The following is a 56,786-nucleotide window of genomic DNA, read 5'->3' on the forward strand; positions in this document are numbered from 1 at the left end:
GACGGGGGTAGTGGTCTGCGCCTGAGTTTGATCTGCTGTTATCGGCATGATTGGCCTCCAGAGAGTTTTCTAGCGACCTCACTCTGCCACGGTGCAGGCCGCTACTCACCCCTGATGGGATCTCAAGCCTTGCATCGCCTAGCCCGAGTTCCGCGGCAAGGTTGCAGGCCCGAGGGCTCGTGTGGGTCCGGCAATCCATCTCAAACTGCTGCGTGTCAAAGCGCCCGCCGGCGAGAGCGGAAATAGTCCAACCGCCCAGTGAATGGCCGATAGCGGCTATTCTCTTTACATCGATCCTGCCGGCAAGATGAGGATCGGCGATCAGGGCGTCGATGACGCGGCTCAGATCACGCGGCCGCTCCCAGAGTGTCGCGGCTTGGGCCGCATCCTTATTGAACGTGGTGGTGCCGGGATGATCTGGAGCTGCAACGATATAACCTTGCTCGACAAGCGCACTTGCCAGCCAGTTCAGATTGCGCCAGCTGCCGCCATAACCATGGGAGAGAACGACCAGCGGCCGCGCCTCTGATGACGGAGCCGCGTCCCTTATGGCGTCGATGCCGTAAAACACGGCGTTTTCGCCGACGGTCACGGCAGGGCCTGACTGGTCATGGACCGGATACCAGACGGCAACATGAAGCGGTCGAGAACCCTCTTTGTCCAAGTCGGTTTCTCGGAAGCCGATAGCGTCGGCAGAAAAGGCGAGCGTGGCAGCCGACAGCCACAGGCCACCGGTGAGAAAAGCAGATTTCAGCATGGGAGCCTCTCTGTTGGAAGAACACGGCTCACATATAAAGAAATCAGATCATCGGAGACCTGAAACACGATCAAGGACCGAACAGCATTCGCTGTTCATGCGCTTTGTGCTGAATGCGGGAACCCTGTCGTGCCGATGGCCCGGTCTATTGCCACATGCCGCGCATGCGGGCGCCGACGTCGATGCGGATCTGGCGGGCGTCGCGTTGGCCGGGCTCATTGGCTTTGACCAGCGGCCAGGCACAGCATTCGAAAAATTGCAGCAGGGTGGCCGGGATGAAGCGGGACCGCGCGGCATAGACATGGCGGTCGCCTTGGGCAGTCTGGCCATGGGTGAAAAAGCGCTGCGGGATGACCAGGTGCAGGCTGTCCTTGGCGCGGGTCATGGCGACATAGAGCAGCCGGCGCTCCTCTTCGATTTCCGCCGTGGTGCCGACGCCGAGATCGGAGGGAATGCAGCCGTCGACGCAATTGAGCAGGAAAACCGATTTCCATTCCTGGCCCTTGGCCGAATGGATGGTCGAGAGGATCAGGTAATCCTCGTCGAGCAGCGGCACGCCGGACTGGTCGCTGGTCGCATCCGGCGGGTCGAGTGTCAGTTCGGTCAGGAACCGTTCGCGCGACGCATAACCGCCGGCGATCTGCTCCAGTTGCAGCAGGTCGGCCTTGCGGGTATCGGCATCCTCGTGGATGCGGTCAAGATGGGGCTCATACCATTCCCGGGCCCGGCCGATTTCCGAGGGCCATCCTGTCGTGTTGCTGCGCACCTCGCGCAACATGTCGACAAAGGCGCCCCAATCGGCGCCCGAGCGCGGCGGCGGGGGAATCTCGGCCAGCGCCAGCAGCGGTTCGGGATCGGCGGCCATGGTTTCCAGCACCTTGCCGGCCGTCTGCGGCCCAACACCCGGCAGCATCTGCAGCAGCCGGAAACCGGCGACGCGGTCGCGCGGGTTCTGGGCAAAACGCAGGATGGCCAGCAGATCCTTGACATGGGCGCTGTCGAGGAACTTCAGCCCGCCGAATTTGACGAAGGGAATATTGCGGCGGGTCAGTTCGACTTCCAGCGGTCCGCTATGGCTCGAGGTGCGAAACAACACGGCCTGCTGCTTCAGCGTCGTTCCGGTCTCGCGGTTCTCGAGGATCCGCTCGACGATGTAATTGGCCTGTTCGGCTTCGTCGCGCACCGTCACAAGCCGCGGTCGCTCGTCCGATTGCCGCTCGGTCCAGAGGTTTTTGGTAAAGCGCTCGCGGGCCAGATCGATCACGCCATTGGCGGCCGACAGGATGGTGGTGGTCGAGCGGTAGTTGCGGTCCAGCGTGATGATATCGGCCGGTGGCGTGAAAGTGCCGGGAAAATCGAGGATGTTGCGGATAGTGGCGGCCCGGAACGAGTAGATCGACTGGGCATCGTCGCCGACTACGGTCAGGCCGCGGCCGCCGGGCTTCAGGGCCATCAGGATCGAGGATTGCAACCTGTTGGTGTCCTGGTATTCGTCGACCAGAACATGATCGAAACGGTTGCCCAGATCCTCCGCCATGCCGGGATCGCTGACCATCTGCGCCCAATAGAGCAGAAGATCGTCGTAATCCAGCACGTTCTGCGCCTGTTTCGCCGCGACATAGGCGGCAAACAGGTCGCGCAGCTGGGTCTCCCAGCTTGCAACCCAGGGATAGTTCAGGCGCAGGACGTCACCGAGCGGCGTTTCGGAATTGACGGCGCGGGAATAGATCGAAAGGCAGGTGCCCTTGGTCGGAAACCGGGTTTCCATCTTGGAAAAGCCGAGTTCGTGGCGGGCGAGATTCATCAGATCGGCGGAATCCTCGCGATCGTGGATGGTGAAATCCGGATCGAGGCCGATCTCATAGGCATAGTCGCGCAACAGCCGTGCGCCGATGCCATGGAACGTGCCGGCCCAGGTCAGGGCATCCGTGAGCACGCCGGCATTGGCACCGAGGATCTTGCCGCAGATGCGCTCGACGCGCTTGGCCATTTCGGAGGCGGCGCGGCGGGAAAAGGTCATCAGCAGGATGCGGCGCGGATCGGCGCCGTTGACGATCAGATGGGCGACGCGATGGGCCAGTGTATTGGTCTTGCCCGAGCCGGCGCCTGCAATTACCAGCAGCGGGCCGCCGATACTGCCTTTTTCCGGTCCGATGCCATGTTCCACAGCCCGGCGCTGGGCCTCGTTCAATGTCTCCAGATAGGCTGTCGCCGCCATTCCCACTCCTGCCGCGATCCCGAGGGAAAAGCTCGGAACGAAGCACGAACGTAACGCATTTGGCAGGCAATGGAAAGCTGTTAGCGTGTGATGAACAGGGCAATCGGATGGTCTTGGAAAAGCGGGCCTACCGGCAGGCTGGGACTGGCCGCGAGGCTTTTGCCGGTGAGCGCGTTCCATAGCGTATGGCCGGTCAACCGATCCGGCAGATGCAGGGTGGTGTTGTCGAAGAGGGCAGGATCGACCCGCAGCGCATCGGCCTGCACCATGCCGAACACGCCGCGCGGCACGACGGTCAGCGCAGTGCCGCTTTTGCTGTCGCGCAGATAGGCGATCACCTGCCCGGCGCCGGGGCCGGAGACCTCCAGCGGCTGGTAGCTGCCTTCAAAGATCGGCGCGGTTTCGCCCTGGCGTAGTTTGAGAACGGTGGCAATCAGCCATCTCTTGTAGTCGCCGAAGCTTGAACGATCAGCGTGCGGCGGCTGGGCCGGCGAGGGGAGCCCAAGCCGTTGCGGGCGACGGTTGTCGGGATCGACCAGCGAAAAATCCATGCGCTCGCTGCCATTGTAGATATCGGGAATGCCGGGCGCCGTCAGTTTGATCATCGTCTGGGATAGGGCGTTGAGCAGGCCAGCCTGCACATAAGGCTGCAGCGTCTCGTCGAAATCGATCAGAAAATCGCGGTTTTCGGCGGAAAACAGCGCTTTGACGAACCCTGCGACAGCGGTCTCATAGTCCTGCTTCGGTGCAGTCCAGCTGGTTCGCAGCTTGGCTTCCCGCAATAGCTTTTCCGTATAGGCCAGAAATCTCCGCGGCAGTTCGTCGTAGAGATCGGGATCGGCAAGGCCGTCCAGGGGCCATAGGCCGGCAAGCGCCTGATAGAGCGTCCATTCGACGGCCGGTTCCGGGACAGGTCGGGTCCGCAGGACCTCGACCAGCGGCGCATTTTGTCGACGCCAGCGTTCAACGCCAGCCAGCCACGGCTCCGGCGCTTCGGTCAGGGCGTAAAGACGCGCTCGCGCATCCTCGCCCCGTTTGGTGTCATGGGTCGACGTGGTGGTGAGGCCTTCCGAAGCATCGGTGGCCCGTGCGACCATGGCGGCATGAAAGGCCGCCGGTCCATTCGAAAGGGTCGGATTTCCCCCCACTTCGTTCAAGCCCAGAACGCCGTTGAAGCGGTAGAACAATGTATCCTCCAGCGATTTCGCCATGATCGGGCCACTCAACTGCTGGAAGCGGGCGCGCAGCCGCGACAGGAGGGCGACATCGATGCCTGGACTATTGTGCTTGAGCAGATCGCGGACGAAGGTGATGGCCTGGCGGGTATCGTCACTTGTCACGATTGCAGCGGCTGTCGCGGCGATGCTCTCGAGCCGCGCCACATCGCCGTCATCGGCGCCACTGGCGGTCGAATAGGTGCGATAGACGGGCAGGGCGGATATCATCGTGCACAGAGCGGTTTCCAACACGCCGGTTGGGAATTCGCGGCCGCTTCGCTCAGTGATCTCGGTCGCAAGAGCAGTCAGCCGATCCACTTCCCCGGCGAAATTCTCGCGGAGCATCTGCGCCTTGGCATCCGTGAACTGGACCTCGTAGGGCCGTTCATCGTCACCGATCTCAGCAAAGGCGGCGTGCAATTGCGCAATGCCTTTCGGATCGCTGAGAGCGTCGGCGAGCGACCAGATGAATTCATAGCCCGTGGTGCCGCTGATCGGCCATGCTTTCGGCAAGGCCTCGTCTCGTTCCAGGATCTTTTCCACGGTGATATAGACGTGATCACCGACGGCAGCCCGCAAACGGGTCAGATAGGCGGCCGGATCGGCCAGGCCGTCGACATGATCGACCCGAAGCCCCTGCACCAGGCCGCGCTTTACCAGATCGAGCACAAGCCGATGGCTGTCTTCGAAGACATCCCGGTCTTCGACGCGCAGGCCGACCAGGCCGGCAACCTCGAAAAACCTGCGGTAACTCAGATGCCGATTGGCACTCTTCCAGCTGGTCAGCCGATAGGGCTGCAGGGCATGCAGATCCTGAAGCGTTACGGCGCCGGGGGAAAGCGCTGCGAGGCGCTGCTGGAAACGCGTGAATGCTTCGGTGTCGCTGCAGATCTCGCCGATGCGGGCATGAAAGGCCGGTGCCTGATCGGGCAGGGCGGGCGGTGCGATCGACAGCAATTGTTCAGCGACCGGATCGTCGCCGATCTCGGCAAGGGCCGTGGCGTAACTCGCCGGGGCCAGCGGATAGAAGCTGTCGTAGTAGCGAAAGGCCAGTGCATGGGTGTGTTGATCGAGTTCGACCGAAATCCGGCCCTTGGCGCATTCCGCCTCGAACGTGTCTCCCAGGAACGGCAGGGTCAGCGGCTGCGACCAGTCGATGTCGAAATGCCCGGAGTAAGGGCTGTCACTGCCCCATTCGACGACGCTGCGCCACCAGCCATTTTCCAGGCTGGCGGCCATATGGTTCGGCACGATGTCGAGGATCAATCCGAGACCGGCCTGCGCCAGCGCGTCGGAGAGTTGTTCAAGACCGGCAAGCCCACCGAGGGCCGGATCGATTTCGTTGCAATCGGTGACGTCGTAACCGTGGGTCGAGCCGCTCGTCGCCGTGAAAACCGGCGAGGCATAGAGATGGCTTATGCCCAGCTTTGTCAGATGCGGAATAAGGGAGATGGCTGATGAGAAATCCGTGCCGTTGCGGAACTGGAGGCGATAGGTCGCCGTGGGTTTGGGCAAGGGCATCAGGTGGCATCTCCATGATCGGTTGATGCGGGAGAACGGTGGGCGCCGGGCTTTGTTCCCGCATTGCACCCGCCAATGGAACAAAATGCCGGCATCCCGGGTTTAGCGACCGGCGCTTGCGGATCGCAGATCCGCGGGACCCGGCACGACAGCGGGTCCAGGGGTAGAGCAAAGGCGGGGTAAGGCTTTGGATAACATGAATCATCACGTTGAGACCAACGGTCTGCAGCCGCTTGAGGCGATCATGCGGCCCGGGCAGAATGTCTGGCGCAAATCGGTGGCCGATCATGTCGGCTTTCTGGTCGACGGTGCGGACTACCACCGGGTGCTGGAAGAGGCATTGGAGCGCGCCAGCGAACAGGTGTTCATTGTCGGCTGGGACTTCAGTGCCGATATCCGCCTGCGCCCGGAAGACCAGGGCTGCGAGCGGCTGGGCGCCTTTCTGCATGGTCTGGTCGAGCGCAAGCCCGAGCTGAAAATCCATCTGCTGATCTGGGCGATGGGACCGATCTATTCCGGCAAATCCTTGAAAATGTTTGGTAAACGTCGCTGGGTTTCGCACAGCCGCATCGACCTTCGCTTCGATACGCACCACCCCGTTCGCGGGTCCCATCACCAGAAAATGGTGGTGATTGATGATGCCGTGGCCTTTGTCGGCGGTATCGACCTGACCGCCAAGCGCTGGGATACACCAGAGCATCGAACCGACAATCCGGCGCGCAAGATGCCGGACGGCACGCCCTATGGCCCGGTTCATGACATGCAGGTCATGCTGGACGGCGATGCGGCGCGCACTGCCGGGGATGTGGCGCGACGTCGCTGGTCGATGGCGACCGGCGAGACGATTGCGCCTGCCCAGAAGCGGACCCGGCCCTGGCCGCGTCATGTGCCGCATGCCTTTTCCGATTGCGAGGTTGGTTTTGCCCGGACCGAGCCCGGCTATCGCGGCAGCCCCATGGTCGGCGAGGCGATGCAGCTCAATCTCGACGCGCTCGCCACCGCCAAGCGGCATATCTATATCGAAAACCAGTATTTCGCCTCGGACCTCGTCTGCGACGTGCTGGCAAGCAAGCTGCAGGAGCCGGATGGCCCTGAGATTGTCGTCGTCACCACCCGCACATCGCACGGGATGATCGAACGGCTGGTTTTGGGCGAGAACCGTGACCGCATGGTGCGCCGCCTGAAACATGCCGATATCCACGGCCGCTTCCGTGCCGCCTATCCCGTTGTGCCGGATGGCAAGGGCGGCGAACAGGAAGTGGTCATTCATTCCAAGGTGATCGTCGTCGACGATACGTTCCTGCGGGTCGGCTCTTCGAACTTCAACCAGCGCTCGGCCGGCCTGGATACGGAACTGGATGTGGCGATCGAGCCGCGCACGAAGGCCGATCGCCAGACCGCGACCCTGCTGCGCAACCGGCTGCTATCGGAACATCTCAGTGTGTCCCCGCATCTTCTGGCCGAAACGCTGGAGGCGACGGGCTCATTGATCGCGGCCTTCGACCGGCTGAATGTCTACGAGCGCGGTCTTCGCCCCTTCAAGGGAACGGCGGCGCGCGGCAAGACGGTTCCGGTGTTCGGCAGCGGCCTTGTCGATCCGAAATGCACCTGGTGGCCGCTGCAGATTCTGGCTCGGCCGTTTGCCGGTCGCGGCCAATCTCAGCCGGCTTCGCTGGAGGCCGGCTCGGCGCTCGGCGAGGCCAGCGTCAGCTCGCTGATAACAAGCAAAATCAGGCCGATCGGCAGTGGGATGAAGAAGTAGACCACCCGGAAGGCAATCAGCGCGCCGATCGAGGCCGCTCCGCCCATCAGATAGGTGATGGTTGCTTCCAGCACCCCCAATCCGCCCGGCACATGGCTGACCAGCGCCGTCAGATTGCCGACCACATAGGCGGTGGTCGTTTCCATGTAGCCGGCACTGGCGTTCAGCAACTGATGCAGACAGGCGGCGACGCAGGCGAAATTGGCCGTGCCGATGACGACCTGGCCAGCGGCGAGGGGCAGGCTCGGCAGGGTGAACGGCCATTTGATGATGGTCACCGAGCCGCGGATGATGGCGGCAGCCATCAAATAGACGGCAATGACGGCAAGGCAGAGGCCGCCGACGAGCCGGGCCGTTACCGGATCCATGCCGCCGACCTTGGCGGCACTTTCCGGCAGGATCAGCAGGCAGAGGCCGGCCAAGGTGATCAAGCCTATGCCAACGGTCAGGCCGCAGAACAGAATGACCTTGGCGATTTCCTCAGCGCTGAGGCCCCAGCGGGTATAGAAGCGGTAGCGCACGGCGCCGCTCGACAGGGCCGCGACGCCGACATTGTGGCCGATCGACAGACCCGTGAAGGAGGCGAGGGCCGCCTTCGGATAGGCAAGCGGCTTGCCGGCATAATGCAGCGCCAGATAGTCGAAGCCGGTCAGGCAGAGATAGGACAGCGCCGCAAAGCCGAGCGACAGCAGAAAGCTGGTTTTTGGAATCTGGGCGATGGAAGACGTGATATCGTCGAGCGAATACTGGCTGAGGGTCCGATAGGCCAGAAACAGTGCTCCGCAGATGGCGATGACGATAACGATGCGGAGCAGAATGGTCTTGGTCATGGTTTATCCTCGTTTCACTCGTGCCTGGCGGAACGAAACCAGGGGCTTACGGGTTCCCACTTTTCCGATTGATCCTGCGAGTTTTTATGAAACGTCCCCTGCGTATCCTCTCCTACAATGTTCATAGCTGCTTCGGCACGGATCGCCGGCTCGATCCGGCGCGCATCGCCGACGTGATCGCGTCCTGCAATGCGGATATCGTCGCCCTGCAGGAAGTCGACGTCGAGCGGGCGCGAAGCGGCGCCATCGATCAGGCGCAGATGATTGCCGCGCATCTGAAGATGACCGCACATTTCAATGCCGCACTGCATCTGGAAGAGGAGCGTTACGGCGATGCGTTGATCACCGCGCTTCCGACCCGCCTGGTCAAGGCCGCCGGCCTGCCGTCGAAAGGCGAACCGCGCGGTGCGCTTTGGGTGGAGGTCATGGTGGGCGAGATCCCGCTGCAGGTCTTCGTCACCCATCTGGGTCTTCTCGGCGGCGAGCGGGTCCGCCAGACTGAGACATTGATGGGGCCAGGCTGGATGGGCGCCCCGATGCCGGCCAATTCCCGCGTCGTGCTGGCCGGCGATCTCAATGCCGTGCCGCTTTCGGCCTCCTACAAAATGCTGGCGCGACGCTACCGGGATGCCCAGACGGAGGACGGCCGTGCAGCCAAGGCAACCTTCCCGTCGCGCCTGCCGCTGCTGCGGCTCGATCATATCATGGTGGGGGAGGGGATCCGGGTTGTGGAGACCAGGGTCGTCAGCGATCGCCTGGCGCGGCGGGCCTCCGATCACCTGCCGCTGCTGGCGGTGCTGGATCTTGATCCGGCGCCGCAGGCCGATCGCTGATATCAGGCGCCGGCGCCTTCCTTCAGCCGCGGCGCGAGAATGAGGCTGGGCGGTGCGTCGTGAATATCGGCGGCGCGCTGAACGAGGCGCTCGACGAAGCTGACCGCATTCTGCAATCCGTTCATCGTATAGGGCTTCTCGATGGCGCCGATCGCGCCAGCAAAATCATCGGGAATGCGACGGACATTGCCGGAGACGAAGACGTAAGGGATGCCGTTCTCATTGAGATGCCGGCCGACATCGATCCCGGTGACACCGTCGATCAGATGAATATCGACAAAGGCAAAGTCCGGCTGCCGAGCCGCGGCCAGCGCCCGTGCCTCGTCGCTCGACATCGCCTGGCCGACGACGGTATGGCCGGCCGCCTCCAGCTCGCTTTCCAGCTCCAGTGCCAGAAGGGCCTCGTCTTCTACAATCAGGATCTTCATGGATGCGCACCTTCGTGGCTGGGATCGATCGGGAGGATGAGTGTCGCCACGGCGCGGCCTTTGTCAGAATCCCTGGCCAACCGCGCACCGAGCTGGCGTGCACAGGTGTCGAGGATCAGCCGGGCAAACGCTTCTTCGTCGGGATTGACCACATTGGCAGCAACCACATCGGCGACCTCGATGAGCAAATGACTGTCCTGATGCTTGACGGTGACCTTGATGAACCCACCGCCCTGCCGAAGTCCGCGACGAACCGGATCGGCAACCAGTTCGTTGACGATCAGAGCAAGCGGCGAGGCCTTGAGGGCCGGCACCAGAACGGGTGAAAGCTCCAGTTCCAGCTGGATATCGTCCCGCCGCAGCCCATTGACCATGTCGCTGACCAGTTCACGGGTGAAGGTGGCGACGTCGAACCGGGTGACATCATGGGTCGTAAACAGCATGCGCTGCACCGTACTCAGCGCCTCGACCCGCTCCAGAACGGAGCGCAATGTGCCGCGGGCCACCTGGTCGTTGCTGGCGCGGGCCTGCAGCTTGAGGATCGATGCGATGGTCAGCAGGTTGTTCTTGACGCGGTGGTCGACCTCGTGGACCAGCATGGTCTTGGCGACCAGCGCCTGGCGAAGGTCGTGGGTCCGCTCCTCGACTTCGCGCTCTGCCGCCGCATGGGCCGCGGCCAGGGCCAGTTCGTTGTTCTTGACCTCGGTGAAATCCAGTTGGGAGGCAAAGAAATAGATGACCTCGCCTTTGGTATCGCGGACCGGGCTCAGATAGAGCGCATTCCAGAACTGCGATCCATCCTTGCGATAGTTGAGGACATTGACCGAGAGGCTCTGGCTGGCATGAATGGCATTGCGGATCCGTTCCACTGCGGCCTTGTCGGTATCGGGACCCTGGAGAATACGGCAATTGCGGCCGACCATCTCGTCTGGCGCATAACCGGTGAGGTCGGAAAAGGCCCGGTTGGAGAAGATGATCGGATTATCGTCCTGGCGCGGATCGGTGATGATCATCGACATGCGGGTCGCCTTGAAGGCGGCGGCGAATGGATCTTCCGACGGCTGCCCGGCCAAAAGGCGGTCTCCTGCGTGCTGCGCGTCGTCTATGGACTGTTGATCGGGATGCATTGACTATCCGGACAGGTTACTACGAATGGAGTGACCTAAATGGACATGGGCGCCCAAAGTTCCAGAAATTCCCGAGGGCTTTTAATGGCTCTGCCGCCCGGCAGTCCGTTCGCCGGGCGAGATCGCTGCATTCGGCGGACTGATCAGGCCCCGCCGCGGCACAGGCGCCGGATCGCATTTTCCAGCGCCGTATGACTGTAGGGTTTCGACAGCACTTCAGCAAAATCGAGACTGTTGGCTTCGGGAGAACGACTGTCCCCGGTGGCGAAGATCACCGGGATCATCGCAAACCGTTGCCGCAGTTGATTGGCAAGGTCGACACCTGAGCCGTCCGGCAGATGGAGGTCGGCCACGAGAATGTCCGGCCGGATCTTATCGACCTCCACCAGGCTTTCGGCGATCGATCCTGCTTCCAGAACGATCATACCGGCATCCTGCAGAATTTCCGTGGTGGAGAGACGGATCAAGAAATCGTCTTCGCAGAGAAGAACGGTGATCGGTGTATTCTGGACGGGTTGGACCGCCTGTGGTGCTGAAACCTCGTTCCTGCCTGTCTTTGCAGAGTCAATCACGTGCCGAACCTTCCGTGCCAATTGATCGCGGGTATAGGGCTTGTTCAGAAACTGAACGCCCGTATCCAATCGTCCGTCATGGACGATCGAGTTCTCCGTATATCCGGAAGTGAACAAAACGCCAATTTCCGGCTTGCGTTCCTTGACCTTGCGGGCAAGCTCGGTGCTCTTCATACGCCCCGGCATCACCACGTCGGTAAACAGGAGATCGAAGCCGACGCCGCTTTCCACAATTGCAAGGCCGCTTGCCGCATCCCGCGATTTCAGCACCTTATAGCCAAGATCGGTCAGCAAGGCCACCGCCGTATCGCGGACCGCATCGTCGTCCTCGACGACCAGGATGGTTTCGGATCCGCCCACGGTGGTGGTGGCCGTTGCCGTCAACACATCCTCATCGCTGAGCGACCGGGGCAGGTAGATCTTCACCGTCGTGCCGGAGCCGACTTCGCTATAGATCTTGATATGACCACCCGACTGCTTGACGAAGCCGTAGACCATCGACAGACCGAGCCCGGTGCCCTTGCCTTCCGGCTTGGTGGTGAAGAAGGGGTCAAAGACCTTGTCCAGGATATCCTGCGGAATGCCGCCGCCGGTATCGGTCACGGCCAACAGGACATACTGACCGGCGGAGACCTCGGCGGTGCGGCGCGCATAGTCGTCGTCCAGAAACGCATTGCCGATTTCGATGGTCAGCTTTCCCTGGCCCTGCATGGCATCGCGAGCATTGATGGCAAGGTTCAGCAGGGCGGTTTCCACATTGGTCGGATCGACCTGCGTATTCCATAGGCCGCCCGCCACCATGGTGTCGATCTCGATCGCTTCACCGATACTGCGGCGAATGAGATGGTCCATGTCCCGGATCAGCCTGCCAAGATTGACGACCTTGGGGGCCAGCGGCTGGCGCCGGCCAAAGGACAGCAATTGCGAGGCAAGGCTGGCGCCGCGCATCGTTGCCGTCAGCGCATTGTCCAACTGCTTCATGGCCTTGTCGTTGCCCGAGACATGCTTGGTCAGCAATTGCAGGTTGCCGGTCACCACCTGCAGCAGATTGTTGAAATCATGCGCTATGCCGCCGGCCAGATTGCCGATCGCCTCCATCTTCTGGCTCTGGCGCAACACCTCCTGTGTCCGCTCAAGTTCGCGGGTTCGCTCTTCAACCCGGTTTTCCAGCACCTCTGCCAGATACTCAAGTTGCGCTTCGGTGTTTTTCTGGTCCTCGATATCGGTATTGGTGCCGATCCATCGCAGCAGGGTTCCATCGGCGCCTCGGCTCGGAATGGCGCGGGTCAGGTGCCAGCGATACTGACCGTCATGGCGCTTCAGCCGAACCTCGACATCGAGCGGGTGTTCGGTGCGTTGCGCTTCGGCCCAGGCTTGCGTGACCTCGGAGCGATCGTCGGGGTGAATGGTGCCACCCAGTTTTTGGCCAATCAGATCATCCTGCGTGAGGCCGGTATATTCATAGACACGATCATTGCACCATTCCAGGGTGCCATCCGGCTTGACGGACCAGGCATGGTTGGGGACCGATTGGGCCAGGGAGCGGAAGCGGCTATCGTTCTCGCGGGCTGCGTCCTCGGCAAGCTTCTGTTCGGTCACCTCATGGCCCTGAACGAAGATACCCGTTGTCTGACCGTCCTTGTCCTTCAGCGGCTGGAAGATGAAGTCGAGATAGCAGTCTTCCAGCTCGCCATCAGGGCCACGATTGAGCGAGATTTTTGTGGCGCGAGCCTCGAAGACGTCGCCGCTGGAATAGACCGCATCGAGAACGGTGACGAAGCCCTGGTCGACCACTTCCGGCAAGATATCTGCCACCCGGCGGCCGACCACTTCCGGTCGGCCGACCAGGCGCCGATAGGAGGCATTGGCGAGATCGAATATGTGGTCCGGACCCCGCAGAACGGCAGTGAAGCTCGGAGCCTGCTCCAGCAGCGAGCGTAGATAGTAGCGTTCCTCATCAAGCAGGAGATTCTGGTCGCTGAGGGCGCCGGCCCGGTTCAGGATGTCGGTCTGGACCTTCCAGTCGGTGCCTGCCATCTGGCGAAGCTTGTGAAATTCCGTGACGTCCACGGTATGCTGCAGGATGAAGGCGGTCTTGCCGTCATCGTCGCGGATCGGTGTGTGGGTGGCGCTCCAGTAGCGCTCCTCCATCTCGCCGCTGGGAAGGGCGATCGGGTAGGTGATGAGTGGAATGTGATCGACTTTGCCTGTTTCGAAAACGCGGGCCAGCGACGTCCGCAGCATCCGGCCCGGGCCAGAATTGGGATCGCTCGGGAAAGCATCGAACATTTTCCGGCCCAGAAGATCTTCCCGCTTGCGCATGGTGGCCGCCAGATAGGCCACGTTCATGCCAACCATCACCAGGTCCCTGTCGACAAGGACATAGGGATTGGGGGCCTCGTCGAAGAGTTTTTCAAGGTTCAGAGACGTGAGAGCGGTTTGTCGAAACATGGGGCGTCGGAGAACCTTATGGCAAGCTGCAGCTGCAGCACGGTGGCTGAGAAGTGGCGTGCAACGCGCACAGCGTCAAGTCGATATACGCGGCATCTTCCCCAAAATTTTACAGGAAAATGCCAAGACGAGGAACAAAGCGGCGAAAGCAGGGTTTGGGGCGGGTAAGTTAGAGAAACTCAGGAGACACCTCAAATGGCAGACAAGACATTGGACGACCTCTTCCATGAAACGCTCAAGGACATCTACTACGCCGAGCGCAAGATCCTGAAGACCCTTCCGAAGATGGCACGGGCCGCTCAGAATCCGAAGCTCAAGGCTGCGTTCGAGAAGCACAAGGATGAAACCGAAGGCCAGATCGAGCGCTTGCAGCAGGTTTTCGAACTGATCGGCAAGCGTCCTCGCGCCAAGACCTGCCCGGCCATCGACGGCATCGTCGAGGAAGGCGAAGAGATCATGGACGAGTTCAAGGGTTCGCCCGCTCTCGACGCTGGCCTGCTGGCCGTAGCCCAGGCTGTGGAACACTACGAGATCAGCCGCTACGGTACGCTGGGCGCGTGGGCCAAGCAGCTTGGCCATTCGGAAGCCGTAACGCTTTTGGGGCAGACTTTGCAGGAAGAGTCGAAGACCGACGCTGACCTGTCGAAGCTGGCCGAGACCGCCGTCAATACCGCGGCCCAGAAAAAAGCGGCGTGATAGCCATACGGTTTCATGCCAAGAAGGCCGGGTGCAAATTCTGCACCCGGCCTTTTTATCGTTGAAAAGGACTGACGACGCCGTCAGGCGCCCACCGTCCTGAGTGAAATGTGGCCGCTTGAGAGTTTCCGCATCCGGCCGGTCAGATCCTGCTGGCGCAAAACGATAGCACCCTTCTTGTCGCGGATCTGATCCGCTTTGGCCCTGGCCGCCTCGACCGCCAGACGATGGCTCGGATAGACGGGTGACTGGGTGCCATCGAGCAGGAAGATCCAGCCGTTGGGACGGGGCAGAATATCGCAATACAGTTCTGTCATGAAAATGCCTCCTTCGTTGTCGATTTCAAACTGCGAAGGAGGCACTCGGGTTCCATGACCGCCGTTAAAAATTCGCAGCGGCCGGTTGCCTTAAACGGATGAGCCCTGTTCTGTTTAGGGAGTGTCCGGCAGGCTGGCGCTGCCAACGACCACGCTGAAGGCCGGCAATTGGCCACTTTGGGCCAGCAGGCCAACGGCCCCGTCCGGCTGTTGATGGACAATCTCGCCCGAGAGCCCCGGCAACGCCTTTTGTGCATCAGTCAAGTTGGCGCGCAATTGCAGCAGCCGGTCGCCGAGCCTCCAATCGATGGCCAATGTTCCTTCGTCGCCGGTCATAGCCCGGCCTGAATGGCCACCGGCTTTCACCAGTCCCGGCATCACATGCTGGTGTCGCTTGGCCAGAAGATCGGCCAAAAAGGACCGCTGGTGGCGCCCGTGCGGCGTGTCGGCTTCTGCCGGATCGAGTTTCGAGGCGAGAAACGTACCGACGGCATTGGGCTCCGGCAGGTCGCCCGGCCCCTGGACCTCAGGGGGGATGGCGCCGAAATTGCGGCCCTCTTCAAGCCGGCTTTCCCGGTAATCGGCGGCGACGTCGGCCGGATGATCGCAGAAAAACTGGAACGGCCGCGTTGATCCATAGTCCTCGCCCATAAACAGCATCGGGATCTGCGGCGAGAGAATGAGAATGGCCATCAGCGCTTCGATGACCGGACGATCGGCCAATGTGGTCAGGCGCTCGCCCAGCGCACGGTTGCCGACCTGATCGTGGTTCTGCAGAAAGTTGACAAAGGCCTGCGGCGGCAGATGGGCGCTTTTTTCGCCGAGCGGGGCTCCGCCGTTCTGGGCCTTCGGTTCACCCTGATAGACATAGCCTTCGGCCAGAGCACGGCTCAGCCGCCGGAAAACGTCATCGGCAAAATCCTCGAAATTTCCCATTGTCTCACCGGTCGCGATGACATGGGTGACATGGTGAAAATCGTCGTTCCAGGTGGCGTCATAATAGAGCGGGGTGTCCGGCGCGTCGCGTTCCATCGTCCAGACGGGATTGCGCAGATCCTCGGTCAAGAGATGAATGTGGCGGCCTGGCAGGTCGTGTCTGAGCCGCGAGGCCAGTTCCAGCAGCATATGCGGCTTTGACCCGTCGTCGGCGATCTGGTCGACGGCGTCGAGACGCAGTCCGTCGAGGCGGTACTCGTCCAGCCATTGCAGGGCATTGTCGATGAAGAAATCCCGCACCGGCCGCGCCGAGAAATCGATTGCCGAGCCCCAGGGCGTGTGGCGGTCGGCATCGAAGAAATCCGGCGCATAATGCGGCAGGGAATTGCCAAACGGGCCGAAGTGATTGTAGACGACATCGAGCAGGACCGACATGCCGAGCCCATGGGCTGCATCGACAAAGGCCCGCAACTCGTCGGGCGTGCCATAGGCATGGTGGGGAGCAAAGAGCAGCACGCCTTCATAACCCCAGCCGCGCTCGCCAGCGAACTCGGCGACGGGCATGATCTCGATGGCCGTGATGCCAAGCTGCTGCAGGGCGCCGAGCCTGGCCTGCGCTGCCGCAAACGTGCCTTCCGGGGTAAACGTGCCAATGTGCAGCTCATAAAGTACCGTTTCGTGCCATGGCCTGCCCGTCCAATTCGCGTGACGCCATGGATAGGATGCCGGATCAACCAGCACGGACGGGCCGAAAACGCCCTGCGGCTGAGACCGGGAGGCCGGATCCGCAACAGCAGTGCCGTCCGGCAGGAGAAAGACATAAGGGGTGCCGGGCGCGATGTTGGACGCTTTTGCCTCGAACCAACCCTCATCGGTCGGCTGCATTGGTATGTCCTGGGCCTTGTCCTCAGGGTCGATGCGGACGGTGAGCCTGTCGAGTGCCGGCGCCCAGAGGCGAAAGCATACGGTGCCGTCGCCGGCGATACGGGTGCCCCATTGCCTGAAAGAAGGAGTGTCCTGCTGCACGAAATTCCCCTTGTTGCCTGAAAGCGGAAAAGGAACCGCCATGGGCCAAAAAGGTTCCAGCTGTTCCTGTTTCAGACCATGGATGGTTTAGGAAAGCCGCGTTTCCTGCGCACGCGGCAAAAAAAACGGCGCCCTGGGGTTTTCAGACGGGAACGGCCGGTTCGCCCAGTTCCATGCGAAGTTGATGGCGGGCGCGGTTGAGACGGCTCTTGACCGTGCCGACGGGACAGCCGCAGATCACGGCGGCATCCTCGTATCGCTCTCCCAGCATGACGACGAGAATGACGATTTCGCGGTGGTGCTGGGGCAGGCGATTGAGGGCGCGCTTGATATCATCCTGTTGCACCGACCAGTCCTGGCTTGCCTCCGTCGTCAGGCTGTCGGCGACGCAATCGTCCAAGCCGACGGTCTCGCGGCTGGATTTCTTGATACGCGTACAGAACGTGTTGCGCATGATGGTGAAAAGCCATGACTTCAACCGCGTGCCCGGCTCGAACTTGTCGAGATTGGCCAGCGCCTTCAGCAACGTTTCCTGGACGAGATCGTCTGCCTCTTCGGGCTTACGGCAGAAGGTACGGGCAAAGGCCCGAAGCGCCGGTATCAGTTCGACGACTTTGCGCTCGGCTGATTTGTTGCGTGCTTGGATTGACAATCCCGCCATCCCTCCCGGTGCGTCTTTGCGTGGAATACCGGCGGAAACGCATCGGCGCTGTCCTTGGTTCCAAACATTCCACGTCACATGAAGGCGGAAGAATGCAAGCAGTCTGGAGAGGAGGCACGGTTGCCCGTATGATCGAAAAGACCCGGGTGGAGATTGAAAAGCGAGCCCAGCGGGCGGCGGTCTTCTATGTCATGGGCCGGTCGACCCTAGAGGTAGCGGACCCGCTCGATGATGGCCGACTGATCGGTCACGCCGCTTTGATAAAGTTCGATCGCCATGGCCGCCACATGGCCCGCTTTCTCATGCCTGTCGCGGCTGGCGCTTTCGCCACAGACGGCAATGACGACGTTTTCCAGCAAAGCCAGATCGTCCGGCGACAGAAAGCCAGTCTGTACGGTGAGGCTGCCTTCAGACATACCACTCTCCCATTCCGTCAGGTTCCGAGTGTCAAACGCCCGGCATGATCGTGGCCAGAATAACGGCACGATAGTCGGGGACGGGTCACAATGCAACCGGGCCGCGGACCGACGCGATGGTCAAGGGCAGCATTGTGTCGGTCTCGGCGGCCGTTAAGGCTCTGCGTGCCGATCGCCGTTGTCCACGGATTCGGCTTTTTTGCTCTTCGGTTTTTCGGCAGCAGGGGCGGGTGTTTGTGCGTCGTCGTCGTCGTGATCTTCGCCTGGCCGAACTTCATCCATTCGGTGCTTGATCGCCAAGGCATAAATGACATCCAGAACATTTCGATCCGTGACATCAGGGTCGGTCAGAGCGAAAAGGGACGCGCGAACAATCTTTTTCCCGGACGTCTTGGGACAGCGCTTCTGCACGAAATCATAAAGGCTGCGGCCCGAATGCCCTTCCGTGGCACCATCGACAAGTGCCTCGTAGATCTTCTTTCGCTTCGCACCCATTGCAACGATCCTCCAAATTGCGTTGCGCCATAATCGTTCATTCAAGTGTCACAATCAAATTGCCGTCATAGCCTTGGCCGGCGCGTCAAAAAACGGCTGTGACCCAGTCTGGTTCAAATCAGTTGGGTTATTCTTCATCAGGAAATCTCGGGGTCTTGATTTTGCAGTGCAATACTCTTAGGCATTTCAGGGCCGTTGTTACCGTTGCTGTTCCATATGTAAAACACCATCAATGCTTGTTGTTCAATGCGTCATAGGAGCCTTAAGCTTTGCCAAGTCTCAATCGCTTCCTTCGTTTGCGCAGGATTTTCGTGCGGACCAGGTGGATGGTCCTCACCAAGTTCTGGGGAATGGATATTCATCCCACGGTTGAGTTCTCGCTGAGTGCACGGTTCGACAAGACCTATCCCAAAGGTGTCCATGTTGCTGAGAAGACCTATGTGGCCTTCGATGCGGCCATCCTGACCCACGACCGAACCCGCGGCATCTACAAGCACACTCGCATCGGCAAGAACTGTTTCATCGGCGCCAGGAGCATCATCATGCCGGGCATCACGATTGGCGATGAGTGCATTGTCGGTTCGGGCGCAGTCGTCACCAAGGACGTGCCAAGCCGCAGCATCGTGGCGGGCAATCCGGCCACCATCATCAAGAGCGGCATTCCGCTGGTGGAATACGGGGCCTATGAATCCGCCGACGAAACCCGGCGCATCTTCCGCGAAAAAGAAAAGGCCGAGGGTCGGTAAAGCGGCATTTGCCCACCACAGATAGAGGTGCGGAGTGTCGTTTGATGTCGACCGCCGGAAAGCCATCCTCTTGATAGAGGAATGGACCGGCTATCGCCGGTCGGGGGCGTTTTTCAGGCAATCCGCAATTGCATCCCACATCGGCGTGCGGTTCATGCTGTCGTCGAGCGGCAAGGCGCGATGCGGGATCCCGTCTTTTCGTGGCCGATGGGCATTGAGCCAGGTGTTGCGGTTCGAATAGCCCCAGGTCAGCAACTTCTTCACGGCCGGTTCCTCGAAGGCCGTTTCGAGAAACAGCCGTGCATGTTCCGCAACCGCTGCATCGCGAGCCTCGATCTCGGGAGCCAGGCGCTGGTCGTCGATATCGAACTCGGTAATACTGATATCAAGCCCGAAATCTGCGATGTCCGCCAGAAAGCGGCGAAAGGTCTGCGGCTTGAAATTGTTGCCGACTTTCAGATGCGACTGGATCCCGAAGCCATCGATGGGAGCATCACGCGTTTTCAGTTGTTCCATCAGGCGAAGCGCCGTCAGCCGTCGCTGATCCTCTCCAGCGCTGACATATTCGAAACCGAAATCGTTGTAGACCAGTCTTGCGTGCGGATCCGCCTCCTTGGCGGCAAAGAAACAATCTGCGATGAAGCCGACGTCCCCTGCGGCAAAGGGCGGCCATTCTCGCATCCCGTCGGCTCGCCCGCTGGTGTGGTCGATCATCTCATTGATGACGTCCCATTCGACAACCCGGCCGCGAAAATGCCCCATGACGTCACGCACGCGCTTCAAGATCAGATCGCGTCCCTGCGGGCCGGTGATGTCCTGCTTTGCCCAGGCCGGCATGTTGAGATACCAGACGGCCGTATGGCCCCGCAGGTCCATGGAATTGCGTTTGGCAAAGTCTGCCACGGCTTCCGAGGCTTGATAGTCCGGTTTGCCCCTGACCTGTTCGACGGCACCCCATTTCATATCGTTCTCGGGAACGACAATGGCGCAGTCGCGGGCGATCGCTGCTGCCAGGTCAGGATTGGCGGCCAGATCCTTTGCGCCCACGGCACAGCCGAACGCAATGCCTCTAGCCGCTCCGAAATCTTTCAGGCTCGGATCCGGTGCGGCAAACGCCGCGGGAGCAAGGGTACCGATCGCCAGAACAGCAGCCGAACCGGTCAGAAGATCGCGCCTTTTAAGCGAGAAGGCCGCGTGGGCATGGCGTTTCGTAGGCATCCGTGTCTCCTGTAACGGACCTGGCCGGGACGATTTCCCAGGGCAAGGCCACTATCGCGGTTGCGTGTTAGAACCTTAAGGCAAAGTTCCGTCTATCTTACGAGCCTTCAGGATCTCGGCCGCCAGGACATGCAGTCCATGGGCCGGGTGCAGTCCGTCGGTGGTGGACGCCGCTCGAATGACAGCGCCGGTATCGTGGGCCTTGCCGCCGCCGGTCACATAGACGGTCCACGGACCGCTACCGGTCACCCGATAGACGGTGCGCAGGTCGGCGTTCGCCGTGCCCGGCTCGAAGACAATTGCGGCCCCCTGCGGTGGTGGCGCCGAGCCATTGAATGTCAGCGTCGTTGCACTGGAACTGACAGAGTTGGCAAGCGTCCATTCGCCTCCGGCCTGACGCCAGGCGAAAGGAATGTCGGGCGAGAAGAAGGCCGCTCGGTCGTCAAGGACCGTGACATCATCGGGAACGGAACCGGCCTGCAGCAGCCAGGCATTGAACCGGGCACGGGTGCCATCGGGAAAACCATCGACGGCCGGATCGGTCGGCTGCTGCAAGGCCGGATCGGTCCAGTAGGCGTTGCTGTTGGCGACGTTCTGGGCGCGGGGCGTGACGGTGAGCTGGAAGATCTCCGCTGCGAACTGCTCGCGCAGGAAGCTCCACCACCGGTGCAGCGCGTTTTCGAGGTTTTCGGGCTGGGCCGCGCCGAATTGCGGGAAACGCGCGGCATGGGCGTCGAAAATCCCGTTCTGGCCCATGCGGCTGATGATGGTGTTGAACGGCTGGTTGGGCAGTGCCCTGATGGCCGCCAGTCGCAGCGCCATCTGGCCTGCTGCGTCCTGCGCCTGGTCCTGGGGCTTGGTGCCGGGAGCGCAGAGATTGGCATAGGAGCGACGGCCAGAGGCGATGTCGTCCAGCGCCCGGCCGATATGACCGAGCACGCCGCGATTGGTTATATCCGAGCCGAAATCGCCGACCGCAGCGCCGATACTGTCGCCGAACAGCGCATAGACCGCCGAGCCATCCCAGCCGCCGGCAACGATCATATGGGGTGCCACCGACTGGGTGCCGCCGCTAAAGGCGCTGACCGTACCGGCAGTCCTTTTGCCGGTTTGCGGAGACGAGGTATATTCGACGCCTTCGCCGGTTGACCAATTGGCCCAGCGGCCGATCTGCAGCTGTTGTCCGGCATTGAAGACCCGGCGCTGACCGGTCGGTGTCGTCTCGGCGACGCGCACGTAATAAACTTGGCGTGCCGGCATGGTGAGCGGGCTCGCCCCGGCCATGACTTCGTCGGACCAGACGAAGCCGCCATCGGCAATCACCGCGCCTTGTGCCCCGCCAAAGGTGACGGGACGGGCCACGCCATCCACGAAGACGGTGACGAAGTCGATGGTTTTCGACGTGCCCGGCTTTTTCTCCGGCAGAGTGCCGCCGCCCTGGTCGATATAGAAGTTGCAGAACAGCAGGCGCATGCCGCCGGAAATTCCGTATTCGGGCGCCACATGCATCGTATGGCCCAGCGCCGAGCAATCGCCGCTGGCTGCGATCTGGGACCCAATCGGGAAGCTGACGCGGTTGGATGCGAAGGTCAGCGAGGCGGCATTTTCCAGCAGCGGTTGGCGTACCCTGATGCGGAACGTCCGGCTGATGGTTTTGGGGCCGCTGACCGCCTGAACCGTGATCGAGGGCGCGGTGCGGTGATCGAGCGGCGTTGCACCAACCACCAGCCTGTCGCCATCGATCGCAAATCGGCCACCCGCATCATCCGTCAGCGAAAATGTCCAGGTCTCGCCGTTTACCGATAAGTGGCCGACACTATCGCCGGCCACGGCAGCCGCAGTCACGTCCGATGCCGAAAGGAGGATGCCCGATCCGCCGGCTGCGGCGGGCTGCGCAATTCCCAGGGAAACCCCGATCATCATCGCGCCACCTGCGAGAAGATGGCGGCGTGTGACGGGCAACTGATGCATGACGGTACTTCCTTTCGCCGACGAACAAACTGTTCAATGGGAAAAAGAACAACCAGCCCGGTGCTTTTATCCCAAAGGCCGGGATTCGCATTTCCATCCGTTCGAATACTATAATTGCAACTGTTTTGGCCATACATAGCTTGACTCCATCTTGGCGAATGATGAAGATAAATTGGTTTTAGCAGGTGTGGATAAGTTGAATTATTTTACCGGCTAGCCCTCTGATTCCGCAACGGGTTCGGGGAAACATCATCCGGCAGATTTGAAGTGTTACAGATGCATTTGCGCCTCTTAAGGACCCATGCCGATGCAGGTTGTTGAATGATCGCGCCCCTTGCTTCTTTAAACCTTCAGATCGGCGCGCCCGTCTTACTCATGGTCAAGAGCTTTTAATGACATCGTCAACAGGCCTTCGTCATGCCGCCCTGAGAGGCGGCGTCTACCTTATGGTGCGTCAGGTTTTGTCCATCGGTCTGAAGATCGTCGGCGTGATGCTCATTACGCGGGCCCTGGGGCCTGCCTCCTATGGCGCCTATGTCTCCGCCTTCAATATCTATCAATATGCACTTGCCCTCGGCTCGGCCGGCATCGGCGTCTACCTGCTGCGCCAGGAAGGCGAAGTCGCCGAGCGAGCGTTCCGCACCGCCTATACGGTGCTGGCCATCTTGGCGGTTGTCCTGACGCTCTCCCTGGAGCTGGTACGGGCATGGCTGGCGGAATGGGTGAATGTCGAGGGCTTCGAAGGCGTTGCGGCGATCATCGTGCTGGCGCTGCCGCTGCAGCTGCTCTCGACGCCGGCCTATGTCAGGCTTGAGCGGGCGCTCAACTACCGCGCCATCGCCTTTCTCGAAACCACGAGCCAGGTGGGCTATTATGTCGTGGCGATCAGCCTTGTCTGGCTCGATTTCGGTCCGCGGGCGCTGGCCATCGCGTGGATCGTCCAGCAGGCCTTGACCTGTCTATTCGCGCATATCCTTTCAAGAACATATCCGAAATTCGCCTTTGACCTGTCGATCTCGAAGGCAATGGGCCGTTATGCCGTGTCGTTTTCGGCCGCCAACTGGATCTGGCAATTGCGCATGCTGATCAACCCGATGATCGTCGGACCGGTACTCGGCGCGCAGGCGGTCGGCCTCGTCGGCATGACCATCGGCCTTTTGGAAATGCTCAGCATCGTCAAGACCATTGCCTGGCGGCTTTCGGTCTCGGTTCTCGGGCGGGTGCAGAGCGATCTGGAACGGCTGCGCAGCGCTGTCACCGAGGGCATGGAGCTGCAGTTGCTGGCGGTCGGGGCTATTCTGCTGGGCTTCGGCTGGACCGGCGATTTCTTCGTGCCGCTGCTGTTTGGCGAACGCTGGGCGCCGGTCATGGACATCTATCCGTATATTGCGGTGGGCTATCTGACCGCCGCTCCGTTCAACATGCATTCGGCCACATTGTCGGTCATCAACCAGAACCGTTACCTGGCCATCGCCTTCCTGGCGCATGTGCCGCTGTTTGCCGTGACCGCCTATTTCGCCGTCCCGGCCGTCGGCGTGGTCGGCTATGGCTACGGCGAGATCGCGGCGCTGCCGGCCTATGCCATCGTCCACTATTTCCTCGCCCGCGCCATCGGTTCGCCGGATTATCGACTTGCTGCCCTGTGGTGGGTGGCGACCGTGGTCGGGCTGTTCTGGAAGGAGATCGGTCTCTGGGCCATCGCCGTGCCGTTCGCGGCTCTTGCCATGCCGATTTCACTGCGGAAAATGATGGGATATTATCGGCTTGTCCGTCGCAAGAAGACCGTCGAACAACTATGACGGCGGCGGCTAAGGACATAATTATAGTATAGACCTGTATACGGCAGTCTCGCACCAAAACCCCGACAGAGTTGATGATGATCATACAGGCACTTCCCCGTCGCATGGCTTTTGAGGCACGCAAATCCTCCTCCGTGGAATTGTGCGTTGCGGAATGGGTGTCTGGCAGCCGTTTCCGCGACCAGACCACCATTTTCGCCGAACAGAGCAGCGAAAGACCTCTTCTCGATGTGGCCATTCATCGGCTGGAGCCTGCTCCGCGCCTGGCAAGCTGGCATCTCGCGCGATCAATCCGCGCCTTTGCCGCAAAAAAAGGCAGCAAGCTGATCGCCACCCAGCAGCATATTCCGACGGCGGCGCGTATTGCGCTGTTCAACCATGGAATTCCTGTGGTCCTGCACACCCATAACTTCATCGACCCTCCTGTTAAGGGCAAGGGAGCGGCGCTTCGCAACTGGTTGCGGCTGAAGGAGTTGCAGAGCCTTGGCGGAATTACGCTGGTCAGCGATGCGACGCTGGCGCAATTCGAGCGCGATTGGCCTGATGTCCGGATACCGCGCACTGTCCTGTCGAATGGCTTCGACTTTTCCACCTGGAACACCGGCCGCCCGAAGGAAAACCGAATCATTGTTGTGGGGCGTGTGCAGGAGGCCAAGGGCATTCTGGAAGTCGCGCAAGGCGTGGCGCAGTTCCTGGCGGATGCGCGCGACTGGACGGCAACCTTCATCCTGTCCGAGCCGCAATCGAACAAACCCTATTTCGAGCAAATCCAGTCAGCACTTCAGCCTGTGACCGGGCAGGCGGAGATCCTGACAGGCATACCCTTTGCGACGGTCAAGGACATTACCGAAACCTCTGCCATTGCCGTCGTTGCCTCCAAATGGATCGAACCTTTCGGGCGAACAGCCCTTGAGGCCCATGCCGCGGGCATTGCGCTCATTTCGTCCGGCACAGGTGGCCTCCGCGAAATCAGCGGCGATGGCGCTGTCTTCCTGCCGGAGATTTCCGGCACTGCCATTGCCGAAAGCCTGCGTCTTCTGGAAAGAGATCCCGCGTCCCGGGCTGCCATGGCCGAGCGCGGCGCAGCGCGGGTGAGGCGACTGTTTCCTCTGTCCTCGTCGAGCGCGGGTTCGGATGAAGCGGAGCGCATACCCTCTATTTGTGAACGTCTCGATGATTTCTATGATCGGGTGCTCGCCGGATCCGCTCGTCCCAGCACATCATGCTGAAATAGGCTGCCGTTTGTACTCGATATCCTTTTGTTTTCCCTTTATACTCTGTTGCGGTGCAACAATTCCGGAGACCGGTTGTGAATTTGAGCAAGTCTGAGGTGCGGTCGCTTGCTATCTATTTGCCCGATCTCAGTGGTGGTGGAGCAGAAAGACTGCATTTGCGGCTCGCACCGCTGTTCCGTGCCCACGGTCTTGACGTTACTCTGCTGCTGGATCGCCGCCAAGGCGCATTGGCCGATCAGGTGCCAGACGGCATCAAGGTCGTCGAACTCAATGCTGACCGGCAGGTCAAGGCGGTGTTCAAGCTGGCCGGCTATCTGCGGCAGGCGAAACCGGACGTGCTGATTGCCAATATGGAGCATATGAACGTCATGGCGGTTCTGGCCCGCCTCGCCACACGCGCACGCACCCGCATCATCGTCACCCAGCACAATGCCTTTTCCGAGCAGGTCAAGCGCCCGTCGTTGAAGCACCGCGTCTTGCCCTTTCTCTACCGGACAATTCTTCCCTTTGCCGACGAGATCGTCACCGTGTCTGCCGGAGTGGCCGATGACCTGGCACGGCATTCCGGGCTCAGCAGGGACCGCATGACGGTCATCTATAATGGCGTCGTGACGGAGGATTTCGACGCGCGGACGGCAGCGGGCGCTCCAACGCATCCCTGGCAGAAGACCGGTCTGCCGGTGATCGCCGGAATGGGCCGTTTCGTTCCGCAAAAGGATTTTTCCACGCTGCTGCAGGCCTTTGCCATCGTGGCGGGCCAGACGGAGGCGCGCCTGCTATTGCTTGGAGACGGGCCGATGCGGGCCGAGCTTGAGCAACTGGCGTCAACCCTCGGCATTGCTGACAGGATCTCCATGCCGGGCTTCGTCGACAATCCTCTGCCTGATATCAAAAGTGCGGCCCTGTTCGTGCTCTCCTCGCGCTTTGAAGGTTTTGGCAATGTCATTGCCGAGGCTCTGGCCTGCGGCACGCCCGTGGTCAGCACCGATTGCCCGCATGGGCCGGCCGAAATCCTTGAAAATGGCCGTTTTGGCACGCTGGTTCCGGTCGGCGATGCGCCGGCGCTTGCGAAGGCCATGCTGGCAGCGCTAAAGACCACGCCGGATCGTCAGGCGCTTGAGCAGCGGGGCAGGGTGTTCGGCACTGAGAATTGTGCCGCGGCCTATCTGGAGCTTGTCGCATGACACAGGCCATCATCGCACCGGCCAGCAACGGCAAATTCAATCTCATCGAAATCGGGCGGGCGGTGGCCGCCATCCTGGTGGTGTTTCACCATACCGGCAGCCTGATGAGCCAGCCGCGGTTCTACGGCGCCGAACCCTTCCGGGGCCATTTCGAGAATTTCAACGTCGGCGTCGATTTCTTCTTCGTGCTCAGCGGCTTCATCATCACCTGGATCCACCGCGGCGATATCGGCCAGGCCGGCCGTGTCGGCAATTTTGCCCGCAAGCGATTCTTGAGAATTTTCCCGCCTTATTGGATCATCCTGATCTTTCTGGTAGTGCTCTATCAGGTCGTTCCGAATGCCGGTGTCGCGAGCCAGCGCGATCCCGTCAATATCCTGCTGTCGGTGTTTCTCCTTCCCTATACGGCTCAGCCGGTGCTGGGCGTCGCCTGGACGCTGACGCATGAGATTTTCTTCTATGGGCTGTTCGCTCTGGTCATTGCCGGCGGCCAGCGTTTGTTATGGCTGTTTCCGGCCTGGGCCCTGGCGATCATCGCCTGGAACCTCGGCCCGGCCGGGGTCGATCCGACGGGCCAGTATGCGCGGGATCATTTTCCGCTGTCCTTCATGCTGAGCGCCTTCAATCTGGAATTCCTGATGGGGGTTGCCGCCGCCGAAATCCTGCGGCTCAAGCGCATTCCGTATCCGCTTCTGTTCGTGCTCACCGGGGTAGTCAGCTTCCTCGGGCTGATGTTGTTTGCCACCGAAATCCAGCACCATGCACTTTTCGGACGGATGGCTTTTGCCATCCCCTCGGTGCTGTTCGTCCTGGGGGCCGTGGAAATGGAGCGCCAAAAAAGCCTGCCGATCCCCAGGCTCCTGGCGCTGCTCGGTGCGGCATCCTACGCCATCTACCTCGTACATCCCGTGGCGCTGTCGTTTTTCCTGCAGGGCTTTTCGCGTCTCCTGGGAACAGACAACAGTCTCGAGATCATCTCGCTGGTGCTGGCTCTGCTGGCAACGGTGACGGGGGTTGTTTACCACATCGTGGTGGAGACCCCGGCAATATCCTTCTTCCGAAAAACCCTCAGATATAGTTGGCAATCAAACTAGAGAAACCCGGTGTAGGCTGACGGGGAAATACAAGCTACAGCACAAGCTTGAATCGGGATGGAAAAGACATGAATTTGCCAGCGGGAAGAGTGCCAAAAAAAACATCGATGAACGTCATTGACTTCGTTACAGTATTTTTGCTTTTTTATTATATAGACTTCAGCTTTTATCCTCTTGAAAGTTATCTCTCGGGGGGAGAATCAGAAGTTGCGCTGCCGGTGCCTGTTACGACATTATCGCTTGTATTGGTATCGTTGCTTATATTTATTTATGTTGCAAAATCGAACGGCCGAGTAAAATTTCTTGGCGGCGTTTCTCTGATTTATATCTTTGTATTTTTTGCTTTCTTTTCTTTTGTGTGGTCGACTGATGCCGCTATGACGATAAAGCGCGCTCTGCGGTACTTGCCGACAATGACGTTGGGAATCGTCTTCGCGCAGTACTATCCATTGCGCAAGATCTTGCGCTTGATGGTTCTGGCCTTCTTCATTTCCGCCTGTGTGGGCATCTTGCTCTCGGTCGCAGTTCCCACCCTGGGAATAAGCAGGATCGGCGGAGCCTATGAGGGCGCATGGCGTGGCGTCCAGGTGCATAAGAATTTCACCGGAGACATCATGGCGACCGGGATCCTGATATTGTTCGGTGCTTGGATGACGAAAAACCTATCGTCTTTGCTCGCGGCCGGCGCCGGGCTGCCGATGGCCCTGATGCTGATCATGTCGAGTTCGGGAACGGCGCTGATGGCAGCGGTGGCAGCAATCGCAGTATCCTTGTCGATTATCGCCATAAGACCAATGCCGAAAAAGCTTCGCCCGATGCTCCTGGTCGCCCTGTTATGCTTTACTGTGGGGACGTTCCTCGCACTGTACATGAATATCGAGTTGTTTTTCGAAAATGCCGGACGCGATATGACCTTCACAGGTCGGACTTATATCTGGACGGCAGTCTGGGAAAAAATATGGGAGCATCCGATCATCGGCGAAGGTTACGGAATGTGGTCCAGCCCCAATAACAATGCGAATCTCTGGATCAAGATGATGTCCGGAGACATGGGGACCGCACATTCCCACAATACCTGGCTGGATGTATGGCTCCAGCTCGGCATCGTGCCCCTCGGGATCATTGTCTATTGCTGTGTCTACATGTTGTTCGCATCGGTCTATCGACTGCTGTGGTGCGGCGACAACGAGGCGGTCATATACATCGCGCTAGCTGTCTACATCTGGATCAGATCCTTTTTCGAGATCCAGTTTACAGACCCTTGGATGGCGGGAATTTTCTGGCTTACGTGGAGCCTGACCAGGTTGAAGGTTACCAAACCCCGCGTGGCCGGGCGTGGAGCGCTTCCTCATCCTCGTCATCGGAATATGAGAATGCCTTCACTGGCGTGAGCTTTGCTTTGTGAAAGAACAGGATTGGCGGGAAAGGAAATAACGTGAAGATCATGGTGGCCCCGAATGCTCGAGGCGGAATGCGCAGTGTCGTGGAAGCCTATGAACGCGATGGTTTCCTGCAGCAGGAGGACATGCGGGTCATCCACTCCTATGATGAAGGGAGTTTTTCCAAGCGGCAGATCATCTTCCTGAAAGCCTTGTCGAGCTACATCCGTTTGCTGGCGACGCAAAAGGTCGAACTGGTCCATATCCACGCCGCCATGCGCGGCAGCTTCTGGCGCAAGGCCATCTTCTCGACCATTGGCCGCCTGTTTGGGCGCCCCGTCGTGCTGCATCTGCACGGCTCTGAAATGAAGCCCTTTTACGCGTCGCAGAAGCCCTTTGCGCAGCGGCTGATCCGGCACCAGCTGGAAAAAGCCAATTCCGTCATCGTTCTTTCGCAGAGCTGGGCCGATTTCGTCGGTGGCATTGCGCCGGCCGCAAAAATCGACGTGCTGCCCAATTATGTCAGGGTTCCGACTGTTGCAACCGGCGATGAAAAGCCGGTGGTCAACGTGCTCTTCCTGGGGCTGGTCGGGACGCGCAAGGGAACCTATGACCTGATCGAGGCCTTCGCCAAGGTTCACGCCCGCCATCCCGACGCCAAACTGATCATCGGCGGAAACGGCGAGACGGAGCGCGCCCAGCAGGCGATCGACGGTCTCAAGCTGCGCGACGTGGTGACACTGGCCGGCTGGGTCGATGAACAGGGCAAAAAAGTCTTGCTGGCCAGCAGCTCGATCTATGTCCTGCCCTCCTACAATGAGGGACTGCCGGTCAGCGTGCTGGAGGCCATGGCCGCCGGGCTGGCAACGATCACCACAAGGGTTGGCGGCATTCCGGAACTGATCACGGACGGTGTCGACGGATTGCTGATCGATCCCGGCGATATCGATGGTCTTGCAGAGCGCATCTCGTCGCTGATTGCCGATCCGCATCGCCGCAAGGAACTCGGCGACGCCGGACAGAAGCGCATTGCCGATGCCTATAGCGACCAGATCATTCTGCCGCGGCTGCATGCCATCTATGAACACGTGAAGTCGTCGTAACTTGGCACGACACCCAGTCTCGATGATGGGGGCCCTATAGGTCCTCTCATCGAGACTTGGGTCTAAGTCCGTGCCGCGCGGCTCTCGTCAGGAAATGGAGGCTCTGGGCCTTTGCAGACCGCTGGTGAAATGCCGGATGCCGTTGAGCAAACCGGCACGGTCCGGCGATTCATCGATCGGCGCGGGCGCTTCGAGGTTCGGCAAGGACAAGACGTCCCGTAGCATATCGGCATTCTCGACCGGATATATTCCAGCCTTGCCACCCAGCTGCTGGCAGGTTGCCAGCTGGTGATCATTGCGGTGTTCGCCGAATTTTGCCTGGCGGGGGAAGACGATAATCGGCTTGCCATGTTTGCGCGCCGTCAGGATCGTCCCGATCCCAGCATGCGATACGATGACCCTTGCGGAGGCAAACTTCTGCTCGAACTCCTTGGGATTCATGGTCAAGCAATGGGCAAAATTCTGGGGAATATAGCCGGCAGCCTTGCCGATCTGCCCGAATATGTCCTCGTCGGAAGACGCAGCATAGGCGTCCATCTCTCGCACAAGGCGATCGAAGGGCAGCTGTGTTCCAATGGTCAGCAGGATCATAGAACGCTTCCGTAGTATTTTGGCCCGTTATCCGTGGCCAGATGCCGCCATTGCGTCAGCCACAGATCGGCGATCTTGCCGGCAAATTTGCCGCTAAGGGATAGTCTCTCGGAATTCGCGACGCTATCGAGCCAGATCGTCCTGGCCCCGAATACTTTGCCGATGGCCAGCGCCAGAATTCCAGGCGCGGCGCCGGTCGAAATGATCACATCGGGTTTTTCTTGGTGGATGATGCGGAATATACCCAGCGCGCATTGCACCGTCGCAAAGATCTTGTCGCGATTGCAGTCGGCGACGAGATAGGCTGGAGAAACGCCGGACTTTTCCGCCAGTCCATCGATCGTGTTGGCAAAGGCAACATGGGCGCCCTCGAAGCTCGCCACAACAAGCATCAGCTGTTCCCAATGGCCGCCGCCAGAGGAGACGGCGAGAACCCGCAATATCGGATCTTTATCTGTCAAAGGGATCTTCCTTCGTTACCCATCTGATGACCCGAATAGGCACCAAGATTACGACACGAGCAGAATACTTTTCCACTCAGCGACATTGCCGCACTGCGCAGAGGTTATAGCGAAGACACCATTCACCATCCCGCAATGCTCACTCGCCCTCCCAAGCTCTCCCAGAAAACATAGTGCGTGCAAAATTCTCAAGACTTATATTTCGCAACTGCGAAAGACTATTAATATGATTAGTTTTGGCAGGCAAGTCAGGAAATAGCCAGATCCGCTAGGAATCGCGATTATTTTCGGAATGTTGCAGACATAACGAAAACATGGCCGAATATATTTCAGTAGTAACTGAAATAATTATTCTACCGTTGGATTGGTACAGGGGCTGATGGACACGAAATAGGTGTGGCTTCTCTCAAAAAGAAAGCCCCTGGCGCGTAAACATAGGATCAAATGATCTTCGGAAGCGTAAATCTGCTCGCTCGCAATTTTTGAGCGATGAATGTCAAGTCATGCAATCATCGACGTCCGTCGCGACCCCAGGGGTTCAACGGGACGTGCCGTGGGTCTGATAACACCCGCGAATGTGATGCTGATAGAAATTTCCCGGCGACGGCGAGGCGATCAGCACCTCATAGGTCGTCGCTGGAACCTCGCGAAAGATCTTCTTGCGCCCGTCTTTGAAATATACGTGAAGTGTCTTGCTCGCTGCTTCATATTGAGCGGCGCCGACAACGGAAGACTGAAGTTCAACTTTGACCATCAAGTGACCCTTAAACTTCTCCCAACAGTATTAAGCCAGACATTCACCCGAATGGTCAAGGGTCATCTTAACATAAATTTAACCACAACGCCGTTCGCTGACGGCGATGGTGCGCAATAAGAGCAGTAAAACCAGAGAGTTGCGGGTGCGGCTCCGACGTGGCTTATAAGGAAAAGGGCGAGCCGACATGTCGGCTCGCCCTCCCATGGCGCGGTCCTTCTCAAGCTCCGACCTCGCTTCGCAGCGTGAAGGACGCGCGCATACCGTCGACCGGATCACTCCGATTCAATCCTTCGCCGGGGCGAACACCGATAATCGGTCATGCAGGGCGTCTCAGACGCATCAAACCTGCCAGTCTCGATTTTGTTCCAGAGGGAGACGGGATTTATGACCTTGTGTGCGGGTGTCGACCATTGGCCAAGACCCGTAGCCTCAGTTGAGCAGCACGGCCGCCCGGCTCAGCATCTGGTTGACCACATCGTCGTCCGGAGCCTCGGCACTGCCATAAAACTCTCCGACCTTCGATGCCGTGTCCAGAACGTGGATGGCTGTCAGTCCGTCGACTTTCGGTCGCAGAAGCGCCATCGCCTTGTCCGAGGCCACCGGCACGGCAAGGTGGATCGATTTCGGATTGGCCTTGCGGATGGCGACGATGGCGGCACGAAGCGTGATGCCGGTCGTCACGCCATCATCGACCAGGACCACGTCGCGACCCTTGAGGTCGATGGCGGGCGCCGTGCCCCGGTACATCCGCCAGCGCCGCTCGGCCTCTACCAGTTGGTGCTGGCGCTCGTCCTCCAGATATCCGGGCGGGATCGTGAACTGCCCAACGCGATCATCATCCAGCACGGTGTGTGGTTCTGGACCATAGACCACCGCGCCGATGCCCATGTCCGGATGGCCGGGTGCCGCGATGCGGCGCACGATCAGCAGATCGAGCGGTGCGCCAAGCCGTTTGGCCACTTCGATGGCCACCGGCACGCCACCACGGGGGACGCCCAGTACGATGGGCCGGTCGAGATCATCCGCCTGCATCAAGAGGGCCAACTGCCGTCCCGCCTCGGTCCGGTCTGCGAAGAGGACGTTGGCGACCGAAGGTCCTTCGCCGGCCGGGTTCGGATCGTGAGGCTCTGGTTGCATGGTCGTCTTCTCCTCCAAGAGATGCAAAAGCTGGTTACGGCCTGTTTGTGTCAGAGCCCCCGACTGTGGTCGACGAAGTCACCGATACCGGATCGCTGGCCGGGAAGGAGTCCTGCAACCCTTCGTCCAGCTGGCTTTCCATCTCTTCTTCGTCGCGCGATTGCCTGGCGCTCGGATGGGCTTCCAGATCCACGGCGTTGGTCATGTCGCCATCGCAAACCTCGCGCATGAGGTCACGGGCCTTTTCCAAGGCGTTCTGCCGGTTAAGGTCGCCGCCTTCAGTGGCGCGCAGCTGGACCGAAATCACCTCGCCGCCGTCGCCGACGAATTCGACCGTAAAGCCGCGTTTGCCGCCCTGTTCGGCGTGAACCTGCGTCCCGAGAAGTTGCATGACAATGCTCCTGTTATACTTGCAGAAATAGAACGTGCCGCGGGAGATATTGTTCCACTAACAGCCCCCGCACCTAACGATCCAGATCACGTGACAGTCTGCGTGTTGACCATGACGGAACACCATCTGCATCAAGCCTTCCCCGCACTGCAAAAAAAACGCTCCCGAAGCCTGGAACCGTATTGCCGGAAACGGCGTTGAGTGTGTGCTGAACTGGGGATGAACGGATGACGGAAACCGAAGCTGAATGGATCGAAAAGCGCGCCTACGCCTTATGGGAAGAGGAGGGCCGGCCCCATGGTCGCGATTCCGCCCACTGGCAGACGGCGCACCAGGAATATCTTGCCATGGCAGAGGGTGCCCGCAAGGCCAAGGATGGAACCCGCCGGCGCGTTGCCGCGGCAGCCTTGGCTGAACCAGCCGACCCGGCGGAGCCAACGGTTACAGCCGCGCCGAAGCCTTCTGCGAAGTCGAAACAAACCGGAAAGGAATGACCATGATGGACAGCGCTCCGAGCATTGAAGGCCGTAATCTCGGCATTTCTTTTCTGTCGACCCGCAGCGTCCGGGCTAGCCACCGGCAGGCGCCGATCGACGTGCTGTCCGTCACATCCGAGATCTATCCGCTGATCAAGACGGGCGGCCTTGCCGACGTCACGGGCGCCTTGCCCAAGGCGCTTCTTGGGCATGGCGTGAAGATCCGTACGCTTGTGCCAGGCTATAGCCGGCTGCGTCCGCTTCTGAAAAACCGGCTGCCGCTTCTCGTGTTCGATGACCTGCTGGGAGAGCCTGCGGCCCTGCATGCGCTTGAAATCGACGGCCTCGACCTTTTCGTGCTGGACGCCCCGCAACTCTACGATCGGCCGGGCGGTCCTTATATCGACGGCCAAGGCCACGATCATGCCGATAACTGGAAGCGTTTTGCCGTCTTGTCCCTGGCCGGCGCGGAAATAGCTCAGGGCGCGTTGCCGGGCTGGAAGCCTGACGTCGTCCACACCCACGACTGGCAGACGGCACTGACCTCGGTCTACATGCGGGAAATGGGCTCGACGACCCCGGTTGTGCTGACCATTCACAATCTGGCCTTTCAGGGCCAGTTCTCGTCCTCGCTGTTGCCGGCAATCGGCCTGCCGCCGCAAGCCTATGCCATGGATGGGCTCGAATATTATGGCGATATCAGCTTCCTGAAGGGCGGTCTGCTGACCGCCGACTATATCACGGCCGTCAGCCCCACCTATGCCCGCGAGATCTTGAGCGCCCGTTTCGGCATGGGTCTGGAGGGCGTGCTGAGCGAGCGCATGGATCGGCTGCGCGGCATCGTCAATGGTATCGACCAGGAGATCTGGGATCCGGCCAGCGATCCCTATCTGGTCGCGCCATTCGATCTGAAGACCTTGGGATGGAAAGGGCCGAACAAGCAGCATCTGCTGGAGCGTTTTGGCCTGGACACGGACGAGGGGCCGCTGTTTTCGGCGATCAGCCGGCTGACCTGGCAAAAGGGCATGGACATGCTGGCCGAGACCGCCGACGAGATCATGGCGGGCGGCGGCAAGCTGATCGTGCTCGGGCAGGGCGATCGCGATATCGAACAGGCGCTGCTGGATGTCGCCGGCCGTTTCCCCGGGCGCATGGCCGTCGAGATCGGCTACGACGAAGAGACCGCGCATATGATCCACGGTGGCGCGGATGCCATCATCCAGCCGTCGCGTTTTGAGCCCTGTGGCCTGACCCAGCTTTACGCGCTACGCTACGGCTGCGTTCCGATCGTGTCGCGCACCGGCGGTCTGTCGGAGACCATCATCGACGCCAATGATGCGGCCATGTCGGCGCGTGCTGCGACCGGGTTTCAGTTTCATCCGGTCGCAGCACCCGCCTTGCGCGATGCGCTTCGCCGGGCACTCGATGCCTATCGTGTGCCGAAGGATTGGCGCCGGCTGCAATTGCAGGGCATGCGAGCCGACTATTCCTGGGAGCGCAGCGCCGCCCAGTATGCCGACATCTACAAAACGCTTCTGAAGCAAGCGCCGCATGCGCCCGAACAGCCGCGCAGCTCGGCCTTCTGAGCTGAGGCGACCGTGCCGCCAATGGCACCGAACGTCGCAAGAAAGAGGAGATGGAAACCATGACCAAGTTTGTCGAATTCTGGAGGGGACTTTTTGGTCCCGCAAAATCAGACAGGCATGAGCCGCCGCTGGTAAGCCCTGTGCAGCAAGTCGTCCCGCCGGCCGAACCCGCCCTTCCGCTTGCCGACCGAGGCGGTCAGCGTCCGATCATTCCGGCCTCCATCCACGGCATGGATATGTCGCGCGGCAAGCTTTAGTGCGGCGGCGCCCATGTCGGACCTGCACGGAGATTTCCGCTCTTCTTTGATCCGTTTGGACAAATCCAACGTATTGTGCTTCTGAAAACCTACGGTCTCCGTTAAAAGGGGCCGAGTTCCTCAACGCAAGGCGCGCACTGCGCCGCTTGCGGAAAGGCGGAAGGTCGAGGATGAGCGAAGACACCAAAAGCGGCAGCAATCGTACCCTTACCAAGGCGATCAGAGCGAAGCTGGATCCATTACTGAAGGATATTGAAGCGGAGCCTGTCCCGCCCCGTCTGCTGGACCTGGCGCAGGACCTGCAGGCTGCCCTGGATCGTCGCAAGACGGAGGAGTGACTTGCCTGATCTTCGGCGGCCTGTCGCACTGCCCCTGCTGACCGCCGGCCAGTCCCTGGGTTTCACGTCTGCCGGACGATTGTGCCGATCACGTTGACGAGAACACGCGAGGCGGTCAGCGCCGACAGGCCGTCAATATCCGAGTGCGGATAGAGTTCCACCAGATCGAAGCCGGCGATGCGGCCTCGTTTGCCGATGCCGGCGATCAGGTCGATCACCTGCGTATAGGTCAGGCCGCCCGGCGTGCGCGCCGCCACGCCCGGCATGATACTGGGATCGAGAGCGTCACAGTCGAGCGTGACGACAACTGGAGCGCCTTGCGGAATATGCCGGAGAGCGGCGTCTACGCCCTGGGCATGGACCTCGCGGGCGGTCACCAGATGGCTGCCATAGTGCCGCGCCGCTTCGATTTCGACAAAGCCGGCACTGCCGACGCTGCGCATCCCGACCTGCACCATGCCGGCGACATGCGGCATCTCGCTCGCCCGGCGCATCGGGCTCGAATACCCGCAGCGCTCGCCATGCACCTCGTCGCGCCAGTCGATATGGGCGTCGATCTGCAGGATCCACACCGGCCCATGATCGGCAAATCCGGCAAGGAAGGGAAAGGTCACGGAGCAATCGCCGCCAAGTAGGATCGGTACGGCCGGCATTGCCAGCACAGCGCGCGTCTTCGCCTCGATCAATGCCCGGTTGACGGCATTGTCGTGCAGGGTCGTGGGGAGGTCGCCGACGTCGATGCAGGAGACCGGTTGCCCATCGAACAGCGGGCCGCCGAGATCGAAGTCCCAGTGCTCGACAAGCCCCGCATCCTCCTGGCTCGCAGCACGAATGGCGTCAGCGGCCAAGGCGTGGCTGCTGCTATCCTGACCGGGATAGGTGCTGCCGTGACCGGCCGCGTAGATGACCGCACGGGGCTTGCGCCCATCGGCAAGACGATCGGGAAGGCTCAAGAATCCAGGCAGGATGGTCATATGTTTTGCCCTGATCAACGTTTGGTGTGTGTGGCGATGAAAGTGCCGGGAACACAGGCTCTCGACATGGCATTGTTCTGGGAAGAGAATTACATTTCTTCGTGATGATAGCGACGAGATTGTCGTTCATCCATAACAAACTCGATATGATTCAGGACGCTTTTTTTATTATACATTATCGCTTCCGGTGCCTAATCCAATAGAGTGGTATTTCTGCCGGCGTGAGGACGCATAACGCGAGGTGCCGGTTCACGGGAGGAGTTTTCGATGAGACGGTTTATGACCGCCGCGATTGCGGCAATGCTACTCAGCAGCACAGCCTATGCCGACACCATCAAGGTCGGGGTTGTCGGTCCATTCTCAGGTCCTTTCTCGCTGCAGGGTAAGAATTTCAAGGCCGGCATTGACGCCTACATGGCGCTGAACGGTGCCACGGTCGGCGATGACACGGTCGAGATCATCTATCGCGACGTGCCGCAGGCTGATCCCGCGCAATCCAAGGCGCTGGCGCAGGAACTGGTGATCAAGGAGGGCGTGCAATATCTCGCCGGCTTCTATTTCACCCCCGACGCCATGGCTGTCACGCCGCTTTTGAAGCAGGCGAATGTGCCGATGGTGGTGATGAATGCCGCAACCTCGGCCATCGTCACCAAGAGCCCGCTGGTGGTGCGCACGTCGTTTACCACCTGGCAGACCTCGACGCCGATCGCCAAAGTGGCGTTCGACAAGGGCATCAAGAAGGTGATCTCGGTGGTCAGCGACTACGGTCCGGGCGTCGACGCGGAAAATGCCTTCAAGGCCGGCTTCGAAGGGCTCGGCGGCTCGGTCGTCGAAGCGATCCGCATGCCGCTTGCCACCAATGATTTCAGCCCGATCATGCAGCGCATCAAGGATTCTGGCGCGCAAGGCGTGTTCGCCTTCCTGCCGTCCGGCCCGACCACGCTCGGCTTCGTCAAGGCCTTTAGCGAAAACGACCTGAAATCCGGCGGCATCGAACTGTTTGCACCCGGCGACCTGACGCAGGAATCCGATCTGCCGGCGCTCGGCGAGACCGCACTCGGCATGCAGACCACCTTCCACTATGCCGTTTCGCACGATTCTCCGGAAAACAAGGTGTTCGTCGAGGCGGCCAGCAAGGCGATCGGCAACCCGGCCGAACTGTCCTTCCCCTCGGTCGGCGCCTTCGACGGCATGCATGTGATCTACAAGATGATCGAAGCGACCGGCGGCGAGCAGGATGCGGCAAAGGCGGTCGAGGCGGTCAAGGGCCTGTCCTGGATCAGCCCGCGCGGTCCCGTCAGCATCGATCCGGAAAGCCGTCACATCACCCAGAACATCTACCTGCGTGAAGTGGCCAAGACCGATGACGGCAAATACTACAACAAGGAAATCCAGACCTTCGAGAAGCAGGGCGATCCGGGCCTTGCAGCCGTAAAGTGATCGGGCCTCGCTTTTGAGATCTGCGGTCCGGCGGGGCGATCTTCGCCGGACCGTTTTCAACGAAGGCTGGCCTTCGCTGCAAGACAGGACCTATAGACATGCAGACCATGTTCAGCATTGCCGTCGACGCGCTCGCCTATGGCATGGTGCTGTTCGTCATATCGATCGGCCTTTCGGTGACCATGGGGCTGATGCGCGTCGTCAACCTGGCGCACGGCGCCTTTGCCATGATCGGCGGCTATCTCGCATCCTATGCGGCGCAGAATTTCGGCATCGGCTATGCCGGCGCCGTTCTGGTCGCGGTCTTCGGAACGGTGCTGATCGCCATCCCGATCGAGCGTCTTCTCTATCGCCGGATCTACGGATCGCCGCAGCTGACGCAGGTGCTGATGACCATCGGCATCACCTTCTGCGTGATCGGCATTGCCAATTTCGTCTTCGGGCCGACGCTGAAGACCATTCCGCTTCCCGATCAATTGCGCGGCTCGGTCGATCTCGGCTTCCGCTCGATCGCCGCCCACCGCATCTTCGCGATCGTCTGCGGCCTCGTGGTCGCCGGGGGACTGTGGTTCCTGATCGAGCGCACGGCGTTTGGCGTCAAGCTGCGTGCCTCGGTCGACAATGCCGCCATGGCGGCCGCCCTCGGCGTGCGCACGGAAGTGGTCTATGCCGTCAGTTTTGCCGTGGCCGTCGGGCTTGCCGCCTTTGGCGGCGTGGTCGGCGCCGAGCTTCTGCCGGTCGAGCCCTATTATGCGCTGCGTTATATGGTCACCTTCCTGGTGGTGGTGTCGGTCGGTGGGGCAGGGTCCATTCCTGGCGCGCTCGCCGCCTGCCTGCTGCTCGGCGGCATCGACACGACAGGGCGTTATCTCGCGCCGGAATATGGCGAATTCTTCTTCTATCTCGCCGTGATCGTCATCGTCACCCTGTTCCCGCGCGGTCTTGCCGGAAGGCTCAAGTGAAAATGGCGGTTCTCATGAATGACAGCACTCCTTCCGGTGGCGCAACCCGCAAGAGCCCGTATTGGAACGGCCTTGCCGGCGTGGCGGCGATCATCGTGGTCGCCATCATCGGCTACTTCCTGTTTCCGAGCAACCTGGCGCTGCTGACGCGCATCATCGGTACGGCACTGCTGGTGCTGTCGATCGACCTGGTGACGGGCTATTGCGGCGTCGCGACGCTTGGCCATGCGGCCCTGTTCGGAGCAGGCGCCTACGGCGCCGGCATTGCGGCGGCGCATTTCGGCATTACCGAGCCGGTCACCATGACCTTGATCGGGGCTGCGGCCGGCGCGCTGGCCGGTCTCATCTCCGGCGCCATCATCCTGCGCGCCCATGGCCTGTCGCAGCTCGTCCTGTCGATCGCCGTCATTCATCTCTTCCACGAAGCGGCCAACAAGGCATCGGCCTGGACCGGCGGCAGCGATGGTCTGGCCGATATCATGCCCGATGCCCTGTTCGGTCTGTTCGAATTCGACCTCTGGGGCCGCACCGCCTATATCTACGGCGTCGTGCTGCTGGTGGTGATCTTTGTCCTGCTGCGTCTTCTGGTGCGCTCGCCTTTCGGCATGCTCTGTCGCGGCATCAAGGAAGATCCGATCCGCGTGCACGCCATGGGCGCATCGGTGAACTCCACCCTTTTGAAAATGTATGTGATCTCCGGCATGGTGGCCGGCGTCGGCGGCGCGCTCAACGCCATCTCGACCCAGGTCGTCGGCCTCGACAGCCTGAGCTTCACGCTGTCGGCCGAAGCGCTGGTCATGCTGGTGCTCGGCGGCACGGGTTCGCTGTTCGGCGCGCTGATCGGCACGGTGTCGTTCATGTGGTTCGAGGATCTCGTCTCCGCCGCCAATCCGTTCCACTGGCTGACCATGGTCGGCGCGCTGCTGATTGCCGTGGTGCTGTTTGCGCCGCGCGGGCTTTATGGCTCGGCCGCCCTGCTGTTAAGCCGCCTGAAGGAGCGTCGCGGATGAGCCCGATTTTCGAAGTCGACCAGCTGCGCCGCAATTTCGGCGGTCTCGTGGTGACCAACGACGTGTCGATCTCCATGGCCAAGGGCGACCGCATCGCGCTGATCGGCCCGAACGGCGCCGGCAAGACGACCTTCGTCAATCTGGTGACCGGAAACCTGAAGCCGTCCTCGGGCAGCGTGCGGCTGGCCGGTGAGGATGTCACCGCGCTCAATGCCATGCAGCGGGTGCGGCGCGGTCTGGTGCGCTCCTTCCAGGTGACGCGGCTCTTCTACGACATGACGCCGGAAGAGCATGTGGCGCTCGCCATCCTGCAGCGGCAGGGCAAATCCGGCCGGATGCTGGGCAGCTATGCCCGCATGCCTGAGGTCATGGACGAGGTGAACGACATTCTCGAGACGCTGGGACTGACGGCGCTCGCCCAATCCAAGGTCAGCGAGATCGCCTATGGCCAGCAGCGGCTGCTGGAAATTGCCCTGGCGCTGGCCCTGAAGCCCAAGGTGCTGCTGCTCGACGAGCCGGCCGCCGGCGTGCCGCAGAGCGACACCGGCCGTATCGAGCAGGCGCTGGCCAAGCTGCCGTCCGATCTCGCCGTGCTGATGATCGAGCACGACATGGACCTTGTCTTCCGCTTCGCCAAACGCGTCGTGGTGCTGGCCGCCGGCACCGTCATCTTCGACGGGTCGCCGTCCGATGTCACCAAGGATGCCCGCGTGCGGGAAGCCTATCTGGGGAGCTATGCCAATGCCGGCAGCGTCGCTTGAAATCCGCAACTTAAGCTCCGGCTATGGCCCGACACGGGTGATCGAGGACGTGTCCTTTTTGGCGCCCGCCGGGTCGCGACTGGCGGTGCTTGGCCGCAACGGCATGGGCAAGACCAGTCTGCTGGCGACGCTGGCCGGCCAGACCAAGCGCTATGGCGGCGAGATCCGGCTGGGCGACCGCGACATTGCCCCCCTGCCAAGTGCGGCCCGCGCCATTGCCGGGCTCGGCTATGTGCCGCAGACCCGCGATGTCTTTCCGACCCTGACGGTGGAAGAGAACCTGTTCGTCGGGCTGAAGGGCCGGCCGAAGGAGGCGCTCAGCGAGGCCTACGCGATGTTTCCGCGGCTGGCCGAGCGGCGCCGCAATCTCGGCTCGCAGCTGTCGGGCGGCGAACAGCAGATGCTGTCGACCGCGCGCACCATTCTCGGCCAGCCGACGGTGCTGTTGCTCGACGAGCCGCTCGAAGGCCTGGCGCCGGTTATCTGCGAGGAGTTGATGGCGGCCTTTTCGCGCCTGGCGCAGACCGGCGGCATGACCATCCTGCTGGTGGAGCAACGCATTCAGAGCGCGCTCGATTTCGCCGACCACGTCATCATCATGGAACGCGGCCGGGTGGCCTGGAACGGTACGCCGGCCGAGCTTTCGGCCGACAAGCAGACCGTCGAAGCTCTTTTGGGGGTCGGCGGCCTGCATTAGACATCCGGTCTGACCACCAAACGTCGCCGCGCTGCTGCGCGGACTGGCCTTTGCAGCCTTGCACGATTAAACGATAGTCCGGATGAGATCCGGCGGCATTCGAGGCCGCTGTCCCGAATGCGAGGTCTGCCATGTCCGATATCGATCGCCGCCGCGCCAGCCGCCTGATGGCCGAGGCTGGTCTGGAGGCGCTGGTGCTGTTCCAGCCCGAGGCGTTCCGCTACGCGATCGGCGCGCCGGCCGGCGTTGCCACCATGTGGGGCAGGGCAGGGTCGGCCATCGCACTGGTCCCGGCCGACGAGGGCGCGACCCTGGCAGCAATCGCCAGCGATCATGCGGCAGGCCAGATCCGCAAGGCAGTCCCGGCGGTCGATCTGCGCACCCACCGCATCTGGATCGACATGGTCGACCTCAATGCTCTTGATGGTCAGATGGCTGGTCCGGCTGAGGTGGACGAGGCCTATCGTGCCCAGCACCTGCAGGGTCCGCGGCCGGAGACCTTCGATCTGAAGCAGTGTTTTGCGCTTCTCGGCGATCTGCTGTCCGAGCGTCACCTGCAGCGCGCCTGTATCGGCGTCGATCTCGAATTCATGCCGGCCGCCGATTTTGCCATCCTGACGCGCCTCTTGCCGGAGGTCTGCTGGGTCGACGGGTCCGAGACCTTACGGCGGCTGCGGGCGGTGAAATCGTCACGCGAGATCGGGCTGCTGCGCCGTGCCGCGACGGCTGCCGAAGGGGGACTTGTGCGTATGGCTGAGGCCGTCCGGCCAGGGGTGCCGCTTGGTGACCTGTCGGCAGCCTGGAAATCGGGGGCCGCAGATGCCGCCACGGCCGGCGGATTTTCGCTCAGCGGCCATTGGGATTTCATCTCGGTCGGCCCCGATCTTTCCGACATGGCGGCCAGGGTCACGCAGGGCGCGTTGATCAAGGCCGATGTCGGCACGCTGGTGGAGGGCTATTCGTCCGACGGCGCCCGCACCTTCAGCTTCGGCACGCCGGCGCCGCTGGCAGGCCGTATCTTCGGCGCCCTGGAGCAGGCCTTTGCGGCCGGCCTTGAACAGATCGTTCCCGGCAATAGCTTCGGTGCCGTGCATGCCGCCATGCTGACCTCGATGCGCAAAGCCGGCTTTGGCGCATATGATCGCGGCCATTTCGGCCACTCGGTCGGTGGCGGCGTCGGCATCGAGGAATGGCCGTTCTTCTCCGCCGGCAATGGCGAAATCATCGAGGCCGACATGGTCGTGGCGCTGGAGGCGCCGTTCTATGGGCAGGGGCTCGGCGCCTTGATGATCGAGGACCAGTTCCTGGTGACGGCAACCGGCGTCGAACCGATGAACATTTTGCAGCGCGGCCTGGTCGATCTGGCGGCGCGATAGGCGTGAAGCGCTTCAGGCCGCCGCGCGTGGGGCACTCAGCAGATGATCGCGGATGGCGTTTTGCAGGTGCCGGATACTGGGAAAGCGGCTCTCGTCGAGACCGATCACGTGAAATTTCACGGCGATGAACCGGTAGTGATTGCCATCACGAACCGCAATTCCGACCGGCATCCCACCATGTTTCACGACCTGCTTTTCCATCGACGTCCACTACTCTTCATTGTATATCAAGTACAAGAAATCATTCTCGTTTTCGATGTGCCGATCGAAGGGCGCTGTTGAGCCATCACCCATCGATCGTCATCGCGACGGAGAACGAACCGCATCATCGAAAGTTCCGCCGGCAAGGAGGATCATCTGAACCCCGATCCGACCGGCTGGTCCGGGTTGCAAGGGAGGAGCGGGGGCGGGTGATGACGCTCCGCTTCGGCTTTAGCTTTCTCAACTGCTCAACACTTCAATTCAGAGCCAATCATGCTCACCTTAGCTTCTTGAGCCATGATATGATTTTCTGGCGAGCGAACGCGGAGAAGAGCTTATGTCCGAAGTGTGGCGTCCCATCAACGACAGGGAGAAGCGGATCGTTAATAGGCTCCTGTCGCAGGATTTCCCTGGAAACATAGCCCTCCGCATCCAATTGGAGACGGCCAGAGTCTCAACGATCGACCCGGAAGGTAGCCTGCAATTTAGAGTGACTGGGTTACCGGCCGCTGTGGAACAGCGTGTTCCCATAGAGGCATATTATTTTGACCTCGGGATGAACCATCGCCCGGCAGTAAATCTTCTTTTGCATGTGGTGAACGGGATGCTTCACGAATTGGAGGTCTACAAAGACGATGGTTCTTCCATCGCGACCGGCCTGAGCCGGGTGGATCCAGACGATCTCCATTTCGTCTAGCGATATGGTCTCTTCGCCGGAAACAGTCGTGCCCACCGCCACCTTCAACAAACCCGATATCCATCTGCAATCTCCCAGACGCCGTTCAGACGCGGGGAGTGTGACATTCCAACTTTGCAGAAACAGGACACTTCAACTTTGCCGCTACACACAAGTCACATAATACATATTATGGAACCAGAAAATCTATAACGGATTTCGGGCCGGTTTGAGCCGCGCTATGCTCGGCCGATTATGCCGTGGTCGACAGCTTCATCATCACCAGGCCGGCGACGATCAGGGTGGCGGCGGTCAGGCGCATGGGTGTCAGGGGTTCGCCGAGCATGACGATGCCGACCGCGAAGGCACCGACGGCGCCGATGCCGGTCCAGATCATATAGGCGGTGCCGAGCGGCAGCGAGCGCATGGCCAGCGCCAGCAGGACAATGCTGCCGAGCATGGCGACCGCGGTGATGGCGGAGGGCACGAGACGGGTGAACCCGTGCGACTGCTTGAGCGCAAAGGCCCAGACGATTTCGAGAAGTCCGGCGGCGATGAGAAAAATCCAGGGCATGATGGTCTCCGACAGGATCGGGTCGTCCCGGATGAATGAAGAAGTGGCGGGGGTCGTCCCCGCACACCGATTATAGAGAAGCGGTTGTGCCTGGCAAGGTGCTCAGATCACCGCGCAGACCGTCTTGGTCTCCAGGTAATTGTCGAGCCCCGGCGCGCCGTTCTCGTAACCCCAGCCGGATTGCCGGTGACCGCCCTTGGGAAGCTCCGGCGAGAAATAGGAATGGCAGTTGATCCAGATCGTGCCGGCCTTGACACTGGCGGCCAGCCGATGGGCGCTGGACAAATCCTGGGTCCAGACGCTGCCGGCAAGGCCGTAGGGGCTGTCATTGGCATAGACGATCGCCTCGTCGGGATCGTCGAAAGGCGTGACGGCCACCACGGGCCCAAAAATCTCCTCGCGCATCAGCCGCATGTCGGGCCTGACCGATGTGACGACGGTCGGCTCGAAGAAGGTGCCGAACTCGCCATCCTGGCGGCCGCCGGCGGCAATCTCAGCCCCGTCTGCCCGTCCGTCGCGGATGAAACCGGCGACGCGGTCGGCCTGCTTGCGGTTGACCAGCGGTCCAAGATCGGTTGCGGGATCCAGGCCGTGGCCGAGGGTCAGGGCCGACGCCGCCTTCGACAATCCGTCCACCACCTGGTCATAGACCGAGCGGTGGGCATAGACCCTGGAGCCGGCGACGCAGACCTGGCCGGAATTGGAAAAAATGCCGCGCGCCACGCCGGGAATGGCCAGTGCCATGTCGGCATCGGCCAGGATGATCGCCGGCGATTTGCCGCCGAGCTCCAAGGTCAGCTTCTTCAGATTGCCCTGCGCGGCGCCGACGATCATTCGGCCGACCTCGGTGGAACCGGTAAAGGCGACCTTGTCGACATCGGGATGAGCGGTCAGTGCTGTTCCGACGATCTCGCCGAAACCGGTGACGATATTGACCACGCCTTTTGGCAGGCCGGCCTCCAGCATCAGTTCGCCGAGGCGAAGCGCCGTCAGGGAGGTTTCTTCCGCCGGTTTCAACACCACCGTGCAGCCGGCGGCCAAGGCCGGGGCGAGCTTCATGGCCGCCATCAGCATGGGCGAATTCCAAGGCGTGATCGCCGCCACGACGCCGATCGGCTCGCGGGTCGTATAGGCAAAAATCTGCTTGCCGGCCGGCTGGTAAGATATCGAGGTCGGGATGGTCGTGCCGAGGATCTTTGTGCAGAAGCCGGCAAAATAGCGGAACTGCTCGGCCGAGGCCGGGATCTCGCCGAAGCGGCCGGTCTTGTAGCTCTTGCCCTGGTCGAGGGTTTCGAGCTCCGCCAGTTCCTCGACATGGGCGTCGATCAGGTCGGCGATCTTCCCCAGCAGCTTGCCGCGCGCCGATGGCGTCAGGCCGCGCCATTCGTGGCTGGTCAGAGCCTGGCGGGCACTGGCAACGGCGGCATCCACGTCGTCCGCCGTGCCTTCGGCCAGCAGAGCCAGCATCTGGCCGGAGGCCGGATCATGGGTCTCGAACGTGCCGCCCGCCCCGGCATCGCGCCATTGCCCGTCGATCAGGATCTGCTTGCGGGGGCTGGCGAGGAAGGCCCTGGCGCCTTCGGTCTTTGGCGTGGGCGTGGTGATGGCAAGCGTCATGTCAGTCTCCGGCAGCGTCAGCGGCACGGCGCTGGCGCAGAATGTCCGCGGCCAGAAGCGCACCACGGATGATCGAGTGATAGCCGGTGCAGCGGCAGAGATTGCCCTCTAGCCCAGCGCGGATGTCGGCCTCATCAGCATCGGGATTGGCGATCAGCAGTGCCGTCAGCACCACGGAAAATCCCGGCGCGCAATAGCCGCATTGAAAGGCGTTTTCCTCGGCCAGCGCGTCGCGAACGATGATCGCCTCCGGCAGGGCATCGAGGCCTTCTGCCGTGACGATGGTGGCGCCGTCGAGTTGCCAGGCCATCACCAGGCAGGCATTGACCGGTTTGCCGTTCATCAGCACCGTGCAGGCACCGCAGCGCCCGATGCCACAGGCCAGTTTTGTGGCGGTTTGGTGCCTTTGGTCCCGCAGGATTTCGGTCAGCCGCTGGTCCGGGCTCGTGGTGACGATGACATGCTGACCGTTGAGCATGAGGTCGAGGCATAGCAGCTGTTGTTCATTCTGCATCATGCCGACATCTCCTTGAGCAGGGTTTCCGGCGCAATGGGCGTAACAGCGGGCCAGAGGCCGATGGCGGATGCGATGGCATTGGCAATGGCCGGCGTGACCGCGCCGATGCCCAGTTCGCCGGAGCCGCGCGGCCCCAGCGTGTCGCCCTCGTCCAGGCCCTCCAGCGCAAAGACCCGCATTGATGCCGGCGCGTCCGCGATGCCGGGCAGCATATAGGTGTCGAGATTGGTGGTCAGATAGGCCCCTGCCCGCATCCGCGCGTCTTCGCTCAAGGTGAAGCCGAGGCCCTGCACGGCGCCGCCTTCGAGTTGGCCGAGATAGGCCGCGACATCCATGACGGGACCTGCCGCCGAATGCTGGTGCAGGTCGAGCACCCGCACCGCGCCGGTCACCCGGCTGACGGCAACGCGGGCAAGTGTCGCGCCGAAGGCGAAGATGTAGCGGGCATTGGCGCTGGGGTAATCGGTCTTCGGGAATTCGTAGGCGACTGTGACGCTCGGCCGCTCGGCGTCTTCCAGGCTTTCGGCCAGCGCCTTGTAGGTCAGCAGGATCTCGCCGCTATTGCTGCCGCGCTCGGCAAAGCCGCCCGGCGCCAGCACCAGACTGTCGGGAGGGCGATTGAGGATCGTGCCGGCAGCATCGCGCATGGATTGGCTGAATTCGGGCGCTGCCATTTTGGCCGAGGCCCAGACGACATAGGTGCCGCGCGACGCTGTCGTCGAGCCGGATTCCGGCGCGAGCCTGGTATCGCCGACCGTGGCCAGTACATCGGCGCGAGCGCAGCCGAGTTCGGCCGAGACGGTGGCCTCGATCAGGGTCAGCAACCCCTGCCCCATCTCGTCCAGCCCATAGGCGCCCTCAATGAAGCCATCCGCCGTCAGGGCCAATCGTCCGCCGGCCGGGTCCGGCACGACGGAGCCGAGGCCATTGCCCTGGTAATTCAGCGCCATGCCGGTGCCGATGATCCATTCGCCATCGCCGCTCAACCCCTGCTCGGCCTGCCAGAGCGGTGAGGCCTTGGCCGCGGAAAGCATGTCCGTCACCCGTTCCGACGGCGAAACGGTCTGGCCGAGATAACCCGGCGAGCCGGCAAGGCGCAGGTTGCGCGCCCGGATCTCGACGGGATCGAGGCCGGCCTTGGCGGCCAGCCGGTCCATCTGGCATTCGACCGCATAGGTCATCTGGTTGGCACCGAAACCGCGGAAGGCACCGCAGACGCCGTTATTGGTATAGGCAAGCCGACCGAGCGTCGAAATATTCGGGACGACATAAGGTCCGGTCGCGTGCTCCAGGGCGGTTTCGAGAACGCCCGGACCAAGCGACGCATAGGCACCGGCATCAGCCAGGACATCGACCTGCTGGGCCAGCAGAAGTCCCTGCCCGTCACAGGCGGTTTTCATGCGGATTTCCATGGTATTGCGCTTCTGGCCGGCCAGCACGGATTCGGCCCGCGACAGCTGCAGGCGCACCGGGTGCCCGGTTTTCAGCGCCAGCAGGGCCAGTGCCGGCTGCACGGTCAACTCGTCCTTGCCGCCAAAGGCGCCGCCGGTCGGCGAGGTCACCACACGGATCCTGTCTTCCGGCAGGCCGAGGATCCGCGATAGTTGCAGCCGGTCGCGGCCGCCATGCTGGCCGCCGACAAAAACCGAGAGCGTGCCATCGGGCTCCATCAGGGCATAGCCGCCTTCGGTCTCCATAAAACCATGCATCTGCCGCGGCGTGACATAGGTGTCCTCGACCACATGCGCGGCTTTCGCAAAGCCGGCGGCGATGTCGCCACGGCTGAAATTGAGGGCTCGCTGCAGGTTGCCGCTGGCGTGGACGAGTGCTGCGCCTTCGGCCAGCGCGGCCTGCGGGCTGTCGATCAGCGGCAAGGCTTCATAGTCGACGCGGATCAGCGCCAGAGCCCGCTCGGCGGTCTCCGCATCGATGGCGGCGACGGCGGCCACCGGATCGCCACGGTGGCGCACCTTGTCGTGGCACAGGGCCGGCTGGTCCTGAATGACGATGCCGAAAGCATTGTCGCCCTGGATGTCGCGATGGGTGACGACAGCGACGACGCCGGGCAGAGCCTCGGCTTTGCTTGTGTCGATCGACAGGATCCGGGCATGGGGAACGCCGGCCCGCAGGATGCGGCCGACCAGCATGTGCCCTGCCCGCTTGTCGGTAAGATAGGGCAAGGTGCCCTCAATCTTCGCCCTGACATCCGGCCGGATGAACCAGCGCTCCGGCAGTTTTGTGTGCGACAGTTCGATTTCATCGGGAAGCGCTTCGCCCGGGGCCGGCGCTTTGGTCACCGGCACCAGCCGGCGGCCGGGCAAGGTGCCGCTGAGACCATGGACGATAGCATTGGCGGCGACCTGGACGCGGTAGGTTCCTGTGCGAACATCATCGTCGGGCGCCACGATCGTTTCAAGCAGGCAGGTGTGCAGTCCGGCCCAATCGACGGCCTCCAGCACCTGGCCGGTCAACAGCGTCTCGGCCTCGGTCAGCCGGGTCGGCGTCACGACACCGCCGCCGACGGCCAGCCGCGCCCTGGCGATGTGCTCGCCGTCGAGATCGAGGAGGGCGGCGATGCCGACGACGCTGGGGGTAAAGGCGGCGCGCAGGCCGGTCTTGCGCTGGGTGAAAAGGGCGGTTTTTGCCTGCGGCGCCAGATGGATGGCACAGAGGATTTCCGGCGACCGTGCGGGGCGCGCCAGCCAGTCCACCAGCGGCATGCGGGTCACGCCGGCCGGCGTGGCCATCTCCAGCTCGGCATCAAGCGCCAGAAGCGCCGGCAGCAGACAGCCGGTCCGCCCGGCAATGTTGCCGCCGATGGTCGCCAGATTGCGAACGGCGGGTCCGGCGACGACCTTCAGAGCCTGCTGCAGCAAGGGCAGATCGGGGGCAATCCGGGCACTGGTGATCAGGGCATTCAGCGTGGACAGCGCGCCGATGCGCAAGGGGTCGCCCGATGTCGCTATGCCGCGCAGAGCCTGCAGGCGCGACAGGTCGATCATGGTCCTCGGCTTTGGCAGGCCCTTGGCCCATTCCAGCTGCAGCGCCGTCGCACCCGCGACAAAGCGGCACGGTCCGGCATTCTCGGTTGCCAGCGTCAATGCGTCTCTGAGGCTGGAGGGGGTCAGGATGCGCATGATGCACATTTTTCCGTGCTTGATGGGCTTTCATTTTGGTCTACGGCGGTCGGATGGCCACCCACCTCCCCCTTGAGGGGGGAGGTCGTCGCGAAGCGGCGGGTGGGGGTGACAGGCCGCGTGTTCACGGCTTGGTTGATCACCCCGCCCCGGGCCTTTGGCCCGACCCTCCCCCTCAAGGGGAGGGTGGTGACGATCGCCGCACTCGTCCATTGAGCCATCAACGCGCCCCCGCTGTGGTGCCGAAGCGCACGCCTTTTTCTTTCAGCCAGCGGCGATAGGCGATGGAGGAGGAATCGGCGCGGGTCGGGATTTCGGCGCGCGGCTCCAGGGGCAGCAGCAGGGGCCGCTGGTTTTCGACGATGATGCGGTCCTGCAGGAAGATCACCTGTTCGAAATTCAACAGCACCTTATGGGGCGAGACGCTGTCGACCAGATACATCACCGGCTGGGCGCGGCAGAGCCCCTCCTCCATCGGCTGGATGAACAGCGCAATGGCATCGAGCCGGTTCGGCGAGGTCGGACAGACGCGGTAGAGCATGACGACGAAGGGCGACGGCACCCGGTAGGTCAGATGCACGAAATCGCCCTTGTCTTCGGTTGCCGCAATGCGCGGCTGGAAGAAGGTGCAATTGGTCGCCCAGACCTCGTCGACGTCGCGGCGAATTTCGCTCAAGTAATGCGGCACTTCCGTATGGGGCTCGGAGCCGAGGATATCGGTATGGACGAAGGGGAAATGGGCCATGTCGAGAAAATTCTCGACCACCCTGAGGCCCGATGCGCGCATGGTGACCCAGCCGCAGGGCACGAAACGCCGGTCGCGTTCCCCGGCCTCATCGATATGGACGATATCCTTGTTCGGCCTGCCGAGCGTGGTGAACAGGCAGCCATAGCGGACCTGCACCGGCAGTTCAGGGCCATGGCTGCCGTCGTCCAGGAGCTCGCGCACCACGGGTGCCCTGCCCTCCCCCAGGTGATAGTCGATGTCCTGGCCAAGCAGCTTTGTCCGGACCGGCCTTGCGGTCAGTTCGCTGGCGGTGGCAATGGCGTACCAGTCGTCGAGCACGGCCTGGTCGGTGGTCTTGGTCATGCTTCGCCCTCCTTTTTCGTCCATTGCCTTGTGCCGTCCTGGTGCTCGGCCAGCCAGGCGGCGCGACGGGCGAAATGGGCAGGCGCCATCGCGTGGATGTCGGCGATGATCGCCTTGAGATCGCCGGTCTTCAGCATGCCGTCCTCGACCAGGATTTCGCCATCGACCATGGTCACGGCGACATCGCTGCCGCGCACGGCATGGACCAGATTGTGTTGCAGGTTGAAATAGGGGCCGTCGGCAAAGAAGGGCGTCATGCGCGGCGTATCGGTGCGCACCGCAATGATATCGGCACGCTTGCCGACCTCCAGCGAGCCGATCTCGTGGTCGAGGCCGATCGCCTTGGCGCCGAGGATGGTGGCCATGCGCAGGCATTGCCAGCTGTCCATGGCGGCGGCATCGCGATCCCTAAGCTTGCCGAGCAGCGAGGCGACCTTCATCTCCTCGAACATGTCGAAATTGTTGTTTTCCTTCTCGCCATCGGTACCGATGCCGACGGCGACGCCATGGGCGATCATGTCGGCGATCGGCGCGATGCCCGAGGCAAGCTTCATGTTGCTGACCGGATTGTGCGCCACCGAGACCTTGTAGTTCGAGATCAGCTCGACCTCGGATGGGTCGAGCCAGACGGCGTGGGCCAGCATGGTGCGCGGCGGCTCGAAGAAGCCGAGCTCTTCCAGCGCAAACATCGGCCGCTTGCCGTAGCGGGTCATGAATTCCGCCACTTCGATATCGGCTTCGGAACAATGGGTGTGGAAGCCGGTCTGGTATTTGTTGGCCATGGCGATGGCACGCTGCTGGCCGGCTTCATCGGCATAGAAGAGATGTTCGAGCCCGACCCAGACATTCACCCGACCACCCGCCTTGCGGTGCCAGGTCTCGATCAGGGCCTCGTTCATGTCGAGCGTGTCGAAATAGTCGTAGTCGGGATGCTCGCCGACATAGGGGACGGCGACCAGCCGCGTGCCGATCGCTTGCGCCGCCCGCGCGCTGCCGTCCATATAGCGCCACATGTCGACCACGGTCGTGGTGCCGCCAAGCGCGGATTCGGCATAACAGAGCCAGGAGGCGGCTTCGGCTTCATGGGGTAAAAGCGCGCGGTGCATCGGGTTGATATGCATGGTCAGCCAATCCCAGACCGGCAGATGTTCGGCCGTGCCACGCAGGAAGCCGGAATGGGCATGGGCATTGATCAGCCCCGGCATCAGCACCGTATTGGCGAGCTTTTTCACCGTAAACGCCGGATAGGCCGCCTTGATGTCATCGAGCGTGCCGACCGCCAGGATGCGGCCATCCTCGATGGCCACGGCGCCGCCGGAAATGACGCGATTGGCGTCATCCATGGTGAGCAGGCTTTCGCCTGCGAGGATCATTGCGGCCTTGGTCATGTCAGTCTCCATCGTTCCGTCTGTCGCGGAAGCGTTATGCAAGTTTCACGCCGTCCCGAGCAGGAAGGCGGCGGCGCGTTCGCCGATCATCGTCACCGGCGCATGGGTATTGCAGGTCGGGATCACCGGGATCACCGAGGCATCGGCGATCAACAAGCCGTTGAGACCATGCACCCTTAGTCGGTGGTCGGTGACCGCCATGGCGTCGCGACCCATCTTGGCGGTGCCGCAGGTGTGGAAAAAGGTCGAACAGCCGTTGCGGACAAATTCTTCCATCTCGGCACGGTTCAGGCGGCGATCCGGGGCGGCAAAGCCGGCGAACAGATCGGCGAAGGCGCGGGTTTCCGCCAGATCCATCATGGTCTCGACGGCGGTCACCAGTGCGTCGAGGTCTGCCTTTTCCCGCAGGTAGTTCGGCTGGATCTCCAGTGGTCCCATGGGTTCGGCGCTCAGCAGCCTGAGATAGCCGACGCTTTTCGAATGCATCAGTCCGGCCCCCAGCGCAAAGACCTCGCCCGACATGTCGTAGCGCTGCCGAAGGGCCGGCTCGGCGCTGTTGCCCTGGACCGGGAAGGCATGCACATCGGATTGCAGCAGGTCCGGCCGGGATTTCCAGTTCAGCATGGTGCCGCCGCCATTGTCGGTCTTGTCGCCGAGCGGCTGCTTGGCGCTCAGCACGACGGCCTGCACCAGCGGATGATCCTGCAGGTTCTGGCCGACGCCCGGCAGGGCATGGTGGACCGGGATGCCAAGCCTGTTCAGCTCGGCCGGATCGCCGATGCCCGACAGCATCAGCAGACGCGGTGTGTCGATGGCGCCAAGCGAAAGCACGACATGGGTGGTGGCGCGGGTCTCGACGGGCTGGCCTTCGACCAGATGTCGCACGCCGGTGCAGCGGCCGTTTTCGAGGACAAGGCCGATTGCCAGCGAGCCGGTCAGGATGGTGAGTCGATCATTGTCGAGGATCGGAAACAAATAGCCGGTGGCGGAGCTGAAGCGCTTGCCGTTGACGATGTTGAAATTGGAAGGTGTTGCACCCTCGTTGCTTTCGCCATTCGGATCGGCGATGACCGGAATGCCAAGCTCGGCAGCGCCCTCCAGCATGGCCTGGGCAATGGGGTGGAGGGCGCGGCTGGTCTCGATGCGCAAGGGTCCGCCCGCACCGCGATAGGCCGTTTCGCCGCCTTGCCAGTCTTCGCATCGCTTGAAATAGGGAAGCACATCGGCAAAGCGCCAGCCGTCTGCGCCGGAGGTCTCCCAGGCGTCGTAGTCGAGCGGATGACCGCGATACCACATCATCGCATTGATGGCGCTCGAGCCGCCGAGCACCCTGCCGCGCGGAATGCCGATGGTGCGGTTGTTGGTGAGCGGGCTCGGCGCGTAATCATAACCCCAGTCGTAAGCGCTCTTGGCAAGCGGCACCCATTGGCGCGGATCGTCGATTTCAGCAATGCCGATGCCCGGCCCGCCGGCCTCGATCAGCAGCACCGTGGCGTCCGATCCGTCGATCAGCCGGCGCGCCACCGCGCATCCCCCCGACCCGCCACCGATGACGATATAGTCATAGGCTTTCTGCAGCGGTCTGAGGGGGATGGCCGGGTGCATGGTCAATTGTGCTCGCTCGGACCCATGATGACGATGCCTTCGGTCGCCTCGACATGGCGGACGAAAATGTATTTGTCTTCCCGGCCATCGGAATGCTTGCGCTTGATGTCGGGCTGGACGGTGCCGGCCACCTTGGCGACGATGACATAGGGCACCTCCGCCTTCAGCCCCGCCTCGCAATGGGTCTCGAATTCTTCGAGCGTGCGGACGGTATAGGCATTGTCGACGCCGGCGCCTCGGGCGATCGCGGCGATATCGACGCGGCCGAAGGCGGTGTGGGTCGGCGGGCCGCCGATCGACTGGTACATTTCATTGTCCCAGACCACGACAAACAGGTTTTTCGGCTGCTCGTTGCCAAGCGTCGCCAGGATGCCGAGATTGAACATCATGCCGCCGTCGGTATCGAGCGAGATGATGCGGCGATGGGGCAGCCCGGCTGCCAGGCCGAAGGCCTGGGGGGTAACACAGCCGAGCTGTTGCTGGAACAGGCTTGCTGCGCGCATATGTGGCGCGGCATTGTACCATTCGTCGACCGAGGCGCCGAGCGACAGGATGACCAGTTCGTCCTCAAGGCGCTCCGCCAGGATCTTCATGCAGTCATAACGCTTCATCGCACGATCTCCCCGCCCAGCGCCACGGCCGAGTGATAATAGGCCGCATAGGACCATTCATAGGCGTCGACGATGGCGCGTTCGATGCGCTCTTCCTCGCGGATCACCTGATAGGGAATGCGCAACGCATTCAGCACCGGCTCCATGGTAATGCCGTGCGGAATGGCCCACCAATTGTTCTCGCCCATCTCGCCGCGATAGCTCATCAGCATGACGACCGGGATGCCGGCGCCAAGACCCATGCGCGCCAGCGGCTCGACGGAGGCGCGCAGGCCGGAATTTTCCATGATCAGCGCGGCGCGCTTGCCCGACAGGAACACGCCGCCGCAGATGGCAGCCCCCTCCCCTTCGTTGGTGACGCGGATGGTGCGGATATCGGGATCGGCGTCGAGGGCCGGATACAGGTCCTTGAAGAGCGAATCCGGCAGGTAGCAGACCACGCTGACGCCCGCCTTCTTCAGGCCGCGGATGACCGCGTCCACGGATGATTGTTTCATGTCATGCCCTCGTTTCGACGCCACGGTCGCAAATCCCAGATGTTCGGAATAGACCGCAATTCACGACGTTGTCGTTGCGCTCGGCGCAACATTTTATGGGCTTGCCGCGCCGACCCTTTCGATCGACTGTTCCAGCAGCTTGCCCATGGCGGAGGCGGCGTCGGACATTTCTTTCTCGGAGCGTGACAGCAGCATCAGCTTCCGAGGTGCAAGGCGGGTGTCGCTGAGCGGAATGAAGGCGAGCGTGCCGTCGGCCAGTTCCTGTTCGACGCCGACGCGGGTCTGCAGCACGGTGCCGAGATCGCGCTTGGCCAGATCGACCATCAGGCCGATGGAATTGGTGCGCGACCGGCGGCCGATATCGATGAAGGAGCGGTTGAAGGCTTCTTCCACAGAGGTGCCGAGCATCAGGCTCGAATCCGACAGGATGACCCGATGATTGGCGAGATCGAACAGCTTCAGCTCGCGGCGTTTGGCCAGATCGCTGTCGGGCAGCGCCAGCACGCCGAGCGGCAGGGAGGCGGTGGCGATGCGCCGCACGGTGCGCGGCACGCGCACGTCGAAGGCAACGGCCAGGTCGCAGTCGCCGTCGTTGACGGCATTGGCGGCCTGCTGCGATCCCATCACCTTGATGTCGACGGTGATCGCCGGGTAACGGCTCCAGAAATCGGCGAGTGCCGCCGGCATCAGGCCGCGGGCGACGCTTTCGACGATGGCGATCGACACCGTGCCGCGATGCAGGCCGTGCAGGTCGTTGATCTCGTTGCAGGCGCGGTTCAGCTCCGACAGCGAGAGGCGGGCGTGATAGAGCATCAGTTCGCCGGCGCTGGTGAGCTTCAGCCGCTGGCGAACCCGCTCGAACAGCGGCGTGCCCAACTCGTCCTCCAGCTGCCGGAGGATGCGGCTCACCGAAGACGGCGCGATGTTCAGGGCGAGAGCTGCCTGGCGGATTGAACCGAGCCGCGCTACCAGCTGGAAATAATGGATGCGGGTGGCGACGAGGCCGAGGCGGTAAGGATCCATCAGGGCGCCTCGAACAGCGGCACGATCTCCATCTGCGGCACGGTGACCAGCCCCTTGTCGGTGATGCGGATTTCCGGGATGACCGACAGGGGGATCAGGTTGAAGCCCATATAGGCGATGGTGCAGCCGGCCTTGTCCCATTCGACCTTCAGCGCCTTCACCTCTTCGGCCACTTCATGCACGCGCTTGTCGGACAACAGGCCGGCGATCGGCAGCGGCACCATGGCCGTCACCTTGCCGTCCGCCACCACGCAGGCGCCGCCCTGGTGCTCTTCGATGGCCCGCAGTGCCACCTGCATGTCGGCCTCGTTGGTGCCGGCGATGATGATGTTGTGGCTGTCATGGCCGACCGAGGAGGCGACCGCGCCCTTGCTGATGCCGAATTCGCTGAGCAACCCGTGCGCGACATTGCCGGCCGACTTGCCATGCCGTTCGATCACCGTGACGAAGCACAGGCCATGCCGCTCGAAATGGGTCTGCCAGTCATTGGCCGGTTCCAAGGTCACCTTGTGATGGCCGAGAATGATGCCGGGCAGTTCGGTCTTGATGGTATTGGCGACAACCTTGGTCGTCGGCAGATCAGGCGTCAGCTTGATGGCCTTGGGCAGCTTGACCGTGTGATAGGCCGCATCCGGATAGCGCCA

Annotated in this window: 53 protein-coding genes (1 of these 53 running past the window's edge); 21 read left to right on the plus strand and 32 right to left on the minus strand. The window is 61.6% G+C overall.

Annotated elements, in window-relative coordinates:
- From HGO38_RS22635 to treY, 3 genes are all read right to left on the minus strand, one after another.
- On the minus strand, positions 1-757 hold a 757-nt coding region (locus tag HGO38_RS22635), incomplete at its 3' end, for an alpha/beta hydrolase family protein (RefSeq protein ID WP_250958094.1).
- Between the two features lie 145 nt (positions 758-902).
- On the minus strand, positions 903-2,975 hold the full coding sequence (locus tag HGO38_RS22640) for an ATP-dependent helicase (protein ID WP_250958095.1): 2,073 nt from the start codon (positions 2,973-2,975) through the stop codon (positions 903-905).
- Positions 2,976-3,055: 80 nt separating this feature from the next.
- Positions 3,056-5,713, minus strand: a complete 2,658-nt coding sequence (gene treY / locus HGO38_RS22645; protein ID WP_250958096.1) for a malto-oligosyltrehalose synthase — start codon at positions 5,711-5,713, stop codon at positions 3,056-3,058.
- 196 nt (positions 5,714-5,909) lie between these two features.
- Here treY and HGO38_RS22650 point away from each other — a divergent pair, with 196 nt between their 5' ends.
- Entirely contained in the window at positions 5,910-7,475 is a 1,566-nt protein-coding gene (locus HGO38_RS22650; protein ID WP_250958097.1) for a phospholipase D-like domain-containing protein, read from the plus strand.
- On the opposite strand, the gene HGO38_RS22655 is transcribed toward HGO38_RS22650, so the two are convergent.
- Positions 7,373-8,305 (minus strand): lysylphosphatidylglycerol synthase domain-containing protein, encoded by a 933-nt coding sequence (locus tag HGO38_RS22655; RefSeq protein ID WP_250958098.1) that lies wholly within the window; start codon positions 8,303-8,305, stop codon positions 7,373-7,375. The two genes, HGO38_RS22650 and HGO38_RS22655, sit on opposite strands and share 103 nt — an antisense overlap.
- Before the next feature lie 86 nt (positions 8,306-8,391).
- Here HGO38_RS22655 and HGO38_RS22660 point away from each other — a divergent pair, with 86 nt between their 5' ends.
- Entirely contained in the window at positions 8,392-9,138 is a 747-nt protein-coding gene (locus tag HGO38_RS22660; protein ID WP_250958099.1) for an endonuclease/exonuclease/phosphatase family protein, read from the plus strand.
- 2 nt (positions 9,139-9,140) lie between these two features.
- Here the strand turns inward: HGO38_RS22660 and HGO38_RS22665 are convergent, their stop codons facing one another.
- The 3 genes from HGO38_RS22665 to HGO38_RS22675 all read right to left on the minus strand — a co-directional run bounded on the left by HGO38_RS22665 (position 9,141) and on the right by HGO38_RS22675 (position 13,716).
- Positions 9,141-9,566: a response regulator gene (locus tag HGO38_RS22665; protein ID WP_250958100.1), complete on the minus strand. Its 426-nt coding sequence runs from the start codon at positions 9,564-9,566 to the stop codon at positions 9,141-9,143.
- Positions 9,563-10,693, minus strand: coding sequence for a PAS domain-containing protein (locus HGO38_RS22670; RefSeq protein WP_250958101.1), 1,131 nt, complete (start codon positions 10,691-10,693; stop codon positions 9,563-9,565). Before HGO38_RS22670 ends, HGO38_RS22665 begins: the two co-directional genes overlap by 4 nt.
- Positions 10,694-10,836: 143 nt before the next feature.
- Positions 10,837-13,716: a hybrid sensor histidine kinase/response regulator gene (locus HGO38_RS22675; RefSeq protein WP_250958102.1), complete on the minus strand. Its 2,880-nt coding sequence runs from the start codon at positions 13,714-13,716 to the stop codon at positions 10,837-10,839.
- A gap of 195 nt (positions 13,717-13,911) precedes the next feature.
- On the opposite strand from HGO38_RS22675, the gene HGO38_RS22680 reads away from it, so the two are divergent.
- Positions 13,912-14,412 carry a YciE/YciF ferroxidase family protein gene (locus HGO38_RS22680; RefSeq protein WP_250958103.1) on the plus strand — a complete coding sequence of 167 codons (501 nt, stop codon included), beginning with the start codon at positions 13,912-13,914 and terminating at the stop codon, positions 14,410-14,412.
- Between the two features lie 83 nt (positions 14,413-14,495).
- Here HGO38_RS22680 and HGO38_RS22685 read toward each other — a convergent pair whose 3' ends face one another.
- The 5 genes from HGO38_RS22685 to HGO38_RS22705 all read right to left on the minus strand — a co-directional run bounded on the left by HGO38_RS22685 (position 14,496) and on the right by HGO38_RS22705 (position 18,263).
- Entirely contained in the window at positions 14,496-14,729 is a 234-nt protein-coding gene (locus tag HGO38_RS22685) for a hypothetical protein (protein WP_250958104.1), read from the minus strand.
- Between the two features lie 114 nt (positions 14,730-14,843).
- Positions 14,844-16,691, minus strand: a complete 1,848-nt coding sequence (treZ, locus tag HGO38_RS22690; RefSeq protein WP_250958105.1) for a malto-oligosyltrehalose trehalohydrolase — start codon at positions 16,689-16,691, stop codon at positions 14,844-14,846.
- Positions 16,692-16,833: 142 nt separating this feature from the next.
- Positions 16,834-17,352, minus strand: coding sequence for a sigma-70 family RNA polymerase sigma factor (locus HGO38_RS22695; protein WP_502941616.1), 519 nt, complete (start codon positions 17,350-17,352; stop codon positions 16,834-16,836).
- 206 nt (positions 17,353-17,558) lie between these two features.
- Positions 17,559-17,768, minus strand: coding sequence for a hypothetical protein (locus tag HGO38_RS22700; protein WP_250958107.1), 210 nt, complete (start codon positions 17,766-17,768; stop codon positions 17,559-17,561).
- A gap of 153 nt (positions 17,769-17,921) precedes the next feature.
- The gene (locus HGO38_RS22705) at positions 17,922-18,263 is read right to left on the minus strand and encodes a hypothetical protein (RefSeq protein WP_250958108.1); all 342 of its coding nucleotides are present in this window, start codon (positions 18,261-18,263) and stop codon (positions 17,922-17,924) included.
- A gap of 326 nt (positions 18,264-18,589) precedes the next feature.
- Between HGO38_RS22705 and HGO38_RS22710 the strand changes: the two genes are divergently transcribed.
- The gene (locus HGO38_RS22710) at positions 18,590-19,009 is read left to right on the plus strand and encodes an acyltransferase (RefSeq protein ID WP_250958109.1); all 420 of its coding nucleotides are present in this window, start codon (positions 18,590-18,592) and stop codon (positions 19,007-19,009) included.
- Between the two features lie 90 nt (positions 19,010-19,099).
- Here the strand turns inward: HGO38_RS22710 and HGO38_RS22715 are convergent, their stop codons facing one another.
- Together HGO38_RS22715 and HGO38_RS22720 are read right to left on the minus strand one after the other, a co-directional pair.
- Positions 19,100-20,227 (minus strand): endo-1,4-beta-xylanase, encoded by a 1,128-nt coding sequence (locus HGO38_RS22715; protein WP_250958110.1) that lies wholly within the window; start codon positions 20,225-20,227, stop codon positions 19,100-19,102.
- Between the two features lie 75 nt (positions 20,228-20,302).
- A complete protein-coding gene (locus HGO38_RS22720; protein ID WP_250958111.1) occupies positions 20,303-22,198 on the minus strand; it encodes a hypothetical protein in 1,896 nt (631 codons plus the stop codon).
- A 392-nt stretch (positions 22,199-22,590) separates the two neighbouring features.
- Here HGO38_RS22720 and HGO38_RS22725 point away from each other — a divergent pair, with 392 nt between their 5' ends.
- The 6 genes from HGO38_RS22725 (at position 22,591) to HGO38_RS22750 (ending at position 29,992) form a co-directional block, all read left to right on the plus strand.
- On the plus strand, positions 22,591-23,997 hold the full coding sequence (locus HGO38_RS22725) for an oligosaccharide flippase family protein (RefSeq protein WP_250958112.1): 1,407 nt from the start codon (positions 22,591-22,593) through the stop codon (positions 23,995-23,997).
- 104 nt (positions 23,998-24,101) lie between these two features.
- Positions 24,102-25,226: a glycosyltransferase family 4 protein gene (locus HGO38_RS22730; RefSeq protein ID WP_250958113.1), complete on the plus strand. Its 1,125-nt coding sequence runs from the start codon at positions 24,102-24,104 to the stop codon at positions 25,224-25,226.
- 80 nt (positions 25,227-25,306) lie between these two features.
- A complete protein-coding gene (locus HGO38_RS22735) occupies positions 25,307-26,416 on the plus strand; it encodes a glycosyltransferase (RefSeq protein WP_250958114.1) in 1,110 nt (369 codons plus the stop codon).
- Positions 26,413-27,510, plus strand: coding sequence for an acyltransferase family protein (locus HGO38_RS22740; protein ID WP_250958115.1), 1,098 nt, complete (start codon positions 26,413-26,415; stop codon positions 27,508-27,510). The genes HGO38_RS22735 and HGO38_RS22740 overlap by 4 nt, the downstream gene beginning before the upstream one ends.
- Before the next feature lie 68 nt (positions 27,511-27,578).
- Positions 27,579-28,901 (plus strand): O-antigen ligase family protein, encoded by a 1,323-nt coding sequence (locus HGO38_RS22745; RefSeq protein ID WP_250958116.1) that lies wholly within the window; start codon positions 27,579-27,581, stop codon positions 28,899-28,901.
- Positions 28,902-28,954: 53 nt separating this feature from the next.
- A complete protein-coding gene (locus tag HGO38_RS22750; protein WP_250958210.1) occupies positions 28,955-29,992 on the plus strand; it encodes a glycosyltransferase family 4 protein in 1,038 nt (345 codons plus the stop codon).
- A gap of 87 nt (positions 29,993-30,079) precedes the next feature.
- Here HGO38_RS22750 and HGO38_RS22755 read toward each other — a convergent pair whose 3' ends face one another.
- The 5 genes from HGO38_RS22755 to HGO38_RS22775 form a co-directional block, all read right to left on the minus strand.
- Positions 30,080-30,583: a glycosyltransferase gene (locus HGO38_RS22755; RefSeq protein WP_250958117.1), complete on the minus strand. Its 504-nt coding sequence runs from the start codon at positions 30,581-30,583 to the stop codon at positions 30,080-30,082.
- On the minus strand, positions 30,580-31,044 hold the full coding sequence (locus HGO38_RS22760) for a glycosyltransferase family protein (RefSeq protein ID WP_250958118.1): 465 nt from the start codon (positions 31,042-31,044) through the stop codon (positions 30,580-30,582). Before HGO38_RS22760 ends, HGO38_RS22755 begins: the two co-directional genes overlap by 4 nt.
- Before the next feature lie 538 nt (positions 31,045-31,582).
- Positions 31,583-31,798, minus strand: a complete 216-nt coding sequence (locus HGO38_RS22765; RefSeq protein WP_250958119.1) for a KTSC domain-containing protein — start codon at positions 31,796-31,798, stop codon at positions 31,583-31,585.
- A 432-nt stretch (positions 31,799-32,230) separates the two neighbouring features.
- The gene (locus tag HGO38_RS22770; RefSeq protein WP_250958120.1) at positions 32,231-32,938 is read right to left on the minus strand and encodes a phosphoribosyltransferase; all 708 of its coding nucleotides are present in this window, start codon (positions 32,936-32,938) and stop codon (positions 32,231-32,233) included.
- Positions 32,939-32,972: 34 nt separating this feature from the next.
- A complete protein-coding gene (locus HGO38_RS22775) occupies positions 32,973-33,329 on the minus strand; it encodes a hypothetical protein (RefSeq protein ID WP_250958121.1) in 357 nt (118 codons plus the stop codon).
- 227 nt (positions 33,330-33,556) lie between these two features.
- Here HGO38_RS22775 and HGO38_RS22780 point away from each other — a divergent pair, with 227 nt between their 5' ends.
- The 4 genes from HGO38_RS22780 (at position 33,557) to HGO38_RS22795 (ending at position 35,986) form a co-directional block, all read left to right on the plus strand.
- Positions 33,557-33,823 carry a DUF2934 domain-containing protein gene (locus HGO38_RS22780; RefSeq protein WP_250958122.1) on the plus strand — a complete coding sequence of 89 codons (267 nt, stop codon included), beginning with the start codon at positions 33,557-33,559 and terminating at the stop codon, positions 33,821-33,823.
- A gap of 95 nt (positions 33,824-33,918) precedes the next feature.
- Positions 33,919-35,391, plus strand: coding sequence for a glycogen synthase GlgA (gene glgA / locus HGO38_RS22785; RefSeq protein WP_250958211.1), 1,473 nt, complete (start codon positions 33,919-33,921; stop codon positions 35,389-35,391).
- Positions 35,392-35,441: 50 nt separating this feature from the next.
- Complete coding sequence (locus HGO38_RS22790; protein ID WP_250958123.1) at positions 35,442-35,648, plus strand: hypothetical protein; 207 nt, start codon at positions 35,442-35,444, stop codon at positions 35,646-35,648.
- Between the two features lie 170 nt (positions 35,649-35,818).
- Positions 35,819-35,986, plus strand: coding sequence for a hypothetical protein (locus HGO38_RS22795; RefSeq protein ID WP_250958124.1), 168 nt, complete (start codon positions 35,819-35,821; stop codon positions 35,984-35,986).
- 62 nt (positions 35,987-36,048) lie between these two features.
- Here the strand turns inward: HGO38_RS22795 and HGO38_RS22800 are convergent, their stop codons facing one another.
- Positions 36,049-36,960 carry an agmatinase gene (locus HGO38_RS22800; RefSeq protein WP_250958125.1) on the minus strand — a complete coding sequence of 304 codons (912 nt, stop codon included), beginning with the start codon at positions 36,958-36,960 and terminating at the stop codon, positions 36,049-36,051.
- A gap of 267 nt (positions 36,961-37,227) precedes the next feature.
- On the opposite strand from HGO38_RS22800, the gene HGO38_RS22805 reads away from it, so the two are divergent.
- The 6 genes from HGO38_RS22805 (at position 37,228) to HGO38_RS22830 (ending at position 43,206) form a co-directional block, all read left to right on the plus strand.
- The gene (locus HGO38_RS22805; protein ID WP_250958126.1) at positions 37,228-38,400 is read left to right on the plus strand and encodes an ABC transporter substrate-binding protein; all 1,173 of its coding nucleotides are present in this window, start codon (positions 37,228-37,230) and stop codon (positions 38,398-38,400) included.
- A 98-nt stretch (positions 38,401-38,498) separates the two neighbouring features.
- Entirely contained in the window at positions 38,499-39,362 is an 864-nt protein-coding gene (locus HGO38_RS22810) for a branched-chain amino acid ABC transporter permease (RefSeq protein ID WP_250958127.1), read from the plus strand.
- 14 nt (positions 39,363-39,376) lie between these two features.
- A complete protein-coding gene (locus HGO38_RS22815; RefSeq protein WP_502941618.1) occupies positions 39,377-40,372 on the plus strand; it encodes a branched-chain amino acid ABC transporter permease in 996 nt (331 codons plus the stop codon).
- Positions 40,369-41,133: an ABC transporter ATP-binding protein gene (locus HGO38_RS22820; protein WP_250958129.1), complete on the plus strand. Its 765-nt coding sequence runs from the start codon at positions 40,369-40,371 to the stop codon at positions 41,131-41,133. Before HGO38_RS22815 ends, HGO38_RS22820 begins: the two co-directional genes overlap by 4 nt.
- On the plus strand, positions 41,114-41,830 hold the full coding sequence (locus HGO38_RS22825) for an ABC transporter ATP-binding protein (RefSeq protein ID WP_250958130.1): 717 nt from the start codon (positions 41,114-41,116) through the stop codon (positions 41,828-41,830). The genes HGO38_RS22820 and HGO38_RS22825 overlap by 20 nt, the downstream gene beginning before the upstream one ends.
- Positions 41,831-41,961: 131 nt before the next feature.
- The gene (locus HGO38_RS22830) at positions 41,962-43,206 is read left to right on the plus strand and encodes a M24 family metallopeptidase (RefSeq protein ID WP_250958131.1); all 1,245 of its coding nucleotides are present in this window, start codon (positions 41,962-41,964) and stop codon (positions 43,204-43,206) included.
- A 12-nt stretch (positions 43,207-43,218) separates the two neighbouring features.
- Here HGO38_RS22830 and HGO38_RS22835 read toward each other — a convergent pair whose 3' ends face one another.
- Complete coding sequence (locus tag HGO38_RS22835; protein WP_250958132.1) at positions 43,219-43,407, minus strand: hypothetical protein; 189 nt, start codon at positions 43,405-43,407, stop codon at positions 43,219-43,221.
- A 337-nt stretch (positions 43,408-43,744) separates the two neighbouring features.
- Here HGO38_RS22835 and HGO38_RS22840 point away from each other — a divergent pair, with 337 nt between their 5' ends.
- Positions 43,745-44,104 carry a DUF6984 family protein gene (locus HGO38_RS22840; RefSeq protein WP_250958133.1) on the plus strand — a complete coding sequence of 120 codons (360 nt, stop codon included), beginning with the start codon at positions 43,745-43,747 and terminating at the stop codon, positions 44,102-44,104.
- Positions 44,105-44,336: 232 nt separating this feature from the next.
- On the opposite strand, the gene sugE is transcribed toward HGO38_RS22840, so the two are convergent.
- From sugE to HGO38_RS22895, 11 genes are all read right to left on the minus strand, one after another.
- Positions 44,337-44,657, minus strand: coding sequence for a quaternary ammonium compound efflux SMR transporter SugE (gene sugE / locus HGO38_RS22845; RefSeq protein WP_250958134.1), 321 nt, complete (start codon positions 44,655-44,657; stop codon positions 44,337-44,339).
- A 102-nt stretch (positions 44,658-44,759) separates the two neighbouring features.
- The gene (locus tag HGO38_RS22850) at positions 44,760-46,274 is read right to left on the minus strand and encodes an aldehyde dehydrogenase family protein (RefSeq protein WP_250958135.1); all 1,515 of its coding nucleotides are present in this window, start codon (positions 46,272-46,274) and stop codon (positions 44,760-44,762) included.
- A gap of 1 nt (position 46,275) precedes the next feature.
- Entirely contained in the window at positions 46,276-46,791 is a 516-nt protein-coding gene (locus HGO38_RS22855) for a (2Fe-2S)-binding protein (protein WP_250958136.1), read from the minus strand.
- Complete coding sequence (locus tag HGO38_RS22860; RefSeq protein WP_250958137.1) at positions 46,788-49,928, minus strand: molybdopterin cofactor-binding domain-containing protein; 3,141 nt, start codon at positions 49,926-49,928, stop codon at positions 46,788-46,790. The genes HGO38_RS22855 and HGO38_RS22860 overlap by 4 nt, the downstream gene beginning before the upstream one ends.
- Before the next feature lie 220 nt (positions 49,929-50,148).
- Positions 50,149-51,018, minus strand: a complete 870-nt coding sequence (locus HGO38_RS22865; protein ID WP_250958138.1) for an aromatic ring-hydroxylating dioxygenase subunit alpha — start codon at positions 51,016-51,018, stop codon at positions 50,149-50,151.
- A complete protein-coding gene (locus HGO38_RS22870; RefSeq protein WP_250958139.1) occupies positions 51,015-52,406 on the minus strand; it encodes an amidohydrolase family protein in 1,392 nt (463 codons plus the stop codon). Before HGO38_RS22870 ends, HGO38_RS22865 begins: the two co-directional genes overlap by 4 nt.
- A gap of 45 nt (positions 52,407-52,451) precedes the next feature.
- The gene (locus HGO38_RS22875; RefSeq protein WP_250958140.1) at positions 52,452-54,011 is read right to left on the minus strand and encodes a GMC family oxidoreductase; all 1,560 of its coding nucleotides are present in this window, start codon (positions 54,009-54,011) and stop codon (positions 52,452-52,454) included.
- 2 nt (positions 54,012-54,013) lie between these two features.
- Positions 54,014-54,622, minus strand: a complete 609-nt coding sequence (locus tag HGO38_RS22880) for a thiamine pyrophosphate-dependent enzyme (RefSeq protein ID WP_250958141.1) — start codon at positions 54,620-54,622, stop codon at positions 54,014-54,016.
- Positions 54,619-55,119, minus strand: a complete 501-nt coding sequence (locus HGO38_RS22885) for a thiamine pyrophosphate-binding protein (protein ID WP_250958142.1) — start codon at positions 55,117-55,119, stop codon at positions 54,619-54,621. Before HGO38_RS22885 ends, HGO38_RS22880 begins: the two co-directional genes overlap by 4 nt.
- 93 nt (positions 55,120-55,212) lie before the next feature.
- Entirely contained in the window at positions 55,213-56,142 is a 930-nt protein-coding gene (locus HGO38_RS22890; RefSeq protein ID WP_250958143.1) for a LysR family transcriptional regulator, read from the minus strand.
- Positions 56,142-56,786 carry the 3' portion of an adenine deaminase gene (locus tag HGO38_RS22895; RefSeq protein ID WP_250958144.1) on the minus strand. Its footprint extends 1,158 nt past the window's final position, so 645 of the gene's 1,803 nt are visible here — the last part of the coding sequence; its start codon lies beyond the right edge, outside the window; the stop codon is at positions 56,142-56,144. The genes HGO38_RS22890 and HGO38_RS22895 overlap by 1 nt, the downstream gene beginning before the upstream one ends.

The organism is Rhizobium sp. CG5 (assembly GCF_023701945.1).
Classification (GTDB): domain Bacteria; phylum Pseudomonadota; class Alphaproteobacteria; order Rhizobiales; family Rhizobiaceae; genus Allorhizobium.

Bases quoted from the DNA above. Each gene is read 5' to 3' on its own strand.
- HGO38_RS22640 (WP_250958095.1), bottom strand. From the start codon at position 2,975: ATGGCGGCGACAGCCTATCTGGAGACATTGAACGAGGCCCAGCGCCGG.
- treY (WP_250958096.1), bottom strand. From the start codon at position 5,713: ATGCCCTTGCCCAAACCCACGGCGACCTATCGCCTCCAGTTCCGCAAC.
- HGO38_RS22650 (WP_250958097.1), top strand. From the start codon at position 5,910: ATGAATCATCACGTTGAGACCAACGGTCTGCAGCCGCTTGAGGCGATC.
- HGO38_RS22655 (WP_250958098.1), bottom strand. From the start codon at position 8,305: ATGACCAAGACCATTCTGCTCCGCATCGTTATCGTCATCGCCATCTGC.
- HGO38_RS22660 (WP_250958099.1), top strand. From the start codon at position 8,392: ATGAAACGTCCCCTGCGTATCCTCTCCTACAATGTTCATAGCTGCTTC.
- HGO38_RS22665 (WP_250958100.1), bottom strand. From the start codon at position 9,566: ATGAAGATCCTGATTGTAGAAGACGAGGCCCTTCTGGCACTGGAGCTG.
- HGO38_RS22670 (WP_250958101.1), bottom strand. From the start codon at position 10,693: ATGCATCCCGATCAACAGTCCATAGACGACGCGCAGCACGCAGGAGAC.
- HGO38_RS22675 (WP_250958102.1), bottom strand. From the start codon at position 13,716: ATGTTTCGACAAACCGCTCTCACGTCTCTGAACCTTGAAAAACTCTTC.
- HGO38_RS22680 (WP_250958103.1), top strand. From the start codon at position 13,912: ATGGCAGACAAGACATTGGACGACCTCTTCCATGAAACGCTCAAGGAC.
- HGO38_RS22685 (WP_250958104.1), bottom strand. From the start codon at position 14,729: ATGACAGAACTGTATTGCGATATTCTGCCCCGTCCCAACGGCTGGATC.
- HGO38_RS22695 (WP_502941616.1), bottom strand. From the start codon at position 17,352: ATGGCGGGATTGTCAATCCAAGCACGCAACAAATCAGCCGAGCGCAAA.
- HGO38_RS22700 (WP_250958107.1), bottom strand. From the start codon at position 17,768: ATGTCTGAAGGCAGCCTCACCGTACAGACTGGCTTTCTGTCGCCGGAC.
- HGO38_RS22705 (WP_250958108.1), bottom strand. From the start codon at position 18,263: ATGGGTGCGAAGCGAAAGAAGATCTACGAGGCACTTGTCGATGGTGCC.
- HGO38_RS22710 (WP_250958109.1), top strand. From the start codon at position 18,590: ATGGTCCTCACCAAGTTCTGGGGAATGGATATTCATCCCACGGTTGAG.
- HGO38_RS22715 (WP_250958110.1), bottom strand. From the start codon at position 20,227: ATGCCTACGAAACGCCATGCCCACGCGGCCTTCTCGCTTAAAAGGCGC.
- HGO38_RS22720 (WP_250958111.1), bottom strand. From the start codon at position 22,198: ATGCATCAGTTGCCCGTCACACGCCGCCATCTTCTCGCAGGTGGCGCG.
- HGO38_RS22725 (WP_250958112.1), top strand. From the start codon at position 22,591: ATGACATCGTCAACAGGCCTTCGTCATGCCGCCCTGAGAGGCGGCGTC.
- HGO38_RS22730 (WP_250958113.1), top strand. From the start codon at position 24,102: ATGGCTTTTGAGGCACGCAAATCCTCCTCCGTGGAATTGTGCGTTGCG.
- HGO38_RS22740 (WP_250958115.1), top strand. From the start codon at position 26,413: ATGACACAGGCCATCATCGCACCGGCCAGCAACGGCAAATTCAATCTC.
- HGO38_RS22745 (WP_250958116.1), top strand. From the start codon at position 27,579: ATGAATTTGCCAGCGGGAAGAGTGCCAAAAAAAACATCGATGAACGTC.
- HGO38_RS22750 (WP_250958210.1), top strand. From the start codon at position 28,955: ATGGTGGCCCCGAATGCTCGAGGCGGAATGCGCAGTGTCGTGGAAGCC.
- HGO38_RS22755 (WP_250958117.1), bottom strand. From the start codon at position 30,583: ATGATCCTGCTGACCATTGGAACACAGCTGCCCTTCGATCGCCTTGTG.
- HGO38_RS22765 (WP_250958119.1), bottom strand. From the start codon at position 31,798: ATGGTCAAAGTTGAACTTCAGTCTTCCGTTGTCGGCGCCGCTCAATAT.
- HGO38_RS22770 (WP_250958120.1), bottom strand. From the start codon at position 32,938: ATGCAACCAGAGCCTCACGATCCGAACCCGGCCGGCGAAGGACCTTCG.
- HGO38_RS22775 (WP_250958121.1), bottom strand. From the start codon at position 33,329: ATGCAACTTCTCGGGACGCAGGTTCACGCCGAACAGGGCGGCAAACGC.
- HGO38_RS22780 (WP_250958122.1), top strand. From the start codon at position 33,557: ATGACGGAAACCGAAGCTGAATGGATCGAAAAGCGCGCCTACGCCTTA.
- HGO38_RS22790 (WP_250958123.1), top strand. From the start codon at position 35,442: ATGGAAACCATGACCAAGTTTGTCGAATTCTGGAGGGGACTTTTTGGT.
- HGO38_RS22795 (WP_250958124.1), top strand. From the start codon at position 35,819: ATGAGCGAAGACACCAAAAGCGGCAGCAATCGTACCCTTACCAAGGCG.
- HGO38_RS22800 (WP_250958125.1), bottom strand. From the start codon at position 36,960: ATGACCATCCTGCCTGGATTCTTGAGCCTTCCCGATCGTCTTGCCGAT.
- HGO38_RS22805 (WP_250958126.1), top strand. From the start codon at position 37,228: ATGAGACGGTTTATGACCGCCGCGATTGCGGCAATGCTACTCAGCAGC.
- HGO38_RS22810 (WP_250958127.1), top strand. From the start codon at position 38,499: ATGCAGACCATGTTCAGCATTGCCGTCGACGCGCTCGCCTATGGCATG.
- HGO38_RS22815 (WP_502941618.1), top strand. From the start codon at position 39,377: ATGAATGACAGCACTCCTTCCGGTGGCGCAACCCGCAAGAGCCCGTAT.
- HGO38_RS22820 (WP_250958129.1), top strand. From the start codon at position 40,369: ATGAGCCCGATTTTCGAAGTCGACCAGCTGCGCCGCAATTTCGGCGGT.
- HGO38_RS22825 (WP_250958130.1), top strand. From the start codon at position 41,114: ATGCCGGCAGCGTCGCTTGAAATCCGCAACTTAAGCTCCGGCTATGGC.
- HGO38_RS22830 (WP_250958131.1), top strand. From the start codon at position 41,962: ATGTCCGATATCGATCGCCGCCGCGCCAGCCGCCTGATGGCCGAGGCT.
- HGO38_RS22835 (WP_250958132.1), bottom strand. From the start codon at position 43,407: ATGGAAAAGCAGGTCGTGAAACATGGTGGGATGCCGGTCGGAATTGCG.
- HGO38_RS22840 (WP_250958133.1), top strand. From the start codon at position 43,745: ATGTCCGAAGTGTGGCGTCCCATCAACGACAGGGAGAAGCGGATCGTT.
- sugE (WP_250958134.1), bottom strand. From the start codon at position 44,657: ATGCCCTGGATTTTTCTCATCGCCGCCGGACTTCTCGAAATCGTCTGG.
- HGO38_RS22850 (WP_250958135.1), bottom strand. From the start codon at position 46,274: ATGACGCTTGCCATCACCACGCCCACGCCAAAGACCGAAGGCGCCAGG.
- HGO38_RS22855 (WP_250958136.1), bottom strand. From the start codon at position 46,791: ATGATGCAGAATGAACAACAGCTGCTATGCCTCGACCTCATGCTCAAC.
- HGO38_RS22860 (WP_250958137.1), bottom strand. From the start codon at position 49,928: ATGCGCATCCTGACCCCCTCCAGCCTCAGAGACGCATTGACGCTGGCA.
- HGO38_RS22865 (WP_250958138.1), bottom strand. From the start codon at position 51,018: ATGACCAAGACCACCGACCAGGCCGTGCTCGACGACTGGTACGCCATT.
- HGO38_RS22870 (WP_250958139.1), bottom strand. From the start codon at position 52,406: ATGACCAAGGCCGCAATGATCCTCGCAGGCGAAAGCCTGCTCACCATG.
- HGO38_RS22875 (WP_250958140.1), bottom strand. From the start codon at position 54,011: ATGCACCCGGCCATCCCCCTCAGACCGCTGCAGAAAGCCTATGACTAT.
- HGO38_RS22880 (WP_250958141.1), bottom strand. From the start codon at position 54,622: ATGAAGCGTTATGACTGCATGAAGATCCTGGCGGAGCGCCTTGAGGAC.
- HGO38_RS22885 (WP_250958142.1), bottom strand. From the start codon at position 55,119: ATGAAACAATCATCCGTGGACGCGGTCATCCGCGGCCTGAAGAAGGCG.
- HGO38_RS22890 (WP_250958143.1), bottom strand. From the start codon at position 56,142: ATGGATCCTTACCGCCTCGGCCTCGTCGCCACCCGCATCCATTATTTC.